Origin of the sequence: Pseudomonas sp. FSL W5-0203, assembly GCF_001896155.1 — a bacterium.
GTDB lineage: Bacteria > Pseudomonadota > Gammaproteobacteria > Pseudomonadales > Pseudomonadaceae > Aquipseudomonas > Aquipseudomonas paracarnis.
Genome location: NZ_MPOR01000027.1, coordinates 1 through 54,821, shown reverse-complemented (window position 1 = coordinate 54,821; position 54,821 = coordinate 1). Strand labels below are relative to the sequence as shown.

Annotated in this window: 58 protein-coding genes, 2 tRNA genes and 3 pseudogenes (1 of these 63 running past the window's edge); 24 read left to right on the top strand and 39 right to left on the bottom strand. The window is 58.7% G+C overall.

Annotation, left to right across the window (positions count from 1 at the left end; translation table 11 throughout):
* Positions 1-398, bottom strand: partial view of a fatty acid desaturase gene (locus tag BOP96_RS21165; protein WP_073453945.1) — the 5' end (the start) only. 673 nt of this gene lie to the left of the window's left edge; the window shows 398 of its 1,071 coding nt (coding positions 1-398); the start codon lies at positions 396-398; its stop codon lies beyond the left edge, outside the window.
* Between the two features lie 101 nt (positions 399-499).
* Between BOP96_RS21165 and BOP96_RS21160 the strand changes: the two genes are divergently transcribed.
* From BOP96_RS21160 to uraH, 3 genes are all read left to right on the top strand, one after another.
* Complete coding sequence (locus tag BOP96_RS21160; RefSeq protein WP_073453943.1) at positions 500-1,504, top strand: AraC family transcriptional regulator; 1,005 nt, start codon at positions 500-502, stop codon at positions 1,502-1,504.
* Positions 1,505-1,729: 225 nt separating this feature from the next.
* The gene (locus tag BOP96_RS21155; RefSeq protein ID WP_073453941.1) at positions 1,730-2,203 is read left to right on the top strand and encodes a GlcG/HbpS family heme-binding protein; all 474 of its coding nucleotides are present in this window, start codon (positions 1,730-1,732) and stop codon (positions 2,201-2,203) included.
* A 27-nt stretch (positions 2,204-2,230) separates the two neighbouring features.
* Complete coding sequence (gene uraH, locus BOP96_RS21150; protein ID WP_073453939.1) at positions 2,231-2,641, top strand: hydroxyisourate hydrolase; 411 nt, start codon at positions 2,231-2,233, stop codon at positions 2,639-2,641.
* On the opposite strand, the gene BOP96_RS21145 is transcribed toward uraH, so the two are convergent.
* A complete protein-coding gene (locus tag BOP96_RS21145) occupies positions 2,636-3,322 on the bottom strand; it encodes a Crp/Fnr family transcriptional regulator (RefSeq protein ID WP_073453937.1) in 687 nt (228 codons plus the stop codon). The two genes, uraH and BOP96_RS21145, sit on opposite strands and share 6 nt — an antisense overlap.
* 83 nt (positions 3,323-3,405) lie before the next feature.
* Between BOP96_RS21145 and BOP96_RS21140 the strand changes: the two genes are divergently transcribed.
* Entirely contained in the window at positions 3,406-3,930 is a 525-nt protein-coding gene (locus BOP96_RS21140) for an Mpo1 family 2-hydroxy fatty acid dioxygenase (RefSeq protein ID WP_060767862.1), read from the top strand.
* Positions 3,931-4,057: 127 nt separating this feature from the next.
* Here BOP96_RS21140 and BOP96_RS21135 read toward each other — a convergent pair whose 3' ends face one another.
* The 6 genes from BOP96_RS21135 to dibA form a co-directional block, all read right to left on the bottom strand.
* Positions 4,058-5,038, bottom strand: coding sequence for a sulfate/molybdate ABC transporter ATP-binding protein (locus BOP96_RS21135; protein ID WP_073453936.1), 981 nt, complete (start codon positions 5,036-5,038; stop codon positions 4,058-4,060).
* Positions 5,039-5,041: 3 nt separating this feature from the next.
* Positions 5,042-5,914, bottom strand: a complete 873-nt coding sequence (gene cysW, locus BOP96_RS21130) for a sulfate ABC transporter permease subunit CysW (protein ID WP_014716421.1) — start codon at positions 5,912-5,914, stop codon at positions 5,042-5,044.
* 13 nt (positions 5,915-5,927) lie between these two features.
* Positions 5,928-6,746 carry a sulfate ABC transporter permease subunit CysT gene (gene cysT / locus BOP96_RS21125; protein ID WP_003187564.1) on the bottom strand — a complete coding sequence of 273 codons (819 nt, stop codon included), beginning with the start codon at positions 6,744-6,746 and terminating at the stop codon, positions 5,928-5,930.
* Between the two features lie 199 nt (positions 6,747-6,945).
* Complete coding sequence (locus tag BOP96_RS21120; protein ID WP_014716420.1) at positions 6,946-7,956, bottom strand: sulfate ABC transporter substrate-binding protein; 1,011 nt, start codon at positions 7,954-7,956, stop codon at positions 6,946-6,948.
* 64 nt (positions 7,957-8,020) lie between these two features.
* Entirely contained in the window at positions 8,021-8,203 is a 183-nt protein-coding gene (gene oscA / locus BOP96_RS21115; protein WP_003170956.1) for a sulfur starvation response protein OscA, read from the bottom strand.
* Between the two features lie 296 nt (positions 8,204-8,499).
* Entirely contained in the window at positions 8,500-10,416 is a 1,917-nt protein-coding gene (gene dibA, locus BOP96_RS21110) for a phosphodiesterase DibA (protein ID WP_073453934.1), read from the bottom strand.
* A 166-nt stretch (positions 10,417-10,582) separates the two neighbouring features.
* Here dibA and desA point away from each other — a divergent pair, with 166 nt between their 5' ends.
* Positions 10,583-11,767 carry a delta-9 fatty acid desaturase DesA gene (desA, locus tag BOP96_RS21105; protein ID WP_003187559.1) on the top strand — a complete coding sequence of 395 codons (1,185 nt, stop codon included), beginning with the start codon at positions 10,583-10,585 and terminating at the stop codon, positions 11,765-11,767.
* 187 nt (positions 11,768-11,954) lie between these two features.
* Positions 11,955-12,956 (top strand): GGDEF domain-containing protein, encoded by a 1,002-nt coding sequence (locus tag BOP96_RS21100; RefSeq protein ID WP_032894198.1) that lies wholly within the window; start codon positions 11,955-11,957, stop codon positions 12,954-12,956.
* A 99-nt stretch (positions 12,957-13,055) separates the two neighbouring features.
* Here BOP96_RS21100 and BOP96_RS21095 read toward each other — a convergent pair whose 3' ends face one another.
* The 11 genes from BOP96_RS21095 to BOP96_RS21045 form a co-directional block, all read right to left on the bottom strand.
* A complete protein-coding gene (locus BOP96_RS21095; RefSeq protein ID WP_073453932.1) occupies positions 13,056-14,258 on the bottom strand; it encodes an HDOD domain-containing protein in 1,203 nt (400 codons plus the stop codon).
* 117 nt (positions 14,259-14,375) lie between these two features.
* The gene (gene gabT, locus BOP96_RS21090; protein ID WP_073453930.1) at positions 14,376-15,653 is read right to left on the bottom strand and encodes a 4-aminobutyrate--2-oxoglutarate transaminase; all 1,278 of its coding nucleotides are present in this window, start codon (positions 15,651-15,653) and stop codon (positions 14,376-14,378) included.
* Positions 15,654-15,830: 177 nt separating this feature from the next.
* The gene (gabD, locus tag BOP96_RS21085) at positions 15,831-17,273 is read right to left on the bottom strand and encodes an NADP-dependent succinate-semialdehyde dehydrogenase (RefSeq protein WP_003187552.1); all 1,443 of its coding nucleotides are present in this window, start codon (positions 17,271-17,273) and stop codon (positions 15,831-15,833) included.
* A 296-nt stretch (positions 17,274-17,569) separates the two neighbouring features.
* Entirely contained in the window at positions 17,570-17,884 is a 315-nt protein-coding gene (locus BOP96_RS21080; RefSeq protein WP_003187551.1) for a RebB family R body protein, read from the bottom strand.
* Between the two features lie 50 nt (positions 17,885-17,934).
* Entirely contained in the window at positions 17,935-18,249 is a 315-nt protein-coding gene (locus BOP96_RS21075; protein ID WP_003187550.1) for a RebB family R body protein, read from the bottom strand.
* A gap of 79 nt (positions 18,250-18,328) precedes the next feature.
* On the bottom strand, positions 18,329-18,640 hold the full coding sequence (locus BOP96_RS21070; RefSeq protein ID WP_073453928.1) for a hypothetical protein: 312 nt from the start codon (positions 18,638-18,640) through the stop codon (positions 18,329-18,331).
* Positions 18,641-18,680: 40 nt separating this feature from the next.
* Positions 18,681-19,307 carry a hypothetical protein gene (locus BOP96_RS21065; protein WP_014716414.1) on the bottom strand — a complete coding sequence of 209 codons (627 nt, stop codon included), beginning with the start codon at positions 19,305-19,307 and terminating at the stop codon, positions 18,681-18,683.
* A gap of 82 nt (positions 19,308-19,389) precedes the next feature.
* Positions 19,390-19,962, bottom strand: a complete 573-nt coding sequence (locus BOP96_RS21060) for a hypothetical protein (protein ID WP_019819925.1) — start codon at positions 19,960-19,962, stop codon at positions 19,390-19,392.
* Between the two features lie 18 nt (positions 19,963-19,980).
* Entirely contained in the window at positions 19,981-20,208 is a 228-nt protein-coding gene (locus tag BOP96_RS21055; RefSeq protein ID WP_003187543.1) for a RebB family R body protein, read from the bottom strand.
* A gap of 103 nt (positions 20,209-20,311) precedes the next feature.
* Positions 20,312-20,854, bottom strand: coding sequence for an RNA polymerase sigma factor (locus BOP96_RS21050; protein WP_175563004.1), 543 nt, complete (start codon positions 20,852-20,854; stop codon positions 20,312-20,314).
* Between the two features lie 87 nt (positions 20,855-20,941).
* On the bottom strand, positions 20,942-21,658 hold the full coding sequence (locus BOP96_RS21045) for a Crp/Fnr family transcriptional regulator (protein WP_014716411.1): 717 nt from the start codon (positions 21,656-21,658) through the stop codon (positions 20,942-20,944).
* Between the two features lie 201 nt (positions 21,659-21,859).
* Here BOP96_RS21045 and BOP96_RS21040 point away from each other — a divergent pair.
* The 6 genes from BOP96_RS21040 (at position 21,860) to BOP96_RS21015 (ending at position 26,170) form a co-directional block, all read left to right on the top strand.
* Positions 21,860-21,930, top strand: a tRNA-Arg gene (locus BOP96_RS21040).
* Between the two features lie 108 nt (positions 21,931-22,038).
* Entirely contained in the window at positions 22,039-23,859 is a 1,821-nt protein-coding gene (locus tag BOP96_RS21035) for a site-specific integrase (RefSeq protein WP_073453926.1), read from the top strand.
* Positions 23,860-23,934: 75 nt separating this feature from the next.
* Entirely contained in the window at positions 23,935-24,258 is a 324-nt protein-coding gene (locus tag BOP96_RS29785) for a hypothetical protein (RefSeq protein WP_138726237.1), read from the top strand.
* A gap of 93 nt (positions 24,259-24,351) precedes the next feature.
* Positions 24,352-25,080, top strand: coding sequence for a hypothetical protein (locus BOP96_RS21030; protein ID WP_073453924.1), 729 nt, complete (start codon positions 24,352-24,354; stop codon positions 25,078-25,080).
* Between the two features lie 171 nt (positions 25,081-25,251).
* Positions 25,252-25,875, top strand: coding sequence for a recombinase family protein (locus BOP96_RS21025; RefSeq protein ID WP_073453922.1), 624 nt, complete (start codon positions 25,252-25,254; stop codon positions 25,873-25,875).
* A gap of 136 nt (positions 25,876-26,011) precedes the next feature.
* Positions 26,012-26,170: a transposase gene (locus BOP96_RS21015; RefSeq protein WP_073453920.1), complete on the top strand. Its 159-nt coding sequence runs from the start codon at positions 26,012-26,014 to the stop codon at positions 26,168-26,170.
* Between the two features lie 26 nt (positions 26,171-26,196).
* Here BOP96_RS21015 and BOP96_RS21010 read toward each other — a convergent pair whose 3' ends face one another.
* From BOP96_RS21010 to tnpA, 4 genes are read right to left on the bottom strand one after another with little or no spacing between them, the layout of a single operon-like run.
* On the bottom strand, positions 26,197-26,775 hold the full coding sequence (locus BOP96_RS21010) for a plasmid pRiA4b ORF-3 family protein (RefSeq protein WP_073453918.1): 579 nt from the start codon (positions 26,773-26,775) through the stop codon (positions 26,197-26,199).
* Between the two features lie 3 nt (positions 26,776-26,778).
* A complete protein-coding gene (gene tnpC, locus BOP96_RS21005; RefSeq protein ID WP_073453916.1) occupies positions 26,779-28,284 on the bottom strand; it encodes an IS66 family transposase in 1,506 nt (501 codons plus the stop codon).
* A gap of 37 nt (positions 28,285-28,321) precedes the next feature.
* Complete coding sequence (tnpB, locus tag BOP96_RS21000) at positions 28,322-28,666, bottom strand: IS66 family insertion sequence element accessory protein TnpB (RefSeq protein ID WP_034138746.1); 345 nt, start codon at positions 28,664-28,666, stop codon at positions 28,322-28,324.
* Positions 28,663-29,040: an IS66-like element accessory protein TnpA gene (gene tnpA / locus BOP96_RS30945; RefSeq protein WP_158636783.1), complete on the bottom strand. Its 378-nt coding sequence runs from the start codon at positions 29,038-29,040 to the stop codon at positions 28,663-28,665. The genes tnpB (BOP96_RS21000) and tnpA overlap by 4 nt, the downstream gene beginning before the upstream one ends.
* Positions 29,041-29,304: 264 nt before the next feature.
* Between tnpA and tnpB (BOP96_RS30635) the strand changes: the two genes are divergently transcribed.
* Together tnpB (BOP96_RS30635) and tnpC (BOP96_RS20980) are read left to right on the top strand one after the other, a co-directional pair.
* The gene (tnpB, locus tag BOP96_RS30635) at positions 29,305-29,640 is read left to right on the top strand and encodes an IS66 family insertion sequence element accessory protein TnpB (RefSeq protein ID WP_009682493.1); all 336 of its coding nucleotides are present in this window, start codon (positions 29,305-29,307) and stop codon (positions 29,638-29,640) included.
* A gap of 61 nt (positions 29,641-29,701) precedes the next feature.
* Positions 29,702-31,251 (top strand): annotated as a pseudogene (gene tnpC / locus BOP96_RS20980) (IS66 family transposase).
* A 132-nt stretch (positions 31,252-31,383) separates the two neighbouring features.
* On the opposite strand, the pseudogene BOP96_RS30940 reads toward tnpC (BOP96_RS20980), so the two are convergent.
* From BOP96_RS30940 to BOP96_RS20970, 3 genes and pseudogenes are all read right to left on the bottom strand, one after another.
* Positions 31,384-31,824 (bottom strand): annotated as a pseudogene (locus tag BOP96_RS30940) (methyl-accepting chemotaxis protein); the annotation flags it as partial.
* A 102-nt stretch (positions 31,825-31,926) separates the two neighbouring features.
* Positions 31,927-32,703 (bottom strand): annotated as a pseudogene (locus BOP96_RS30935) (PAS domain-containing protein); the annotation flags it as partial.
* A gap of 152 nt (positions 32,704-32,855) precedes the next feature.
* Positions 32,856-34,925, bottom strand: a complete 2,070-nt coding sequence (locus BOP96_RS20970; protein WP_033690316.1) for a putative bifunctional diguanylate cyclase/phosphodiesterase — start codon at positions 34,923-34,925, stop codon at positions 32,856-32,858.
* 652 nt (positions 34,926-35,577) lie between these two features.
* On the opposite strand from BOP96_RS20970, the gene BOP96_RS20965 reads away from it, so the two are divergent.
* The 4 genes from BOP96_RS20965 to BOP96_RS20950 all read left to right on the top strand — a co-directional run bounded on the left by BOP96_RS20965 (position 35,578) and on the right by BOP96_RS20950 (position 38,892).
* Positions 35,578-36,012 carry a hypothetical protein gene (locus BOP96_RS20965; protein WP_073453912.1) on the top strand — a complete coding sequence of 145 codons (435 nt, stop codon included), beginning with the start codon at positions 35,578-35,580 and terminating at the stop codon, positions 36,010-36,012.
* Position 36,013: 1 nt separating this feature from the next.
* Positions 36,014-36,673, top strand: a complete 660-nt coding sequence (locus tag BOP96_RS20960; protein ID WP_073453910.1) for a helix-turn-helix domain-containing protein — start codon at positions 36,014-36,016, stop codon at positions 36,671-36,673.
* A gap of 118 nt (positions 36,674-36,791) precedes the next feature.
* Positions 36,792-37,745 carry a hypothetical protein gene (locus BOP96_RS20955; RefSeq protein ID WP_073453908.1) on the top strand — a complete coding sequence of 318 codons (954 nt, stop codon included), beginning with the start codon at positions 36,792-36,794 and terminating at the stop codon, positions 37,743-37,745.
* Positions 37,746-37,983: 238 nt separating this feature from the next.
* Positions 37,984-38,892 (top strand): DUF2971 domain-containing protein, encoded by a 909-nt coding sequence (locus BOP96_RS20950; protein ID WP_073453906.1) that lies wholly within the window; start codon positions 37,984-37,986, stop codon positions 38,890-38,892.
* Positions 38,893-39,196: 304 nt separating this feature from the next.
* On the opposite strand, the gene BOP96_RS20945 is transcribed toward BOP96_RS20950, so the two are convergent.
* Entirely contained in the window at positions 39,197-39,682 is a 486-nt protein-coding gene (locus BOP96_RS20945; protein WP_073453905.1) for a hypothetical protein, read from the bottom strand.
* Entirely contained in the window at positions 39,679-40,083 is a 405-nt protein-coding gene (locus BOP96_RS20940; protein WP_073453903.1) for a hypothetical protein, read from the bottom strand. Before BOP96_RS20940 ends, BOP96_RS20945 begins: the two co-directional genes overlap by 4 nt.
* Positions 40,084-40,289: 206 nt before the next feature.
* Between BOP96_RS20940 and BOP96_RS20935 the strand changes: the two genes are divergently transcribed.
* Both BOP96_RS20935 and BOP96_RS20930 read left to right on the top strand, forming a co-directional pair.
* Complete coding sequence (locus BOP96_RS20935; protein ID WP_073453901.1) at positions 40,290-40,523, top strand: helix-turn-helix domain-containing protein; 234 nt, start codon at positions 40,290-40,292, stop codon at positions 40,521-40,523.
* A gap of 157 nt (positions 40,524-40,680) precedes the next feature.
* Positions 40,681-40,757 (top strand) — tRNA-Arg (locus BOP96_RS20930).
* 194 nt (positions 40,758-40,951) lie between these two features.
* Here BOP96_RS20930 and BOP96_RS20925 read toward each other — a convergent pair.
* Complete coding sequence (locus BOP96_RS20925; protein ID WP_054920370.1) at positions 40,952-42,127, bottom strand: sensor histidine kinase; 1,176 nt, start codon at positions 42,125-42,127, stop codon at positions 40,952-40,954.
* 5 nt (positions 42,128-42,132) lie between these two features.
* Entirely contained in the window at positions 42,133-42,822 is a 690-nt protein-coding gene (locus tag BOP96_RS20920) for a response regulator (RefSeq protein WP_003187519.1), read from the bottom strand.
* Positions 42,823-43,040: 218 nt separating this feature from the next.
* Here BOP96_RS20920 and BOP96_RS20915 point away from each other — a divergent pair, with 218 nt between their 5' ends.
* Positions 43,041-43,853: a MipA/OmpV family protein gene (locus tag BOP96_RS20915; RefSeq protein ID WP_073453899.1), complete on the top strand. Its 813-nt coding sequence runs from the start codon at positions 43,041-43,043 to the stop codon at positions 43,851-43,853.
* Between the two features lie 113 nt (positions 43,854-43,966).
* Positions 43,967-45,187, top strand: coding sequence for an alginate lyase family protein (locus BOP96_RS20910; RefSeq protein WP_073453897.1), 1,221 nt, complete (start codon positions 43,967-43,969; stop codon positions 45,185-45,187).
* A 252-nt stretch (positions 45,188-45,439) separates the two neighbouring features.
* Here BOP96_RS20910 and BOP96_RS20905 read toward each other — a convergent pair whose 3' ends face one another.
* Positions 45,440-46,339 carry a LysR family transcriptional regulator gene (locus BOP96_RS20905; RefSeq protein ID WP_073453895.1) on the bottom strand — a complete coding sequence of 300 codons (900 nt, stop codon included), beginning with the start codon at positions 46,337-46,339 and terminating at the stop codon, positions 45,440-45,442.
* Positions 46,340-46,455: 116 nt separating this feature from the next.
* Here BOP96_RS20905 and BOP96_RS20900 point away from each other — a divergent pair, with 116 nt between their 5' ends.
* The gene (locus BOP96_RS20900) at positions 46,456-47,487 is read left to right on the top strand and encodes an SDR family oxidoreductase (RefSeq protein ID WP_073453893.1); all 1,032 of its coding nucleotides are present in this window, start codon (positions 46,456-46,458) and stop codon (positions 47,485-47,487) included.
* Positions 47,488-47,535: 48 nt separating this feature from the next.
* Here BOP96_RS20900 and BOP96_RS20895 read toward each other — a convergent pair whose 3' ends face one another.
* The 8 genes from BOP96_RS20895 to BOP96_RS20860 all read right to left on the bottom strand — a co-directional run bounded on the left by BOP96_RS20895 (position 47,536) and on the right by BOP96_RS20860 (position 54,070).
* On the bottom strand, positions 47,536-48,123 hold the full coding sequence (locus tag BOP96_RS20895) for a hypothetical protein (protein WP_073453891.1): 588 nt from the start codon (positions 48,121-48,123) through the stop codon (positions 47,536-47,538).
* Positions 48,120-48,692 carry an RNA polymerase sigma factor gene (locus BOP96_RS20890; protein WP_073453889.1) on the bottom strand — a complete coding sequence of 191 codons (573 nt, stop codon included), beginning with the start codon at positions 48,690-48,692 and terminating at the stop codon, positions 48,120-48,122. Before BOP96_RS20890 ends, BOP96_RS20895 begins: the two co-directional genes overlap by 4 nt.
* A gap of 148 nt (positions 48,693-48,840) precedes the next feature.
* On the bottom strand, positions 48,841-50,487 hold the full coding sequence (locus BOP96_RS20885; protein ID WP_073453887.1) for a vWA domain-containing protein: 1,647 nt from the start codon (positions 50,485-50,487) through the stop codon (positions 48,841-48,843).
* 201 nt (positions 50,488-50,688) lie between these two features.
* Positions 50,689-51,339, bottom strand: a complete 651-nt coding sequence (locus BOP96_RS20880) for a DUF799 domain-containing protein (protein WP_005783625.1) — start codon at positions 51,337-51,339, stop codon at positions 50,689-50,691.
* Positions 51,336-51,698 (bottom strand): DUF4810 domain-containing protein, encoded by a 363-nt coding sequence (locus BOP96_RS20875; RefSeq protein ID WP_005783622.1) that lies wholly within the window; start codon positions 51,696-51,698, stop codon positions 51,336-51,338. Before BOP96_RS20875 ends, BOP96_RS20880 begins: the two co-directional genes overlap by 4 nt.
* Before the next feature lie 29 nt (positions 51,699-51,727).
* Complete coding sequence (locus BOP96_RS20870; RefSeq protein ID WP_005783620.1) at positions 51,728-52,408, bottom strand: CsgG/HfaB family protein; 681 nt, start codon at positions 52,406-52,408, stop codon at positions 51,728-51,730.
* 503 nt (positions 52,409-52,911) lie between these two features.
* On the bottom strand, positions 52,912-53,604 hold the full coding sequence (locus BOP96_RS20865; RefSeq protein WP_073453885.1) for a hypothetical protein: 693 nt from the start codon (positions 53,602-53,604) through the stop codon (positions 52,912-52,914).
* A gap of 73 nt (positions 53,605-53,677) precedes the next feature.
* The gene (locus BOP96_RS20860; RefSeq protein WP_171905465.1) at positions 53,678-54,070 is read right to left on the bottom strand and encodes a DUF2846 domain-containing protein; all 393 of its coding nucleotides are present in this window, start codon (positions 54,068-54,070) and stop codon (positions 53,678-53,680) included.
* Between the two features lie 344 nt (positions 54,071-54,414).
* Here BOP96_RS20860 and BOP96_RS20855 point away from each other — a divergent pair, with 344 nt between their 5' ends.
* Positions 54,415-54,672 carry a hypothetical protein gene (locus BOP96_RS20855; protein ID WP_005783616.1) on the top strand — a complete coding sequence of 86 codons (258 nt, stop codon included), beginning with the start codon at positions 54,415-54,417 and terminating at the stop codon, positions 54,670-54,672.
* Positions 54,673-54,821 lie beyond the last annotated feature (149 nt).

Genomic DNA, 54,821 nt, shown 5'->3' with positions numbered 1-54,821 from the left:
TTGTGATGGTTGAGGTGCAGGTGCCGGCGTATCCATGGGTTGATGGTGCTTGGCCGCGCCAGCCATACCAGGCCCATCATCAGGTTGTGGGGCACGCGTTGCTTGCGAAAGTACATGCTGTGGATCAGGTCGTGTTCCAACTCATGAGTGAGCGAGGCGAAGAAAGCATTGAGCAGCAGACACACCCACCAGGCCATATGACCGCTGATATAGAGCGCTGCCGAGCCGAGCATGCCCAGCAGGGCAAAGGCCAGGATGCCCGCGCCCAGCGCGTCCTGATGCAACAACCAGGGGTGCCGCTGGCGCAAGCGCACGCCTTCGGCCATCACCACCTCGCGGATATGCGCCGAACGCTGTTGCGCGTTCAACGGCTGGGGGCTTGCAGAAGTACCGTCCATGCTTCCATTCTCTTGTGAAGTGATGCCTGAATCCTGCACCTAACCCTAGCGCAGGACGCTAGCCGCGCACGCCAATCTGTTGACCACAAGCGCCAATTGCCATGACCGAACCCACTTCCCTCGCCAGCTGGACCCGTGCCCTGCGCAAGCAGCTCGACGCCCTGGGCCTCGACAGCGCCGCGCTGTGCGCCGAAGCCGGGCTGGACCCGCAGCAGATGGACGACCCCAACGCCCGCTACCGGTTGTCGGCCACCACGCGCCTATGGACGCTGGCGGTACAGGCCAGTGGCGACCCGGCGATTGGGCTGCGGGTGTCGCGGTTTGTCAGCCCCACCACCTTTCATGCGCTGGGTTACGCATTGGTGGCCAGCGGCAGCTTGCGCGAGGTGTTCGAGCGCATCGTGCGCTATCACCAGGTGGTCAGTGATGCCCTGGACCTGGAGCTGAGCCGCCACGGCGACATCTACCGTTTTCGCCTGCTCCAACCTCCAGGCAGCCCCGCGCCCGCGCCGGAAGCGATTGATGCCTTTGCGGCGATCTACGTACGCACCTGTCGCAACCGCCTGGGTCGCGACTATGCGCCGTTGGCCGTTTACCTGCGGCGCCCGGAACCCGCCGACCCCGAGCCGTGGCACAGGGTATTTCGCGCGCCGGTATGGTTTGCCGCCGACGAAGACCGCCTGGAATTCGCCGCCAGCGATTTCGACAGCCATCTGGACGACGCCAACCCGGAGCTGGCCGAACACAACGAAACCGTGCTCAAGCGCACCCTCGCCCAACTGCAACCGTTGACCTGGGAACGCAAGGTGCGCGCCGCCATCGAGACGCAATTGCCAGACGGCGAGCCAAGCGCCGAACGTATTGCCCAAGCGCTGCACTTGAGCCTGCGCAGCTTGCAGCGGCATCTGGCCGATGAAGGCTGTCGATTCGACGCCTTGCTCAATGAGTGCCGGCAAAACCTGGCGTTATTACACCTGCGTGACCCGCAGTGCTCACTGGCCGAGATCAGCCATTTGCTGGGGTTTGCCGATACCAGCAGTTTCAATCGTGCGTTCAAGCGCTGGACGGGGATGACGCCGGGGCAGTTTCGCGAGGGGTTGCAGTAGTTGTACGGTGTTTGCTGTAAGGGCCTCATCGCAGGCAAGCCAGCTCCCACATGATGTGACCCATTCTCCTGTGGGAGCTGGCTTGTCGGGTCGCTGCATCGCTGCGATGAGGCCGGTACAACCACCACAAACTCCTGAGTTTGATTACAAACCTGTCATCCAATTGTGCGGCTTTTGTCCGCGTCCGCTGGTTACCGTGTTGGCCTGCTTTCTGGAGCCCTCACTATGTACCGCACTGCCTTGTTCCTGAGCCTCGCCGTGGCCACCGTCGCCCAGGCGGCACCACAATTACCACGCCATGCCGAGCTGGATCTGCACACCGCTCGCCAACTGGCCGACGCCAGCCTGGCCCACTGCACCGCGGCGCTGACCGTACTCGACCGCGGTGGCAACCTGTTGCTGGGCCTGCGCGCTGACGGTGTCGGCCCGCACAACAGCGTCGCCAGCCAACGCAAGGCGTACACGGCGCTGTCGACAAAAACCCCGACCCGGCTGTTTGCCGAACGGGCGCGTAATAACCCCGAGGCCGCCAACCTCAACAGCTTGCCCGAGCTGCTGTTGCTCGGCGGCGGCGTGCCGCTGTTTGCCGATGCCGAACTGGTCGGTGCGCTGGGCATCGCCGGTGCCGGTGGCGCCGCGCAGGATGAAGCCTGCGCCGTACAAGCCGCCGAGCAACTGGGCTTGAAAATCACCCCTTGATTCCACTTCCCTCAAAAGGACTTCGCGATGAAAACGTTGAGCATGACCCTTGCCGCACTGACCTTGAGTGGCCTGTGCAACCTGGCCCTGGCCGACGGCAACCCCCTGAGCGTGCACGTACTCAACCTGGAAAACGGCCTGCCAAGCGCCGGTGTCAACGTGACCCTGGAACAGCACGTGGGCGATAAATGGCAGTCGCTGTCTGAAGGTGTGACCAACCAGCAAGGCCGCATCGCCGAGCTGTTCCCGGCCAACCGCAGCATGCAGCCGGGCGAGTACCGCGTGGTGTTCAAGACCGGCGATTACTACAAGAAGGCGAACCGCGAGACGTTCTTCCCCGAGGTGCCGGTGATTTTCCAGGTCAAGCAGGCCGACCAGCACTACCACATCCCGCTGCTGCTCAGCCCTTACGGCTTCTCCACCTATCGCGGTTCATAGGCCCGCGGCCAGCCGCAGCCCATTGAGGTCGCGTATCTCGATGGCGCCGTAACTCAAGCCGATAATGCCCTGTTGCTCCAGCGCCTTGAGCAGACTGTTGATGGTCTGGCGCGACAGGCCCAGCATCGCCGCCAGATCCTCCTGGGGCAGTTGCAGCACGCGGCGCGCCTGCTCAACTTCGCCATAGCCTTGGGCGATCATCAGCAGCCGATGGGCCAGGCGCTTTGAAGCGGGCATCAGGCTCATCTGTTCGATATTGATCAACGACAGCCGCAGTTTATGGCTCATCAACAGTGCCATCTCCCGCCAGAACAGCGGATGCTGTTCGAGAATGCCGAGCATCGCCGCCTGCGGCACCTGCAGCAGTCTGCAAGCACCCGTGGCCAAGGCATCGTGGGTGCGCGGCAGGTTGTCGAACAGGCAGATCTCGCCGAACCAGTAGGGCGTTTCCACCAGGCTCAACACCGCTTCCTTGCCTTGGGCACTGACCGCACTGATGCGCACCGTGCCTTCCAGCACCGCATACACGCCGCACGGCGGGTCACCGCGCTTGAACAGGTACTGCCCCGTCGCCAGCACACGCAACCGCGCCGCCCCCAGCAGGCTACGCTGCAAGTCAGGCGGCAAATGGCTGAACCAATGACCGCGAGCCAATTGCGCGTGCCATGTCCCTGTGTCCATGCGAACTCCGAAGATTGTCGCCCAATTGACAGTTAGGCACCGACTGACAGGGCATGATCAAACATCCTACAGGAGGAACAACAATGAAAAGCCTCGTCGACCACCTCAGTCAATACGCCGCATACCACCGCGACCCACGCAACATCGCCAGCCACTTCATCGGTATTCCGTTGATTGTGGTGGCGGTGGCCGTGCTGTTGTCGCGCCCCGAATGGTCGATGGGCGGGCTGTGGCTATCACCTGCGGTACTGCTGGCGTTGTTTTCGGCGTGGTTTTATCTGCGCCTAGAACTGGCCTTGGGCGTGTTGATGACGGTGCTGATGGGCTTGTCGGTGTGGGCCGGGCATGTGCTGGCGGCGCAAAGCACGGCGGTGTGGCTGAGCAGCGGCGTGGGGATGTTTGTGGTGGGCTGGGTGATTCAGTTCGTCGGGCATTACTACGAAGGCAGGAAGCCTGCGTTTGTGGATGATGTGTCGGGGCTGATCGTAGGGCCGTTGTTTGTGGTGGCGGAGTTGGCGTTTTTGCTGGGGTTGCGGCAGGACCTCAAGCGCCAGATTGAAGAGCGCTCTGGGCCGGTGGGAGTACGCGGGAAAAACGCCACGGTCTAACAAGTACTGAACATCCAATGTGGGAGCCGGGCTTGCCCGCGATGGCGGTGGATCAGTTGGCATAACTGTCGACTGACACACCGCCATCGCGGGCAAGCCCGGCTCCCACAAGGGTTTTGCAGTGTTATTAGGCTTTTTGCCAGACCTTGGGTTTGAAGAACAGGGTCTCGCCCCGCGCCAACCCGGTGAGGCTGTCATGGTCTTTCACCACTTCGGCCTCGATCAACTCGCTTTGGCCTTCGACCTTCAAGGTCACGCGAGTAGTCGCGCCCAACGGCCGAATATCCCGCACTTGCGCCGCATGGTGATCTTCCAGTTCATGGCGTGACAACGACACTTCGTGGGGACGGAACAGCAGGTGCTTGTCTTCGCCCAAATGCAGGCGGTTGGAGTCCCCCAGGAAGTGATAGACAAAGTCGCTGGCCGGGTTTTCGTAGACGTCGCCCGGTGAACCGATCTGCTCGATCGCGCCCTTGTTCATCACCACGATACGGTCGGCGACTTCCATGGCCTCTTCCTGGTCGTGGGTCACGAAGACCGAGGTCAGGTTGATGTCCTCGTGCAGGCGCGCCAGCCAGCGGCGCAGTTCTTTACGCACCTTGGCATCAAGGGCGCCGAACGGCTCGTCGAGCAGCAGAACCTTGGGCTCCACCGCCAAGGCGCGGGCCAGGGCGATACGCTGGCGCTGGCCACCGGAAAGTTGTTCCGGGTAGCGGTCGGACAACCAATCGAGCTGCACCATGTTCAGCAGCTCGTGAACCTTGCTCGCGATCTGGCTTTCGGTGGGGCGTTGGTTTTTCGGCTTCATGCGCAGGCCGAAAGCGACGTTGTCGAACACGGTCATGTGGCGGAACAGCGCGTAGTGCTGGAACACAAAGCCCACGTTGCGATCACGCACATCGTGGCCGGAGACGTCTTCACCATGGAACACGATGCTGCCGGCGTCCGGGGTTTCCAGGCCGGCGATGATGCGCAGCAACGTGGTCTTGCCGCAGCCGGACGGGCCCAGCAACGCCACCAGCTCGCCACTCTGGATATCCAGGTTGATGCTGTCCAGGGCCTTGAAGGCGTTGAAGTTCTTGCTGACATTACGGACTTCGATCGACATGACTTATTCCTCACCCGCGCTGTTGCGCAGGCGGTTGATTCGGTTCTCGCTCCACTGCTTGAGCAGCAGGATGAAGAGCGCCAGGATCAGCAACAGGCTGGCCACCGCAAACGCGGCAACGTGGTTGTATTCGTTGTAGAGAATCTCGACATGCAGCGGCAGCGTGTTGGTGACGCCGCGAATGTGGCCGGACACCACCGACACCGCGCCGAACTCACCCATGGCCCGCGCCGTACACAGCACCACGCCGTAGATCAGGCCCCACTTGATGTTCGGCACGGTGACATGCCAGAACATCTGCCAGCCATTGGCGCCCAGCAGGCGCGCGGCTTCTTCTTCCTGGGTGCCCTGCTCCTGCATCAGCGGGATCAACTCACGGGCCACGAACGGCACGGTGACGAAGATGGTCGCCAGCACGATGCCCGGCAGGGCGAACACGATCTGGATGTCATGCTCTTGCAGCCACGGCCCGAAGAAGCCCTGGGCGCCGAACATCAACACGTACACCAGGCCGGCGATCACCGGCGAGACCGAGAACGGCAGGTCGATCAGCGTGACCAGGATGCTCTTGCCACGGAACGAGTACTTGCTCACGCACCAGGCGGCGCTGACGCCGAACACCAGGTTGAGCGGCACCGAAATCAGCACGGCGATCACCGTGAGTTTCAACGCCGACAGCGCGTCTGGCTCAAGGATTGCCGTGAAGAACGTGCCGAGGCCGTTCTTCAAGCCCTGGGACACCACCACCAGCAATGGCAGCAGCAGAAACAGGACGAATACCAGCCAGCCAAGGCCGATCAGGATACGTCGCGAGGTCGCACTGCCACGCCGAGCGGCGTTGGCCGAGGACGCGGCGGAAATAGACGATTGGGACATGTTCCGCGCCTCCTTATGGACGTTCGATGCGCCGCTGCAACAGGTTGATCAGCAGCAGCAAGACAAAGGACACCACCAGCATCAGCACACCAATGGAGGTGGCGCCGCGGTAGTCGTATTGGTCGAGCTTGACCATGATCAGCAATGGCAGGATTTCGGTTTTCATCGGCATGTTGCCAGCGATGAAGATCACCGACCCGTACTCACCCACGCCTCGGGCAAACGCCAGGGCGAAGCCGGTCAGCCAGGCGGGCAACAATGCCGGCACGAGGATGTAGCGGAACACCTGCAACGGCTTGGCGCCGAGGCAGGCGGCGGCCTCTTCGATTTCCCGGGGGATGTCGGCCAGTACCGGCTGCACCGTGCGCACCACGAAGGGCAACGTGACGAAGGTCAGCGCCAGGGTGATACCCAGGGGGGTGTAGGCGATCTTGAAACCCAGGTCGGCGGCAAACTGGCCGACCAGGCCGTTGGGCGCGTACAGCGCCGTCAGCGCGATACCGGCGACGGCGGTGGGCAGGGCGAACGGCAGGTCGATCATCGCGTCGATGACCTTGCGCCCGGGGAAGGTGTAGCGCACCAGCACCCAGGCCAACAAAGTGCCAATCACACCGTTGATGAGTGCGGCGTACAGCGCGGTACTGAAGCTCAGCTTCAAGGCCGCCAGCACGCGAGGCGCGGAGATGATGTTCCAGAACTGATCCCAGGTGAGTTGAGCGGCGTGTACAAACATCGCCGCCAGGGGGATGAGTACGATCAGGCTGAGGTACACCACGGTGTAGCCCAGCGTCAGCCCGAAGCCGGGTATGACGGGGGAGATACGACGCGACATAAGAGTCCTTGGTTAAAGGGTAGAAACCACTGTAGGAGCGTGCGTTCTGTGGCAGCTGGCTTTTCTGTGGGAGCCGGGCTTGCCCGCGATGCAGGCACCTCGGTGTATCAGCCACACCATGGTGATGCTATCGCAGGCAAGCCAGCTCCCACACCAGCCCAGTCCCTACAGAAAGTCAGGCCCCTACAGGTACTTTGGCTTATTGCGCCGTGTAGATCTGGTCGAACACGCCACCGTCATTGAAGAATTTCGGTTGGGCAGTTTTCCAGCCGCCGAAGTCTTTGTCGATAGTCACCAGGTCCAGTTTCGGGAACTGCTGGGCGTATTTGGCGGCGACTTTTTCATCCCGTGGACGGTAGAAGTTCTTCGCCGCAATCTCCTGGCCCGCCGGGCTGTACAGGTGGTTGAGGTACGCGGTGGCGATCTCGGTGTTGCCCTTTTTCTCGGCGTTCTTGTCCACAACGGCCACAGGCGGTTCCGCCAGGATCGACAGGGAAGGCACGACGATGTCGAACTTGTCGGCGCCGCCGTCTTCCTTCAAGGCCAGGAACGCCTCGTTTTCCCACGCCAGCAGCACGTCACCCTGGCCGTTGTTGACGAAGGTAATGGTAGAACCGCGCGCGCCGGTGTCCAGTATCGGCACGTGCTTGAACAGCTCTTTGACGTATTCCTGGGCCTTGGCTTCGCTGCCGCCGGCCTTGAGGCCGTAGGCCCAGGCGGCGAGGAAGTTCCAGCGTGCACCGCCGGAGGTTTTCGGGTTGGGCGTGATCACCGACACGTCTTTCTTGATCAGGTCGCCCCAGTCCTTGATGCCTTTGGGGTTGCCCTTGCGCACCAGGAACACGATGGTGGAGGTGTATGGGGTGCTGGCGTCCGGCAGGCGGGTCTGCCAGTTCTCCGGCAGGGTCTTGCCCAGCTTGGCGACTTCATCAATGTCACCGGCCAGGGCCAGGGTCACTACGTCGGCGCGCAGGCCGTCAATCACTGCGCGTGCTTGCTTGCCCGAGCCACCGTGGGACTGCTGGATCTTGACGTTGTCGCCGGGGTGGGACTGTTTCCAGAAGCTGGTGAACTCAGCGTTGTAATCCTGGTACAGCTCACGGGTGGGGTCGTACGAGACGTTGAGCAACTCGTAGTCCTTGGCAACGGCGGAACCGGCAAACACGGCACTGGCCAATGCGGCCAAGGCATAACGGCGAATCGACGACATAGAAGCTCCTGAAATTCTTGAGTGTTGGCTTTTCTTGTAATTGCGGGTCTATCGCCGTTCTTGCTCAGCTCGGTTTGTTACCGGGGTTCTGCAGACGGAATTTTTCCTTGCGTTCGATCTGTACCACTTGGGCGTTGTGTACGGTGATTTCCACCGCGCCAAACCGCAGGTCGCGCAGGGCGCTCTGGATTTCACGCAAAATGGCTGCTTCGTCCTGGCCGTCAACGCTACGTAGAGATGCGCTCATGGTCTCGCTCCTGAAAATGAGTAGTGCCTGGCAGTGGCGGCACTGCTTGCGGCGTGAGGGCGATAGTAGATAAGCGCGGATATTCTTAAAAATACTATTTAAGAATGTTTATATAACCAGAAAGAATTTTCTGATAGGGCATGGGGTTGCAAGGGTTTCCACAGAAAAAACGCTCATGCACAGTCGCCGCAGAACCCTGTGGGAGCTGGCTTGCCTGCGAAAGCGGTGGTGCAGTAACACATGCAGCGACTGACACACCGCCTTCGCGGGCAAGCCCGGCTCCCACATTGACCGCGTCAGTCCTGGCGGATCAGAGGTGCTCGGGTCCAGTCGATTTCATCAGCCGGCATCGGCCGTCCAAACCAGTACCCCTGGCCCATGTCGCATTCCTGATCCAGTAGGAACCGCGCCTGTTCCACCTGCTCAATTCCTTCGGCGTGCACCTGCATGCCCATGCTTTTGGCCAGGGCGATCACCACGCGCACAATCGCCGCGTCGTCTTCGTCCCACGGCAAGCCCGCCACAAAGCCCTGGTCGATCTTGAGCTTCTGCACCGGCAGACGCTTGAGGCGCAGCAACGAGGAATAGCCGGTGCCAAAGTCGTCGACCGCCAGGCGCAGGCCCAGTTCGCGCAGGCGGTGCAGTTGCTCCAACGCGACTTCCGGGTCGTCCATCACGGCGCTCTCGGTGACTTCCAGCTCCAGGAAGGCCGGGTCCAGCCCAGTGGTGTGCAGCACTTGGGCCACTTGCTCATACAGCTCGCGCCGGGCAAACAGGCGGCTGGAGACATTGATTGCGATAAAGCTCAGCGGCGCGCCGTCGGCCAGCCATTGGCACATCTGGCGGCAGGCCTGGTCCATCACCCACGCATCGATGTCGGCAATCAACCCGGTGCGCTCGGCGATGGGGATGAACTCGCCCGGCGGTACCAGGCCGCGTTCCGGGTGCTGCCAGCGCACCAGTGCTTCAACGCCGACCAAACGGCTGTCGTGCAGGTCGTGCACCGGCTGGTAATACACGCGCAGCTCATGTTGGTCGAGGGCGCGACGCAGCTCGCCGGCGATTTCTACCCGGTGTTGGGCGTGGGCGGTCAGCTCTTCGGTATACAACGCGTAGCCTTCGCGCCCAGCACTCTTGGCCTTGAACAACGCGGAATCGGCGTTGCGCAGCAATTGCTCGGCGCTCAGGGAGTCACTGGGGAACAGGCTGATACCGATACTGGCGCTGATAAACAGCTGGTTGCCGTCAAAAATGAACGGATCCTTCATGGCGTTGAGCATGCGCTGCGCCAAGGCCGCCGCTTGCACCACCTGCGGGCAGCTTTCGGCCAGCACGGCAAACTCGTCGCCCCCCAGGCGCGCCAGGGTAACCCCCGGCCCAAACAGGCCGCTGAGGCGTTCGGCCACCAACTTGAGCAATTGATCGCCAACGTTATGGCCCAGGCTGTCGTTGATGATCTTGAAGTGGTCCAGGTCCATCAACAGCAGGGCGCAGCCACGTTTATGCACCTGCGCGGAGGCCAGGGCCTGCTCGGCGCGATCGGTGAACAGCAGGCGATTGGGCAGGTCGGTGAGCGGGTCATGGTGTGCCAGGTGCGCCAATTCGTGCTCGGAGTTCTTCATGGCGCTGATGTCCGAAAACACCGCCACGTAGTGGCTGACCTGGCCCTGGTCATCGTGAATCACGCGGATGGTTTGCCACTGGGGGTACACCTCGCCGCTTTTACGTCGATTCCAGATTTCGCCGCTCCACTCGCCGGTGCTTTGCAGGGCATGGAACATTTGCTGGTAGAAATGCGCCGAGTGGCGCCCGGACTTGAACAGGCTTGGCCGTTGGCCCATCACGTCGTCGCGCTGGTAGCCGGTGATCTCCATAAACGCGCGGTTGACGTGCACGATCAGCCCCTGGGTATCGGTGACCAGCACCCCTTCGCGGGTGCAATCGAACACCGCAGCGGCCTGACGCAGGCGCTCGCGGTTCTCTTTCAGGGGTTGTTGCAACGCATGGGCACGGGCAAAACGCCAGCCAATCCAGTAAATGAGCAAGGCGCTGAGGCTGACCCACACATAACCGCGCGCTTGCAGCCAGCGTCCCTGCTCCAAGGGTTCATCGATAAAGTTGATTAATAGGTAATGGCTGAGCTGGAGCCAAAGGATGGAAACCAGCAGGTACACCAACCCCGCACGTAGGGCACCTCGGTATGAAAACAGCATATGCTTAGTAATCCTTACTAAATAACCAGAATCGCCCTACAAAGGATCAGGATTATAGAGGAGGAAACACTTTGTAAGTCTTATCTGAAACGGTGACTGGTTTTATCTGCAAAGGAAGTGATAATGCGGGTGCTGTTTTTTTCTTTATCTGAGGGCCATACAGCCTATGTGGTACAACGGTTTTCTTGATCTGTCCGCCTGGCAACTGGTGGCAGTCACGCTGTTGATGACCCACGTGACCATTATTGGGGTCACTGTCTATCTGCACCGTTATTCGGCCCATCGCTCGCTCGAGCTCAATGCCGGCCTTAAACACTTCTTCCGCTTCTGGCTGTGGCTGACCACGGCGCAGAACACTCGCGAGTGGACCGCCATCCACCGCAAGCACCACGCCAAATGCGAAACCGTCGATGACCCGCACAGCCCGGTGATCAAGGGCTTGTCCACCGTGCTGCGCAAAGGTGCCGAGCTGTACCGCGCCGAGGCGGAAAACCCCGAGACCCTGCGTATCTACGGCAAAAACTGCCCGGACGACTGGATCGAACGCAATCTCTACACGCGCTACCCGCTGTTGGGCGTGGCGCTCATGGGCGTGATCGACCTGCTGCTGTTCGGCACCATCGGTATCACTATCTGGGCGATCCAGATGATGTGGATCCCGTTCTGGGCCGCCGGCGTGATCAACGGCCTGGGGCATGCCGTGGGCTATCGCAACTTCGAATGCCGTGACGCCGCCACCAACCTGGTGCCGTGGGGCATCATCGTCGGCGGCGAAGAGCTGCACAACAACCACCACACCTACCCTAACTCGGCCAAGCTGTCGGTGAAGAAGTGGGAGTTCGACCTGGGCTGGGCCTGGATCAAGGTGTTCAGCTTCCTGCGCCTGGCCAAGGTGCAGCGTGTAGCGCCCATCGCCCACCGCGTCGAAGGCAAGGGCAGCCTGGACATGGACACCGCCATGGCGATCCTCAACAACCGCTTCCAGATCATGGCCCAATACCGCAAGTTGGTGATTGGCCCGCTGGTCAAGCAGGAGCTGGAGAAGGTCGATCATTCGGTACGCCACCAGTTCCACCGCGCCAAGCGCCTGCTGTCGCGGGAAACCAGCTTGCTGGAAGACCGCCATCACCTGCGCATCCAGAGCATGCTGGAACACAGCCATGCCCTGACCGTGATCTACGAAAAGCGCCTGGCGCTGCAGCAGATCTGGCTCAAGACCAGTTCCAACGGCCACGACATGCTGGCGGCGATCAAGGAATGGGTGCATGAAGCCGAGGCCAGTGGCATCCAATCCCTGCGCGATTTTGCCCACCAGTTGAAGACTTACTCGTTGCGTCCTACAGCAGCGTGAGGGCGCCGTGGGAGGGTTCGCCCTCCCACGCACTGGCTTTTTGGCGTCATTTTCCGGGCACCGTCAATCCACGCCGTTCACGGAACTTCACCGCAATTCCCCTCTCTCAAAGAACACTTCGCCATCATGGTGACCCCTTGTAGTGACCGCTTTTGCACCTGCGGCGCGCCCAGAGAGAGTTGTACCGATGGTTCACGAAAAGCCCAGCCTGCCCGATGTGCCCACCGCAGAGCCGCCGCGCCCGGCCGCGGCGGCGACCCTGTTGGCGCTCATGCATGCTCAAGGTGAAGTCGAGCGGCTGAGTGAGCGTGAGCAACTGCTCAGTTCCCTGCTGGTCAGCGTGAACGCCGTGCTCTGGGCCATCGACTGGGAAACACGCCGCGTGCTGTATGTGAGCCCGGCGTACGAGCGCCTGTTTGGCCGCTCTGCCGGCCTGCTGCTGGCCGACCACCGCGAATGGCGCAACAGCGTTCACCCCGAAGACCTCGACTACGCCGAACACAGCCTGGCCCGTGTGCTGGAACAGGGCGCCGTGGAGGACCGCGAGTACCGCATCATCACCGCTGACGGGCAGATCCGCTGGTTGAGCGACAAGTGCTACATCAACCAGCAGGTGGTGCCCGGTGAAGCGCTGATCGTGGTGGGCATCGCCGAAGACATCACCGAAAAGAAGCAACTTGAGCTGGAACTGCATCGCCTCGCCACCACCGACGTACTGACCCAAAGCAGCAACCGGCGACACTTCTTCGAACTCGCCAACCAGGCGTTCGACAATGCCTGCGCGCAGGGCACGCCGCTGGCGTTCCTGTTGCTGGACATCGATGATTTCAAAGACATCAACGACACCTATGGCCACCTGGAGGGCGACCAGGTGCTGCGGCGCATCGCCGAGAGCGGTCGCGGGGTATTGCGCCGTGGCGACCTGTTCGGACGCGTTGGCGGCGAAGAATTTGCTGCTGTGCTGCCGGGTTGCCCACCGGAGATGGCCCTGCAGGTTGCCGAGCGGTTGGGCAAGGAAATCCAGGCATTGGTGTTCAGCTACGAAGGGCATGAATTCAATGTGACCGTCAGCCAAGGCCTGGCCGGCCTGCGCGAAGATGACTCCACCCTCGACAGCCTGTTTGCGCGAGCGGATGCGGCGATGTACGAGGCCAAGCGCCAGGGCAAGAACCGCGTTATCGCCGGTTAACACCGACCCACTGTGGGAGCTGGCTTGCCTGCGATGGCGTCTTGACTGACCCACCGCTATCGCAGGCAAGCCAGCTCCCACAGTGGGTCGGTGTGTGTTTCAGGTTTTGCGCACTCGGGTCAGTTCCGACAAGCCTACCTTGAGCAGCCGCGCGGTCTTGCTGCCTGCCAGTTCTTCGAGCCCTTCGTGCTCGGTCAGCCGCGCCATTTGCACCGCCAGGTTCACCACCAGGGCTTCGCGCGAATACACCCCGCCTTCAAGTGAATAGATCCCCGCGATCAACTGCCGCAACTCCAGCGGCAAGCGCCAACGTGTGCGCAATGCCGAACCGTAGGCGGCGCCAAAGGCCTCAAGGGATTCGCCGATGGTTTGGTCATCCAGGGCGCCACCGCCCTGGCGCCAGTCTTCCAGGCAGCGCAACAAAGCCAAGTCGCCCAAGCGATGCAGGATGCAGGCGCTGTAGCAACGCTCGTGATCGAGCTCTAGCATGCGCGCCAGGCGCCGGGCGTAGTCGGCGCTGTCCTGGGACAGTTGCCAGTGCCGCTCGGCGTAGGCCACCAGCCCGGGGTCACCCAACACCACGTTGTGCTTGAGCGCCAGGCCCAGGATGAGATTCATGCTCTGGCCGGGCACCAACTTATGCAGGGCCTCTGACAGGGTCTGCACCGGCGTGCCGTGGTAGCCGGCGCTGTTGGCGGCGGCGATGAGTACGGCGGTGATTTGCGGGTCGCTGTGCACCTGGCCTTCCAACTGCTTGAGGTCCAGGCCTTCGGGGCCGAGGCTGCGTTGCACGGCAGCTTTCACATCCACGCGCAGCGGCGCGCCATCGCAGACCTCGCGGCGCCGCTCAAGGAAGGCGGGCAAGGTCATGCCCGGCGCCAGCGGTGGGATTTCGCAGTACACGCTTTCGCCTTCGTTGAGCAGCAGGTCTTGCAGGCGCTGGGTCAGGCTTTCCATGTTCAGCGGGCGGGTGAGGTAGGCGGTGGGCGCCAGGGGCAAGGCTTCGCGCACGCTGGCACTGTCGTTGCGACTGCTCAGCAAGATAAACGGCAGCGAACGGCGTTTCTGGCGCACGCTGCGCAGCAGGCTCAGGCCATCCACGCCCGGCAGCTCCCAATCGGCCAAGATCAGGTCATAGGTTTTTTCGCCCAACAGCGTGGCGGCGTGTTGCCCATCGGCGCACACATCCAGCCGTGCGTCACAGCGCACATTCAACAGCACTTGCTTGAGCAGGTCCCGCGACCAAGGGTCTGCTTCGGCGATTAACACTCGGGGTACAGCGGGTAAATCAACAGCAGTCATCCAGCACGCTCCATCGGCAATGCTTGCACCTTAGACAATGCAGGCGCGTGCGTACAATGAAGCAGGCACAAAAAAACCGCCGAAGCGGTTTTTTTGTTTTTCGTAGGAACGGGCGTGTCAGAGTTCGGAGAAGCACTCTTCGATGATCGCCAAGCCCTTGTCCAACTGCTCGTCCGGCGAGGTCAGGGGCACCAGTACGCGCAATACGTTGCCGTAGGTACCGCAGGACAGCAGGATCAGGCCCTTGTCACGTGCCTTGGCCACCACGGAGGCAACGGCGGCAGCGTTTGGCTTGTGGGTGTCGCCGTCTTCGAACAGCTCGACCGCGATCATCGCGCCCAAGGCACGCACTTCGCCGATCACCGGGTACTTGGCCTGAATGGCCTTGAGGCCAGTCACCAGGCGCTCGCCCACGGCCTTGCAGCGGTCCAGCAGGTGCTCTTCTTCGAACACTTCCATCACGGCCAGGGCCGCGGCGCAGGCAATCGGGCTACCGGCATAGGTGCCGCCCAGGCCGCCTGGAGCGATGGCGTCCATGTACTCGGCCTTGCCGCACACACCGGCCAGCGGGAAGCCGCCCGCGATGGATTTGGCGAAGGTGGTCAGGTCGGCGGCAACGCCCATCTGTTCCATGGCGAAGAAGGTACCGGTACGCCCGGCACCGGTTTGCACTTCGTCGGCGATCAGCAGGATGCCGTGCTTGTCGCACAGTTCGCGCAGGCGCTTCATGAAGGCTTTTGGCGCGACGTAGAAACCGCCTTCGCCCTGTACCGGCTCGATGATGATTGCAGCGATATCACGCGGCTCGGCATCGTTTTTGAAGATACGCTCGATGCTGGCGATGGAGTCGTCGATGCTCACACCGTGCAGTTCGTTGGGGTACAGCGCACGGAACACGCCGCCCGGCATCAGGCCCATGCCGGCCGAGTAAGGCACCACCTTACCGGTGAGGCCCAGGGTCATCATAGTGCGGCCGTGGTAAGCACCGGTGAAGGCGATCACGCCGGCACGGCCCGTGGCGGCGCGGGCGATTTTCACGGCGTTTTCTACCGCTTCGGAACCAGTGGTAACCAGCAGGGTTTTCTTGGCGAAATCACCTGGCACCTTGGCGGCGACTTTTTCGCACACTTCTACGTAGGGCTCGTAGGCCAATACCTGGAAGCAGGTGTGGGTCAGCTTGTTGAGCTGCTCGGTCACGGCCGCGATGATTTTCGGGTGCACGTGGCCGGTGTTCAGCACGGCGATACCGCCGGCGAAGTCGATGAACTCGCGACCTTCAACGTCGGTCACGGTGGCGTTCTTCGCGGAGTCAGCGAAGATCGGGTGAATCTGGCCAACACCGCGCGGTACAGCGGCTTCGCGGCGTTTCATCAGGGAAGCGTTGGTCTTGCTCATAAAGTCCTCATTCGCCGCTCATCGGGCGGCGTGGCTCAAGGATAGGTGGCGGGGAGGCAACTACGGCAGCATGCGATGATCGACTGCCACAGCTTTCCCGGCCACTGCGAATAACCATGTGAAACACGCAAAGGGGCAGCGCTCTCGTGCCCTCTGCGTTTGCTGCAATCCCGTGCCTTAGATGCCCAGGCAGAGGTATTTGATTTCCAGGTAGTCCTCGATCCCGTACTTGGAGCCTTCACGGCCCAGGCCCGAAGCCTTGATGCCGCCGAACGGCGCCACTTCGTTGGAGATCAACCCGGTGTTGACGCCGACCATACCGTATTCCAGGGCCTCGGCCACACGGAACACCCGGCCCAGGTCGCGGGCGTAGAAGTAGGAGGCCAGGCCGAACTCGGTGTCGTTGGACATGGCGATCACTTCGGCTTCGTCTTTGAAGCGGAACAGTGGCGCCAGCGGGCCGAAGGTTTCTTCCTTGGCCACGGCGGCGTTTTTCGGCACGTCGACCAGGATGGTCGGTTCGAAGAAGTTGCCTTCCATCACCTTGCCACCGGCCAACAGCTTGGCGCCTTTGCTCAGGGCATCAGCGATATGTTCCTGCACCTTGGCCACGGCTTTTTCGTCGATCAGCGGGCCGGTGGTGGTGCCGTCTTCCAGGCCGTTACCGATCTTCAGTTTGGTCACCGCCACCTTGAGCTTCTCAGCGAAGGCGTCGTACACCGAATCCTGGATGTACAGGCGGTTGGCGCAGACGCAGGTCTGGCCGTTGTTGCGGTACTTGGAGATGATCGCGCCTTCGACGGCCTTATCCAGGTCGGCGTCGTCGAACACGATGAACGGTGCGTTACCGCCCAGCTCCAGGGAGACTTTCTTGATGTCCTTGGCGCATTCGGCCATCAGCTGGCGACCGATTTCGGTCGAGCCGGTGAAGGACAATTTACGCACGATCGGGTTGCTGGTCAGCTCGCCGCCGATGTCGCCAGCACTGCCGGTGACCACACTGAGCACGCCTTTGGGGATACCGGCGCGGTGCGCCAGCTCAACCAGGGCCAGGGCCGAAAACGGGGTTTGCGAGGCTGGCTTGATCACCATGGTGCAACCGGCGGCCAGGGCCGGGCCGGCTTTGCGGGTGATCATCGCCGCAGGGAAGTTCCACGGGGTGATGGCTGCGGTCACGCCGATGGGCTGCTTGATCACGATCAGGCGCTTGTCGGGCTGGTGGCCGGGGATCACGTCGCCATAGATGCGCTTGGCTTCTTCAGCGAACCACTCGATAAACGAGGCGGCGTAGACGATTTCGCCCTTGGCTTCGGCCAGCGGCTTGCCTTGTTCGAGAGTCATCAGGCGGCCGAGGTCGTCCTGGTTTTCGATCAGCAGTTCGAACCAGCGGCGCAGCTTGTTGGCGCGCTCCTTGGCGGTGAGTGCACGCCAGGCTGGAAGGGCCTTGTCGGCGGCTTCGATGGCGCGGCGGGTTTCCGCGGCGCCCATCTTCGGCACGGTGCCGAGAATCTCGCCCGTGGCCGGGTTGTTGACCTTGATGGTTTGACCATTGTCCGCATCGACCCAAGCGCCATCGATAAAGGCTTGCTGGCGGAACAACTGGGTGTCTTTAAGCTGCATGTCGGCTTTCCTTAACAGCACCGCGCGCACGCGGAGCGAATTAGAGTTGTTGAAAGGCGCCTTGTGGGCTGCCGTCAGGGAAATCAGCCCCAGCGCGCAGAAAAAATGAAAGAGCGCACGGGAGACAGAGCGTTTGAAATCTCAAACGAATCCTAGGATCAATGGGGGTACAGGGCAATAGGATGTTCGAAAAAAAGAACGAATATGGCGCATCCGATTCATCTTTCGGATCAAACGCACACACGACAACAGCCCCGGAGCCTTGTGGGCGCCGGGGCTGTTGGGGGCCTTGCAGCTTAAGGTTGGAACGACTTGAGCACGGCCAGCAGGCTGGTCAAGTTGTCGGCCACGCCGCCCTGGGCGACTTTCTCGGTGGCGGCGGCGCCAGCGGTGGTGTCGACGCTGTAGATCTGCATCACGCCCTGGTTGGTGGCCGCCTGAGCCAGGGTGTTTTGTTGCTGTTGGGCCGAGACCGAGTTCTGGAACAGGATTGCCGTGGCCTGGCCCATGGATTGGTAAATGGTGCTCATGGCCATCGCGGGTGATTCGGCAACCACCTTGACGTTGGTCTGAGTGACGGCATCGGTGATTTGCGGGCTGACTGTACTCATGGTTGAAACTCCTGGGTTGAGAAAGAACAACATCCGTTATTGCTCAGTGCTTACGGCTGGAACGACTTGAGCACGGTCAACAGGCTGGTGAGGTTATCCGACACGCCACCCTGGGCGACTTTCTCGGTGGCCGCCGCACCTGCGGTGGTATCGACGCTGTAGATCTGCATCACGCCCTGGTTGGTGGCCGCCTGGGCCAGGGTGTTTTGCTGCTGCTGGGCCGACACCGCGTTCTGGAACAGAATCGCCGTGGCCTGCGCCATGGATTGATAAATAGTGCTCATCGCCATCGCTGGCGATTCGGCCACCACTTTGACGTTGGTCTGGGTGACCGCGTCGGTAATTTGCTCGTTGACTAATGGCATGATCAATTTCCTTATTTAGTACACGGTGCATTCCGTGTTCATCAATGAACGTTGCGAAACAGGCGCTGTGAAACCTGGTTTAGGGTTTCGCTGCGGGGCCCAGCGCCGCTTCAATCTGGGCGATCAATCCTTGGATCAGTGCCTGCACTTCCTTGCGTTGCGCGTCCTGGTCCGAGGCCGCGCCGTTCAGCATTTGGCGTAGCGCCGCTTCACGCTGCTGGGCAGCCGTCTTGAGCGCTTGTTCGTTGGCCTTCGATTGCTCAAGCACCTGGGTGGCGCGCTTGAGGGTTTCGTCGACGATGGCCTGGGGCGTTCCGGCGAAAATCTGCGGGTTGCGCAGCATCGCTTCAAGCCGTTGGCGGTCGTCGGTGGACAGGACCGAGGGTTGCATAGCGACCTCCTTAGGGGCTGCCTTGGTGGCGACACGCCCGCTAAAGCCGCACCTCAACGTTGTCCTGCCAGAAACCGGCAAAGTAAAAGTGCGGCGACGAATCACAGAAGGTCGCCAACTCCGCAGGCGTGATGGCGCTGGGCTGGTTGGGGAAAATGGCAGGCGGAGGCGGTAGCAGGTTGGCCTCATTGTAGAGGTTGCCGACCTCATAGCAGTTGGCCGCGAATTGCGAACAAAAGGACCCGCTGCCGATGTCGATGGACTCGTTGATCCGTGTCACCAGGCTGGTATCGGAAGTCCAGCGCCGAAAGGCTGAGATCATCGCGTTCCACACGCTGTAACGGCCCCGGATATCACCACCGATCTTGTCGAAATAGAACTGCTTGGCAGCCACCGTCGCCGCCTCGCCCAGCTCGGTATCCACGCAGGAAAACACCATCGCCGAGCGTGGCGGTTTTTCCAGGCTCAGGTCGGTCAGGGCTAGGCCACTGCCGACACTTTCGATCACCAGGGTGTCGCTCACCGCAATCGCCGGGTGAACCACATTCAGGTAGGTCGTGTCCTGCGAGAACACCTTGGCCTTGACCAATTGACCGGCTTTGATAAACGCCCGCGTTGCGCTGTCGTCATCTTGTTTGACAGAAAAAATAATATCTCCAGGCTGCATGATGTCGCTCCTCACTCAAGAAAAGTTGCTTTCAAGTTGCTGTTGCACCGCTCCAGCAGAACGCCGAAGCGCTGTGCTCGGTTCAGGCCGCTGGCGCGGCCCGGTTGGCCAGGGTGTCGGCGTACTTGGCGATGCTCTGGTCGATCTTGTCGATGGCCACGCTGGCGGCTTCGGCTTCCATCGCACCGGCAGCAGCAGCCACGGCGGCAGCGGCGCCCACCAGCAGGTCGGTGGCCAGGGCGCCCAAGGCGTCTTCGGCAGCGGCCGGCAAGTTGTCCTTGACGATGTTCTCGGTCATTTGCTGGAGCAGCACGGCTTGGGCCGCCAACGCGATCTTGCTGACCCCATCGAAGTACCCCGCCGCCGCTTGCGCCACCAACCCGGCCGCCTGGCTGATCATCATGTCGGCCGGCACCGCGATCTGCGCCGGCGCATAGGCAAAGTTCTGCGAATTGGTGAACTGCACCGCCTGCACAATCTGGCTATTGAGCGCCGCCGTGCTGTCGGATGACGGCGCGCTCACCTGATTGAGCAAATGCTCGTTCATGCGCGCCATGATCGAGCGCGAGGCCGGTGCGGCGGGCGCCGTCGCAGGTGAATCGGCGGCGGGCGTTGCTGGAGAGGCGGCGGGTTTCTTTCTGCTGAACCACGACATAATCGATCTCCCGAGGCCTCAGCCCTTCTCGCCAATCTGCATGATCAGCGCCACGGCCTTGGAGATCACCGCGTTGGAAATCTGATTCATCGCCTGCTGGCTGTTGACCGCGTTCTGCAACGACAGGCCCGCCGCGCTGCTGGCCACCTGGTACAGCGACGCGATGGCCTGGGCCGGCGCCTCGGCCACCACCTTGACGTTGGTTTGAGTGACCGCGTCGGTGATCTGGCTGTTGACCTCTGTCATACATCTCTCCTTGATGGCATTCACCCAGGTTTGGGTGTGGATAGCGGCGGCGTGCTGCGCTCATACCACTAGAACGCCCCACGCCAACGTCTGTGAATCGCCTTCAGCGCAAGGCACTGCGCAGCAGTTGCACGCGCTTGCGCACCAGCGGCAGCTTCACGTGCAGCTCGGCGGCAATTTGCGGGTAAGGCAGGTCATCGACAAAACGCATCTCGAACAAGCGCTGCTGCAACAGCGGTAACCGTGCGACGTGCGCCTCGATCTGCTCCAGGCGCTCATAACATTCCACCCGCTCCAGCACCGAGGCGCAGGGCGCGGCGAGCGCGGCCAGGTGATCGTGTTCAAGGTCCACCGAATCATCGAACAGCCGCCCCTCGCGCTTGCTGCGCCGCACGCTGTCAAGAAACACATGATCGAGCACCAGAAACAGAAACCCCTCAGGGTCGCGAATGCGCTCGGGCGAGCGCCGAAAGAACAACAGGGCCTTGATCGCCGTCGCCGCCAACCACTCCTGGCCCTGATCCAGATTGCCCTTGGCCCGCCGCAACGCCCGGCGCCTGAGCTCGCCGTGCACAGCGCGCCAACTCGCTTCGAACAAACGGTCATCGGCGGCCCATTGATCCTTGAACTGAACAGTCATCCCCATCGCCAGCACTCCTGTGCATCCTTGATGAAGGGCCAGTCTGCGAGGGCTCGACGGAGGTACGCTGTTACCTGGGGAACACCACCACAACTAATTCAGCGCAAAAGCCTTGCGCCGCAACTGCTCGACATCGTTGATCACCATGCGCTCCAGATCGCCGCTGATCACCCCACTGCGCCGCCACACTTGCAGCTGCACATTCAGCTTGGGCCGGCTGGTGTTCAGCATCGACGCCAACACCCCCTGGCTTGCGGGCAACGACACACTGGGCAAAGCCAACGCCAGGTCGATCTCACCCAGGTTCGCCAACAAAAACCGCGCCAACCGCGACTCCAACCGATGCAGGCACACCAACTCCAACAACTCGATGGCGTGCAGCAACCGCAGCATCATCAGCATCAACAGGCGCCGCAGAAACACCGGCTCCTCAAACAACACAGCAAAATGCCGGCTACCCAACTGCAACAACCGCGTGGGCCCGCTGGCAAAGGTAGAAGACTCGCGCCCATGATCCTTGATCAACGCCGTCTCCCCCACCACCTGCCCGACCCCGGTACTGCCGATAATCTGCTCGCGCCCATCCGGCCCATGCACCACCGAATAAATCCGACCCTCCACCACCAACGCAATGAATTCGAGGGTGTCGTCCTTGAAATACAACAGCTCACGATCATCCAGCGTGCGCTCCACCATATGGGTGGCGACGTAGCGCAAGAGATGCTCCGGCATACCTCGAAACAAATCGGAGCGAGCCAGCAGGGTTTGTCTGAGCGGGAGATCGAGCATCACGGTTCCTTTGGAATGCATGCGTTCACCTGAGGAATTGCGGCGTGGAAGCGGTTTAAAGCCACAAGAGCAAAGCAAACAAAGGGACGTGCGGCGCGGGGAGTTGTGAATGAGGGTGGCGATTAGCCATTTTTTGTCGGAAATGGACGACAGGGGGCGGGGAAAACGCTGGAATGGACGCATCAGGTCGACATGGGTATGATGTCGCCCGCACAAGCATCCGTAGCTCAGCTGGATAGAGTACTGCCCTCCGAAGGCAGGGGTCGTGGGTTCGAATCCCGCCATCAAATCCAGTTTCGCTAAACGCTTGTCGGAGTTCGTTTTTTCGATCAGTGAAGGGTCTTTTAGGTTAGTGGGGCACTGAGTAGTGCCACCAGGTGGGGCATCGCAAAGGTGCAGCCATGCCAGCCCGACCCGCATTCCTAACTCAGAATCGCCATGGAACCTACTATTTCCGAATAGTAATTCCAAAACCTCTGCGCTCAGCATTTGGCCTACAGCGAGAAATTCGACGAACGCTAAAAACAGACAGTGCCAAGCTGGCGCTTCGACGTGCCCGGCAATACGCTGCACGCTTCGAAGCCGCTTTTGACAAGGTGCTAGCTATGGCCGAAAACGACGAATACATGCCTACAGACGAAGATTACGAAATCTATCTAAGCGAAATGGCGAAAGCTGAGGCCCCAGGAACATGGGCTTCTCACTCGACACGCGATCAAGAGAAGCCAGGCTTCCAGTCGCTTCTCTCCGACGACGAGTGGTGTGGAATCGAAGAGGAACAGCGACGACAAATAATTGCCAGAGCGCTGACTGGCCATGGCACAAGGACCATCCCTACAAGAATGGAGAAGCTCGCTGAGCAGCTTTACGCTCGGGGGCGTAGTTTGCCATTACCTCAGTTTAAAAAACTTCTCCCCACGCTTATTGAGCGGCTAGCGCTGCAACCCTTCGAAAGCAATGAAGCATCGACAGCAACAAACGTGATCGTTCCGCCTAACGGGCCGAATTTATACGAGCTGTGGCAGCAACACTGGGAAACGCTCGCGAAACTGTCGAGAGGCCAACAGAAAAGCGCACGGACAAAAGAAGATGAGCAAGGTCACGCTTGTCGTTTGAATATCTTGAGCGCCAGCAAACCGATCAATCAGTTCACAGTTGAAGACTTTGAGCGCATCTACTCTGACGTTTTTGACATACGACCGAGCCGAGGCAGCAAGCTACCGCCCCCGGACTCATCAATAGAGACGATCCTGGCGAAAGACGGGGAGCGACGCATCGAAGCAGCCACGATTGAAAAGCTCATCGTTCGCCTCGGCGTACTCCATGAATTTGCCTTTAAGAAAGGGCTGACAAAGATCTCACCGGATGCCCCAGACCGACCGACTCCAGATCGCAATCCAGCTGGAAAAAAACCAGTGGAAAAAGCGTTCACAAAAGCTGACCTACAAGCCATTTATTCCGGCTATTTGTACACAGGCACAGAACTCGTCAAGAGCAGCGCTGTGTTCCCATACCAATTCTGGCTTCCAATCTTGGGACTTCTCACCGGCGGACGCCTCAACGAGCTCTGTCAGCTTGATACCGAGGACGTTAGCAAAAACGAGCGTGAAGGTATCTGGACCATCAGCTTGATGGACGACGAGCGGGACCGCCCATTGCCGAAGTCACTGAAGAACCAGTCCAGCCGGAGGATACTGCCGATACACAGCGAGCTGATTCGTATGGGCTTTTTGGAATTTGTAGAGCAAGCAGCCAAAGAAGGGCGGGATAAATTGTTCTCAGATGGTTTGACCTACAACCCCAAAAAGGGATGGGGGAGCAATGCCACCCATTTCTTCTGTCGCTTCCCAAGCAAGAGTACACCGGCATCAGGGTATTTCTTTAAGTGCGGCATTCGTGAAAGAGACGCGGCGGGCAAAACTGATAGGAAGAATTTCCATAGCTTCCGCCACACATTCACGGACCTTGCCCGTGAGGCCGGAGGAGAGGCATATCTTGTGCTGCCGGACCTGACAGGACACTCAAGAGGCCGGGAGGGTCAAGTCGCCATGTACGGCAATGGATTCAGCCAATCGAGGAAACAGGCAGTTCTGGAGAGCTTGACCATCCCTGTTGATCTTTCGAAGCTCACATACTCGGAATTTGAGTCCCGGCTTGGAAGCAAGCTTAAAAGCTGTGTTGAACGGCATCGAGACTCTTATGGCCTCAACCAAAGCGAGTAGGCTGATCATTTAGCGATAGGAAAAATGGTAAGGCTATAATCGCATTTTGAAAAAAAACGACATGGAGTGCAGGAAATGAAAAATGTTTATATGGCAGCCACATTCATGCTTTTTATTGGCGTGATGAATACTGCAAATGCAGGTTGTGTGGGCCCTACTGTCATGGGCAATTGCGCATCTGGGACAGAAATTAAAGGCTATGGTTCGAGCAATGACTCCTATCAAGGATCATCAGGCCAAAGCTATAGCTATGATTTAAGTAATCCGGCCGATAGTAATCGATACAGTATTGATATTGACGCTCAAAAACGGGATCAACAAAACTCTAATAGTATCAATACCTATTATGACCAATCGAATGGTCAATATGGGGGCGGCTATGAAGATGATGATAATTAATTAGATTGTTTAACGTGAGTAGACGGCCCGGATTTGGGTTTATTCCCCCCAAGGACGGCAGTATCGTCAACATGTTTGAAAAGGTGTCAGTGCATGGGTTCAGGTCAGTTCGGCTGGGATGATGACGATGATGGCATGCCCGATGCGGCCTTCACCGAGGACGAGCTGGATGCAGGCGTGCAGCACATCATGCGCACGGGCAATCCCAACGCGACCTCCTCAGGCCGTAGCAAGTCTTTGTCCTGGACGGCCGACGAAAGGGGCGGCGAGAGCACTCAACAATCTGGCAATAGGTTGTCTTCATCCAGCGGAGCTTCCCTGCGTTTCGAGACCTTTGCTCAGGCTCGGGCTTGGGCCCAGGCCAACCCTGGCGGGGCGTTTAAGCGCGCAACTGATGGCCGAGGCTTTGAAATAAAACCCACGCCGCATAGCAGAAGCGTCAATCTCAAGCAGCCCGAAGTCGGCTCGAACTGGGATCGGTCGACTGAGATCAAGAGCATGGCGCCGCACTTGCACGACGTCCTGGCTAATTCTGCCGGCAGTTACCGCAGCATCTCTATGCGGCCCTTCTACCGCAGCACTTGGGAGGCTGAGCTGGGTCGATTGAGTACAGCCAAACTCAGGCGCTTGCGGCTGCTAGTTTCCGTTCATCTTGAAGAAAGCCGTATGTATTTGCGCGATATTTATGACCAAACTCGGCGCTCTCACCGCATGAAAGCCGGCCACTACGGTGAGGAACTTCACGAGCGGACAAACGAGATCATGGAAGGAGCACTTGAGGACATTGACAAGTGCCTTGTCGCAAACCGTTCCGGAGACTAGGCGCGAGATCTGATTTGGGCCGGTAAATAGTCCTCAGACCACTATCAAAACAGTAGACAGGTTTGATAGTCAGCCGACCATTTGTCGCCATCTATCAAATAACTCTCGTGAATAGCTATATGATCAGATTATCATAGACCTATCTAATCTTAGTCTAACGGATAAACGCTAATGCTCGCCCATCTCTACCTCCGCGCATCGACCAAAGATCAAGACGCCAACAGAGCGAAAGCTGCACTCGAAGCCTTTGCCACAGAGAAAGGGCTCACCATCGCGGGCATCTACGCGGAGAACATCAGCGGGACTAAGCTTGATCGCCCTCAGTTGCTCGCCATGCTCGAAGCAGCAGCACCCGGTGACATCTGTCTCTGTGAATCCGTAGACAGGCTTACTCGCCTCTCTCAGTCTGATTGGAGATCGCTGAAAGCTACGATTGAAGCTAAGGGCTTGCGACTGGTCATCGCTGACCTACCAACCAGCCACTTACTTGTACAGGACAGCGGTATCACCGGCCAGATCATGGAAGTGGTCAACGGCATGCTGATCGACCTAATGGCAACCATGGCTCGTCTCGATCAAGAAAAACGCGTGGAGCGTATCCGCCAAGGTATCCAGAACAAGCAAGCCGCTAACCCTGACTGGAAGCCCACCGGCAAGAGCAAGGACGCGGCCAAGTGGAAGAAGGTTGAAAGCATCCTTGCAAAACATCCGCAGGCGTCTGCTGAAGAGGTCGCCAAGATGGCCGAGTGCGGCGTTGCGACTGTGTACCGCATCAAGCGGGCACTGACCGCCTGAGCTAGCTGTAAGGTCCCCTAGCCCGCCTCGTCCGTATGCGTACGGCCAAGTCATCTACCCAGCCCTGCAAAGCCAAGACATGGTGTGCACTTACATTTAAGTGGGCACCAGTTCTAGCCTTTTAAGCGGGTATTTCATGCAGCCAACACGCCGTTCCTATTCCAAATCCTTCAAAGCTCAGGTCATTCAAGAGTGTGCCCAGCCCGGTGCTTCGATTGCCAGCATCGCACTCAGCCATAACCTCAACGCAAACCTCGTCCACAAATGGATTCGCCTGCAAGCGCAGAAAAGGTAAGCGTCCGAGCTACACCGCCTTGCAACTCAAACCTTAATCCGTTTAAACCACTGGTTCACGCGCTCGCACTCAAATGTCACCGGATCAAAAACATCGCCATGCCATTCAACCATGGCGTCATGCTCTGGATGATCGGGGTTGCCCATCGCCTCCAGAAACTCCTCGTAACCAGGCCCGCCACCCACGTTTTCCGGTGGGCAAGCATTGGCGCCGTCGATGCAATACGGCACCTGAGGACAGGCAACAGCGGGTAGCGTTTTTTCGACCTTGATACTGTGATGCCAGCTGTCACCAAAGTCGTAGAGATAATTGAATGTCCGCTTTCCGTTCAGCGCCTCGATCAGCGTTTTACGGGCTTCCGGGTTCACCGTCGGCCCCCAACCATCAGGGTCGGGCATGCCGTAATTCTCACCAGCAATTTCAAACTCATGCAGATGGCTATCACTCCAGCCCATCACGACCTGGATGACATGGTGCAGCTTGCCCAAGGTGATGTTTTCAGGCACCGCGAACCGACGCCAAATCTTCGGAGTGATCCACTTCAGCTCGATGTGCAGCAGTAACAGGTCGGGGGCGGGTTTGGGTAAACGGACAGTTTTAACCATGGATCAGGCGGCCTCGCAGTGTTCAGTGTGATTCAAAGAAATGTTCCAAGGCAGCAACTCGCTCACCCGATTGATCGGGTGTTCGGCAATGTGCTCAAGTACGTAGGCCAGATAGGCCTGTGGGTTTAACCCGTTTAGCTTGGCAGTACCCACCAGGCTGTAAATCGCAGCGGCTCGTTCTCCGCCGGCATCGGAACCGGCAAACAGGTAGTTTTTGCGGCCCAGCGCGACGGCGCGTAGCGCCCGTTCGGCGGCGTTGTTGTCGATTTCGATTCGGCCGTCATTGCAGTAGCGCGTTAGGGCCTGCCACCGGTTGAGGGCATAGAGGATTGCACCGCCCAATGCCGACTTTTTCGACAGTTGAGTCAGCGTCTGATTAAGCCATGCGTGCAGGTGTTCCAGCAGCGGACTGGCCCGACTTTGCCGAACCGTTTTTCGCAGGTTGGGCGGCTGCCCTCGGATCTCGCTTTCGATGGCATACAGGGCCGCAATCCGTTGCAGCGCCTCGGCGGCAAGGGGTGAAGCCAAGTCTTTGTAGACATCGTAAAACTTGCGCCGGGCGTGAGCCCAGCATGCAGCTTCCTCAATAGTGCCCGTCGCATACAGCTGAGCAAAACCGGCGTAGCCGTCAGCCTGCAAGATCCCGCTAAAGCCCTTGAGATGAGCGCGCGGATGTTGCCCCTTGCGATCCGACGAGTAGGCAAACCAGACCGCCGCCGGTGTCGAGTCACCCGCAGGTCGGTCGTCCCGCACGTATGTCCACAGGCGAGCCGTTTTGGTCTTGCCGTTGCCCGGCGCGAGCACGCCAATCGGCGTGTCGTCTGCATGGACTTTGTGACCGCTCATGACGTGGTGCTCAAGGGCGTTGATCAGCGGCCTGAGCAACTGACTGCTCTGGCCCACCCAGTCGGCCAGGGTTGAGCGCTCCAGCTCCACGCCCTCACGGGCGTAGATCTCGGACTGCCGATACAACGGCAAATGATCAACAAACTTGGAGACCAGCACATGGGCCAACAACCCCGGGCCTGCAAGGCCTCGGGCTATCGGACGACTCGGCGCCGGCACCTGGGCGATGTGCTCGCAGCAGCGGCAGACCCACTTGGGGCGAACATGGCGGATCACTTTGAAACGTGCCGGAACGTACTCCAGCACTTCGGACACATCCTCACCCAAATAGCGAAGCTCCCCACCGCAGCCCGTGCATTGCGACTCGGGCTGATGCACGTGAGTTTCGCGAGGCAGGTGTTCGGGCAATGGTTTGCGGCGCGAAACTGCGCGAGGTGCCGGTTCGACTGGCGTTGTCATTTCGGCTTGGCTGACTTGCAGCTCTTCGAGGCTCAACTGGAGTTGATCGATCATCGCGTCCAGTTGCTCGGAGCTGCGACCGAACTGCGTACGACGCAGCTTGGCGATCATCATTTTCAAGCGCTCAATCTCTGCCCGCTGGGCAGAGACCAGAGTCTTCAAGGCTTGAAGATCGTTCGGCAGGGAGTCGGTCACGAGAGTCATGACCGCATGTTACTGGGGATTTTTTCAGCGCGGCAAGTCAGACTGCGAGGACAGGCGCTGTACGAATTGGCCTGCGCCAATCAATGCCTTCCAACAGCATCGATAACTGCGCAGGCGTCAGCGACACGCTGCCGCTGGTTGCTTGCGGCCAGACGAAGCGCCCTTGTTCCAACCGTTTGCAAAACAGACACAAGCCGTCGCCATCCCACCACAACAGCTTGATCCGGTCACCGCGCCGTCCGCGAAAGGCAAATATCTGACCGGAAAACGGGTCGGCTTCCAACTGTGTCTGCACCAGTGCCGCTAAACCATCGAAGCCACGGCGCATATCCGTGACGCCGGCGGCGATCCAGATACGGGTTCCAGCGGGCGGGGCAATCATCGCAGCAACTGCTGCAAGACGAATTGCAGCGTCTGCGGATCGGGTGCGCCCATGATACGCAACTTGGCTTTTCCGACCTCAACTGCGATCTCGGAATGACACTCCGCCTGTGGCTGGACGACGTGCGGCAGATCGATTGGCGCCTCCATCACCTGGACGGGCAAAAGCGTTGCGCTCTGGCTGACGGCGCCGAATACCCCTTCCTGATATTGATGCCGCCAGCGAAACACTAGGTTGGCATTGACGTCATGCTCACGAGCGATCAACGACACGGAGGCGCCAGGCTGGAGGGTCGCCTCGACGACTTGGCGTTTGAACGCCAGCGGGAAGTTGGGGCGGCGGCCGGTTCGACGGGCTAGGGCAACGGTATCCAAGATAGTGTCCACTAAAAAATGGTGTCCACTATCTTGGCTAATTTGGAGGGCTGTCAGGAGAGGGTGCTGGCCGGACGGTTACCAGAAAAGCACAGCGCTGCAACCTGCATTTATTCCGTTACCCGTGCCGCTGGCAGGGGCGAAATCCCACACATCATCATCGAATATTTGCGTTGAAATACAGCACCCGCGTGGCACCGTCACAGTGAACTGGCCCACTGAAAATGCTGCTGCCTGCGCGACCTTTCTTCGAGACCTTCTGCGATGATTCGCATCGACTCCATCTGGCTCGCCACCGAGCCGATGGACATGCGCGCTGGTACCGAAACGGCATTAGCCAAGGTGATTGCGGTGTTCGGTGCGGCGCAGCCGCACTGTGCTTATCTTTTCGCCAACCGCCGCGCCAATCGCATGAAAGTGCTGGTGCATGACGGCTTCGGCATATGGCTGGCGGCGCGCCGGTTGAGCCAGGGCAAGTTCCACTGGCCAAGCATTCGTCATGGCTCTGAAATGCAGTTGGACACCGAGCAACTCCAAGCCTTGGTATTGGGCCTGCCATGGCAACGAGCAGGTTCCGGCGGCTCGATCACACTGCTTTAACGGCTGCCATTAGCCTATCGGTCTATCGCCGCGAAGCGCCTGCTCTGGCAAAATTCGGCGCATGACTTCTTCTCCCAATCTCGACCAAATGACTCCCGACCAACTGCGTGCCTTAGCTGCGCAATTGCTCTCGCAAGTCGAAACAATGGGTAAGACGGTCGAAACCATGGGCAAGAAGATCAACCGCGATCAGACGGTGATCGAGAAGCTGACCTTCGAAATTGCGCAGCTCAAGCGCTTGAAAAATTTGCCAAGCGCAGCGAGCAGATGAATCCTGAGCAGGCCAGTTTGCTCGATGACCTGATCGATACAGATATCGCAGCGATTGAAGCAGAGCTTCAGGCCTTGCAAACAGTGCCAGCGGCGACCGAGAAAAAGCAGAAGCCCAAGCGCACTGCATTGCCGGCTGAGTTTCCACGCACACTGATCCATCACGAACCTGACAACACTCACTGCCCATGCGGCTGCGCGCTGAAACGCATCGGTGAAGATGTCAGTGAGAAGTTGGATTACACACCGGGCGTGTTCACCGTCGAGCGTCATGTACGTGGCAAATGGGTCTGCGATGACTGCGAAACGCTTATCCAGGCACCGGTTCCGGCTCAGATCATCGACAAGGGCATCCCAACCGCTGGGCTGCTGGCCCACGTCATGATTGCCAAGTTTGCTGACCATTTACCGCTTTACCGTCAGGAATCGATCTTCGGTCGAGCGGGCCTGGCGATTCCACGCTCAACCTTGGCCGAATGGGTTGGCGTGACTGGGGTTCAGTTGCAGCCGCTGGTCGATGCGCTGCGCGAAGTGGTACTCGGGCAGCAGATTATTCATGCCGATGAAACACCCGTGCAAATGCTCATGCCGGGAACAAAGAAAACCCACCGTTCCTATGTTTGGGCCTACGCCACCAGCCAGTTCTCGGATGTGGCAGCGGTGGTTTATGACTTCAGCCCCAGCCGTGCCGGAGAGCATGCTCGCAACTTCCTGCAAGGCTGGAGGGGCAAGCTGGTCTGTGACGATTTTGGCGGTTACAAAGCCAGCTTCGAACTCGGCGTGACCGAAATCGGCTGCATGGCCCATGCACGGCGCAAATTCTTCGAGCTGCACGCTACGAATAAAAGCACGCTTGCTGAGCAAGCCCTGCGCTATATCCAGTTGTTGTACGAAATCGAGAGCGAAGTCCGCGATCTGGAGCCGGATTTACGGCGGCGAATACGGAAAGAAAAAGCCGTCCCGGTAATGGACATGCTACATGTCTGGATGAGCGCCCAGCGCGACTTTGTGCCCGAAGGCTCAGCCATCAGCAAAGCACTCGATTACAGCCTGAAACGCTGGGCAGCGCTGTCGCGCTACCTCGATGACGGGGCTGTACCCATAGACAACAATTGGGCAGAGAACCAGATCCGACCATGGGCTCTTGGACGCAAGAACTGGCTCTTCGCAGGGTCGCTACGCAGCGGAAAACGGGCGGCGGCGATCATGAGTTTGATCCAGTCTGCGCGGCTCAACGGTCATGATCCGTATGCCTATTTGAAGGACGTGCTCACACGCCTGCCGACGCAGCGGGCGAGTGAAATCGATCATTTGCTGCCGCATATTTGGCAACCGGTCTAATTGCGTAAGACGTGATGCTCGGATGCAAACGTTCAGTTGCGCCCAGTAAGCAGCGATGATGTCATATTGGACAAGCACGCTTATCGTGAGAAATTGGAACAGCCTTACGAGGTTGTGCCCGATACAGTTACATCAGAGCTCTTCCTTTGCCTCGGCGAACTGGCGCACGGCGTCGACTACTTGCCGTGCTCCGCTCTGAATTTCCTCTATCACAAAGCCGGCTTGGCTGACCAAATCGACGCCTTGATCGACCTTTTGGCGACTAGCCTGCATGCTCTCCACAGCATCCTGCGCTAGTTCATGGTTGCGCTTCACAACATCGACGATTTCCACGGTGGCCTGCGCCGTGCGGGCTGCAAGGTTTCGTACTTCATCGGCGACCACCGCAAAACCTCGGCCTTGTTCACCCGCCCTTGCAGCTTCGATAGCAGCATTTAGAGCAAGTAGGTTGGTCTGCTCGGCGATACCTCGGATGGTCTGCACGATGCTGCGGATCATCTCTGACTGCTGATTGACTGCAGTGATGCCTTCAGCCGCTCGTGAGAGCTCGGCTGCTATGCCTTGTACCACCTCGACCGTTTCACTAATGACCTTGGCACCATGGCGAGCGCTTCTGTCCGTCTGCTGGGATATATTGTAGGCGAGCGTGGCTGCATCGGATTCTGCCTGCTGCTGGCGCACTTGGGACGTAATATCACGGGCAAACTTAACTACTTTGTAAAGCCGGCCACTGGCATCGAATACCGGGTTGTAGGTTGCGCTCAGCCAGACGGTATCGCCATGCCGGTTGAGTCGCTGGAAGCGTCCAGAGAAGAACTCACCACGGTTCAGTCGCTCCCAGAAATCGCGGTATTCAGGAGAGTCCGCTTCACCTCGTGTGCAGAACATGCGGTGGTGCTTTCCCCGAATCTCATCCAGGCGATAGCCCATGGCCTGCTCGAAGTTTTCGTTGGCGTCGAGAACCTCACCTTTCAAGTTAAAGGAAATCGCAGCCATCGAGCGACTGATGGCCTGAACCATGCTGCTCTGCTCCTGCTCACGGATCACCTGAGTAGTAATGTCGGTGGCCAGCTTCAGCACGCCTTCGACGCGACCATCGGCGCCTCGGATAGGGTTGTAGCTGGCTTCGAGCCAGACCTCCAGGCCTTGCTTATTACGCCTCAGGAAACGTTCACGTATGTACTCGCCACCAGCCAGGCGCTGCCAGAACTTACGATAGTCGGCACTCGCCTGGTAATCAGGAAAACAGAAAATACGATGGTGCTGTCCGACGATCTCCTCCAGTCGGTAGCCCATGGTGGTAAGAAGGTTCTCATTGGCACCTATGATGGTGCCATCGGGTTTAAATTCAATTGTTGCCGTCGAACGGTCAACGGCCACGGCCCTTGCTTCTGCGGCCTGAAGCTTTTGCAGAGCCTCAGCCAAGGTCTGCTTGATTGCCTTGTTGAACATTGATTAGCCTTAGAGTGAATTTTACTATCGGACGAATGAGGAGAAGCCGTAAATCCCAATTCGAATGTTTAACTGATGCTTAAATCAGGTGATGTAGCGGGTCTGCAAATTGCACCAGCAAGCACCAACTTGAATCTATGGCTTGTGCAGTATCACGCTAGAGTCTTGGTCGCGCTTAAGCTTTCCAGCATCCTCTCTGCGCTCATCGGCTTGCCCAGCAGGTAACCTTGCAAAATGTCGCAACCCAACTCGGTAAGCATCTGTTGTTGTTCAGCGGTTTCCACACCCTCTGCAACGATCCTCAGCCCCAGCGTTTTACCGAGCGCTACTATGGCCGAAACGATAGCCGCGTCATCGTTACACTTAGCCAGCTCGGTGATAAAACCTCGGTCGATCTTCAGTTCGTTGGCTGGTAGGCGCTTAAGATAAAGCAGGCTGGAATAACCGGTACCAAAGTCGTCGATGGAGATATTCACGCCCAATGCTGCCAATTGATCAAGAGCAATCAAAGCAGCTTCAGCGTCCCGCATCGCCGTAGATTCGGTAACTTCCAGTGTCAGGAAACGGGGGGGCAGGCCACTGCTTTGCAGGGCATTGCGCACGACATCAACGAGCTTTGCATGGGCCAGTTGTACCGTCGAAATGTTGACCGCAATACTCCATTCGTCTTTACCTTCGCCTAACGCTTGCCATTCGGCCATCTGCCGGCACGCCTCATGGATTACCCAGCTACCGATTGGCACGATCAATCCAGTACGCTCTGCCAAGGGCAGGAAACGGACGGGCGGCACCAAGCCAAAACCTGGCTTGTTCCAACGCAGTAAAGCTTCAACGCCGATCATAGGGCCATTTGGGGCGAGCATCTTCGGCTGGAAGTGCAGGATAAATTCATTCCGATCCAGTGCGCACCGCAGATCCTGTTGCATTTCCAACTGCAGGTGAGCGTTAACGTTCATAGCTTTTTCAAAGAAGCAGTAGCCATCGCGGCCCTGCTCCTTGGCGTGGTACATAGCCGCATCGGCATTGACCATCAGCTCATGCTCGGTTAGGCCATTTTCTGGGAATATAGCGATACCGATGCTAGCGGACACATGCACTGTCTGCCGCCCAAGTACGTAAGGTAATCGAATATTTTCCACCAAGCGTTGCGCCAACATCGCAGCGTCTTCAGGTTCGCCGGGATCGATAAGCAGAACGAACTCGTCGCCTCCGAGGCGAGCCACCGTATCTTCGCCGCGTTTGGCGTCGTTGATTCGCTTTGCTACTTGCAGAAGCAACTGGTCGCCAGTGTGATGACCGTAAGTATCGTTAACAGCTTTGAAACCATCCAGATCCATGAAGAGTACGGCAAAGTGGCTCTTCTGCCTGATGGCTTTATGAATCGCTTGCTGAAGACGGTCGTTTAGGAGGATACGGTTAGGGAGGCGAGTAAGATTGTCGTGAAGAGCTAGCTGCACCAGTTCACTGTTTGCGAGGTCAAGGGAGCTGGCAAGTATGCTGGTGCGGACGTCAAGCATTGATACGATCAAGGCAATAGCGCAGACAGCCAGCGTGATCAGAATCACCAAAACCATTAGCCAGTTGCTATCAATGCCTGCATTGACCGCTCCGCACACGCTCCCGATAGGAAATTGGGCAGCCGCCATTCCGGTATAGTGCATTCCAACAATGGCACACCCCATAATTAACGAGGCGCCGATGCGTGTACGATTGATGTACTGACCTTCGCCACGCAGGCGGAAAGCGATCCACAAAGCCACGCCCGAAGCAAGGATAGCAATCAGCACCGATAGCGCGAACAAAGACGGAACGTATTCCACTACAGGATTCATCAGCAGCGCCGCCATTCCAACGTAGTGCATGGATGCAATTCCGATACCCATGAGCACCGCACCAAGCAGCAAACGCGGCAGTGGCATTTCCGTCTGGCATGCTAGCCACAAAGCAAAGGCGGAGGAGGCGATGGCGATCAACAACGATAAGCCAGTCAGCGTCGGGTCGTAACCCAGCTCGATGGGCAGTTGGAAGGCCAACATGCCAATAAAATGCATCGACCAGAGGCCCGTGCCCATGGCGGAAGATCCACCGGCAAGCCAAAGTGCCGATGCTTTGCCTTCGGTACGGGTGACTCGACCAGTCATGTCCAGCGCGGTATAAGACGCCAGGATCGCTACGGCGAAGGAAAACAGCACATACACGCTGTTATAGCTGCTTACTAGCATTGAAACCCCGAAGGTTGAATTTGGCTCCTCTGGGCCATCGGCGGCACGAGCAGTTTCTGAAGAGTACGCTTCATCCTATCGTCAAAAATTTTACAAAAAAAAGCGTCATGCCAGCCTTGCGACTTCCACGGGCACGCTTACGGCTGAATGCGATGCTGGCAATTGTAGTGCCGTGCTGGGCACCCATATTGAATGACCTGGGCTTTGAAGGCCTTGGAATAGGAACCGAGTGTTGGCTGCATGAAATACCCGTTTAAAAGGCTAGATCTGGTGCTCACTTAAATTTGAGTGCACACGATGTCTTGGCTTTGCGGGGCTGGGTAGATGACATGGCCGGACGGTTACCCTCGTCCGGGCTTTTTGCTTCTTGGCAATGTGTCAGCGCCCACGGACGAATTTTGCGCGGAGTCGGCAGTGTGAATTTCAGGCGCATGGATCAAGAAACCACGACTTCTAGCCAGCCCAATCTTCCAGTGATAAATGTCGAAAAAACGCTTGCAAATCAACATTCTATCTGGATTCAAACGCTAGACGCTAATCACTCAAAGCCTTATTATCAACCCACTGCTCAATAGAAGCAGATTAACCATTAAACAGACGAGAGACTCACTCATGAACCGCTACCAATCCCCTGAACGAAGGATACGCCCCGATGAGTACCGTAGAAGAAAACGCTCGTGATTTCCTCAGCAACTCACTCAGCTCATACCGCCGACTAGCGCAACATCTGAACAACAGCAATCCCAGAACCGACGGGGTTCGCTGGACGAAAGATTCCGCCTACCATCTCTGCCGTAAGAACGGCATCCGTTCGCCTAGACCATGCAGGAATCAACCGGCCGCAAGCATCACGCAGCGCAACCACATACGCCAAGCCATCGCTGAGGCTCTTACAGAAGCACTCAGAGCGTCCGGCACCCCGCTCGCCTCGCTAGCTCCCTTTCAGAGAAAAGATATCGCCCGCTTGTCCGGCTTTCCGCTTGCCACAGTTACAGGCAACTGGGGCAGACTTGAATGCGAGCTGCTAGCCCTCGCAAAGCTGCCCCCCAAGCCGACTGTCATCCCCGTTCTTGAAGACGAGGTGTGAGATGCCTGGCAAAAAAACCACACCAGATCAAAGCACTCAGGTCGTCATTCTCCGGGAAGCCGGATACACACTGCCGGTGATTGCGGATCGCCTGGACTTAAGCATTAGCACTGTGCAACGCATCATCAAAACAACTAAAGCTGTCGCTGGCGCTGGAACACAGGCTCTCATCGACAAAGCGAGGGAGGAGCTGCTCAGCTCTGCTTTTTCACTCGACGCTGTACAACAGACAGTAGCAACACTGGTAGCTGAGGAGCTGGCACTGAGTCATCTGATCAGGACCAAGATCGCTAACGCCTTGGAGGCGCTTGACCCGACGGACCCGGTTGCGTTCAGGGGGCTCGCAGCCGCATCGACGGCGCTCAAGCTAACCCAAGATGTGACCCGACGTTCCCTGCCTATCGATAAGCTCAATCAGGCGCAGGACATTGAGGAGCTGCCCACACTACAGATTCACATCCTGACAGAAAACGATGTAGCTGAGATGCGCGCAAAACAGCGCCTTGAGGAAGCGGAGATGAATGGAGACGCTCAAGGAATCGAGGATGAAATCGCGAACCTTGAATGGATGGAGCGTCGTAGGCTCGCGCAGTCAGATCAAACGGATGAAGAAGATGATGTGGTATGTGAAGGCTTTGACCTACACATGACCGGGACGTGAACAGGCCAAGTGTCAAAGGCTTAGAAATAGGTGTAAGGACTGAACACCCTCGCGATTCTGCCGGGGTGGCGATTTTGAAAATCTGCTCGCGCTTCTGCGTGGGCCTCAGAGCTCTCATATGACAATCAGCCAACGCAGAACGCCCGCTTCATCAGACGCCCTTGAATCGCTTGCAGAGCAGCTCAGCAGCATGCTTTGCGAACCTTCCTTAGAACTGGCTCTGGCCACTCAACGCCTACACCTTGATACCTGTGCATCAGATGATAAAGAGAAAAAAGCCGTAAATTTCCGCCTCTCGAAAAAGACCCAGAACCTAGTATCCATGGTTTACGCGAAGCAATTCGCGATCTCGATGAGGAGTATATTGTCGGGATCAATCTACAGACCAAAGACTCTCCTTGATCAGCCTATACAGAATGAGATGGAGCTCAAGGCTTGGAAGCATACCGATGAGTTCACGAAGCTAGCCGTTGCCTCTGCACCACTCTATGAGATGGCAAAGGCCAGATCATGGGAGCTGAAGACCTTCACTTTGATACTCAACAAAAATCTGAGTGCCCGGCTCGACAATAGTGACAGCACCGCGCTCGAATACATTCGCGACCAGATGACCCGGCTGATTCGTAGAACAGTTGATCCGCAAGCTGAGTTTTTGTACGGCATCGAAAAGGCACCGAAAGCGCTGGCGGAGAACTCCAGTCGGAGACGTTGGCACCTGCATGGCTTGATGATTGGTCCGGTAGGCTTCTCTAAGCCGGGAAAAACGGAACTTCGAATGAAACTTCGCGCAATCAAAGGAGAGGCGGACTCAGACCTGATGTTCAAAACACCGGGCGAAAAAATAGGAGCAGACCCTCAGTCGTCGGCGAGGCAGTGGTGCGTGTATGCGGTAAAAAATGGGCTTACTGTGGAGCTCAATCCTCTGCTCGCTGCTGAATACGAACTACCCGAGGGAAAGCCGACGTTCATATCGTCCGCGTTGAGACGAGAAGCGAAAAGGTGGCATGCAGGCAAGCTCGATGGCTTAACGGTCCCTGAGCTCAGGGCAGGCGCTCCAAGCAGCATCTACTAGCATGACCCAGGACCGCACTCTCTTGAACAACAATGACGGCGAGCACTTCTTGCGTGAGATCGATCAACGGACCAGGGATATCTATGAACGGGTTCAGGTTAGGCTCCGGATTTGCTCATTAAATCGCTGCTCCTTCATTTGGGCTATTCCAGTAAGCAAAAAACGGCGAAACGTGGAGCGGAACCACCGCATCTCAGGTAAATTGTGGTAACCGAACGTTTTCATGGAAGATATAGGTATGAACATTCAGCAATACAGCGATCAAGTCAAAGGCTTGCTTGATCAGCTTCGTGTGACAGATACAGACGGAAAGTTTGCTGCTCACTATACATCTGCGCAGACCCCGAAATTTCTTTTAGCCTGTGCTTCCGATAACAAAATGCGTCAGTTCGACGGGGACTACATGAATGACCCGGAGGAGGGCCGTTATCTCGTTGATGTGATGATCGCCGCTGCGCAAGGGTGCAACCATCAGCATAAGGCTGATTTCGTTGAGCGTCTAACCAAGCTGCGTGAATCTAGGTTGCTCTATTCTGCCTACCGTAAAGCGACGTTTCTCTCGTGCTGGACAATTACTCACATAAAGGCCGGTGCCGAGGACTCAAGTGACTCGCTCAATCATTGGCGATTCTACGGCGAGAATGGCACTGGCGCATGTATCGTCGTGCCACTTAATAACCTCATTGAAATCTTCCCTCAGCAACTTTTTCAAGTCGTTTACGGAACAGAATCGAGAGGAGGCGGTACGGTCTCAGCAGAGCGCCCCATACGCAAGCTTCGGGAAGCGCTGATAAAACGTCTCAATTCACTACGAGCGACGTTTAAACTCGCGATGGAAGACTTAGAAGAGGTAATCCAGGCTACTCACCCGCTTCTGTTCCTGTTCAAATCGTCAGAGTACGCCTCCGAGAAGGAGGTTCGCTCGATCGTCCATGCAGCGAGCTACTCAACCGCAGAGGGAGTTATATTTGACGAACGGGATCCGCGACGGGCGTTCGTTGAGGGCAATCCCGGATTGATTTGTAATGGTTCTATTTTGTACTACGGGCCTAAAGCAGACCCGAAGCATGCAATTGAGGTAATGGGGCTAGCCGCTAACCTAGGGGTGGCAGTGGACGTATACGTGAGCTCGATGCCATATCGTTAGAACCCAACGGTACTGCTAAAGGCCAAGCAACCCATACCTTCCTCTCTCGGCAATATCCGTAACGAACCATCAGGGGGAAGTGACGGATGCCGTGGAGGCAGTGGTGACAAGTCTGGAGCTAAGGATTCTTTACCTCCGACGTCTCGAAACGCTCGATGGGATTTTTAGCACATGACCATCAGCGTGTGCAGGATAGTGAAGATACCGCCAGCACGTCCGAAGGTCGCAGCCCTATTGCGAGAGGCGTGTCGAGCGCTGGCGCTGGCATACTTAGACTTAGGTAAGCGCCTACAAGACCGAAAGGCTATTGGCACGATCCGGTTTTCAAGAAAAGAGCGATCTCGTTTATAAAGTCAGTCTGGGGCGTGTAGCTCTGATCCCGTATTGTCACCTTGACTGTATCACCATCCTGCTTTCCGTAAGCGCCGTCCCAAATGTAGCTGTGCCCAATGAAGTTCTCGCCAAAATAAACGACGAAACCGTCTCCATTGCCGTAAAGCTTACTTGAATGAATCGGAGGGCAACCTGGTCCCTGCATCTCCTGAGCGAGCGACTGGTAAACCTGACGGACTGAGCCCTTCACTGTGACCGTGCTTCTTTCGGACGAGTTGTCGATGCCCTTCTGAGTGAGGCCGTAGCTGCATCCAGTGACCATAGCGGCAGTAGTGATCAGCAACGCAATACATCTCAGAGATGCGTCAAATGAGAATCCTCTTGCTCTGCATGGGCCCATCGAGCCACGCACTTCGCAACCGTCAGGTGTTTTATGCCCATTTGAATCAGCAATCATGCGGCGGCCCCTTTACCTAAACCCCTAGCTACCCAAGCGATGCACCATCCAAAGAGATAGAGCAGTCCACATAAAACGATCCAAGCTCCAGCGAGCTGAGCGACAGTAACCGGACGCTGCTTGCTCACCTTCGCCATGAACTCAGCATGTTGAGCATTGCTCTCATCAATTTTGGCTAGGCGTTCAGAAACCGGGGTCTGCATCAAAGCATCACGAACCAGGCGGTTCGAAACCTGCACGGGTTCCTCAATGATCCTGATATCAGCTAGCTGCGCCTCAACACGCTCCTGATGATCTCGATTCAGCTTTTCATCACTTGGTATGTAGGTGCGATACACATACACCGGAGCAAGGACTAGCGCGATGCAACCTACGACCCAAAGCCTTCGCCAGCCGTTCATACCTGAGCGCCTCGCGCTCTTTCGGTTGATTCCCGTGACGGATCAGGTGCGGGGATAAACCGGACCAATAGTGACTGAACGGTTAGCACATGCAGCTCCTTGCATTTCGATGATTGGAATTCTGCGAGCAGCATTGGATACTGCGCACACGGAAATGCTAATCATAGTATGTCGAATCATGGTATGCAAAAAGCGAAATTTGGTGAATGCCGATATCACCAAATCAATGCGCACTCGTTGCAATCTTCGCCGCAAATGTCCGGCTCCGACGACTTGAGCTTGGCCTCTCTCAGGAGGCTCTTGCTGAACGTGCCGGAGTCCATAGAACCTACGTGGGAATGCTGGAAAGGAGCGAAAAAAATTGCACGATCTACAACATCGAACGGATAGCCCAAGCGCTTAACGTCGACCCCGAACTACTTTTGAAAAAGTCGTCCTAGCCTCTTTGCCCCGCGTGGCTTGCACCGTCTCACTCGCCTGAGTAATGTGGTGAGACATTCACTAACCCCACCAAGGTGTGACACTGCCCCGAATCAGCCCCCTGCGATCCTGCAACTGGACGCATCCGACCCAGATGGGTATTATGGCGCCCGCGTTGCACCTGTAGCTCAGCTGGATAGAGTACTGCCCTCCGAAGGCAGGGGTCGTGGGTTCGAATCCCGCCGGGTGCACCAGATATGAAATGAAAAAGCCTCAGGTCGGGAGATCTGGGGCTTTTTTGTGCGTTTGGTGGGTGGTGAGAGAGTGTTGAGTCGCGTCGGGATAGGAGAGGTGAAAATAAATCCCCTTTTTCCCAAGCAGTTTTCCAGCTCTACGATCATTACGATTTCACCGCCTTGAGCGCCGGTCTCAAGCAAAGAAGAAACGCCTACACAGGAACCTCCGCCCTGATCAGCGTACCGCCTTCGACCAGATTGCGGGCAGTAATGGTACCGCCATGGGCCTGGCAGATCGCACGGGCGATGGACAAGCCTAGCCCGCTCCCCCCCGAGTAACGTGCCCTGGAGCGCTCTGCACGCCAGAAGCGGTCGAACACGCTGTCCAGATGCTGGGCTTCGATACCTGGCCCTCGGTCACCGACTTCAATCACCACCGAACCGTGAACCCGGCGCGCCGTTACATTCAACTCGCCTCCCCCGGCCGCATAACGCAGCAAGTTATCGACCAGAATGTTGATCACCTGGCCCAGGCGATCACGATCGGCATGCATACGAAGCCCATCAGCAATACTGACCTGCGTCAGCACGCAAGCCTCATCCAACTGCGGCTGGAACCACGCCAACCGCTCCGCCACCAGAGCTACCAGAGAAAACTCGCTGCGCTCCAGCACCAGCCGGCCAGCACGAGCCATCGACAACAGGTGCAAATCATCCACCAGCTTTCTGAGTTGATCGAGCTGACGCTTGACCATGCCCAACTGCATGGCATCGCTGGGGAATACCTCATCGAGCATACCCTGCACGCGCCCCATGGCGGCGTTCAAGGGTGTGCGCAGTTCGTGGGCAATGACCGCGCTGGATTCACGCACATCGCGCTCATAGCGCTCCAGTTGCGTGGTCATGCTGTTGAAGTCGCTGACCAGCCGTTGCAGCTCGTCGGGCGCGTCGCGGTGCACCGGCAGGCGCGTCAGGAAATCACCGCCGGCGACTCGCCGGGCGCCCTGGGCAATTGCCGAGAACTGGCTGGACAAGGGCCGCGAAAACCACAGGCCGAAGCCAATGATGATAGGGATCGCGGCCAGCACCAGGCCGATCAGTATCAGCCAGTCGCGATTGGCGATAGCCGGCTGGAAATAGTCCAGCGGATAGTACTGGGCAACCACTTGACGCAAGCGTGCCTCATTGAGCTCTGGCTCGGCGCGCAACGCCAGCAGCTCCTCACGCGGCCCAGGCGGCAGATGCTGCACAAAATACCAGTCCGACAGTGTGACGTTGATCCACATGCACACCGAGATCACCACCACCGCGCCGATCGCCAGCAGGCTCATGCGCAGGCCGATCCAGCGCCACATGGGTTTGTCGTTGACCCGCGGTTGCTCAAGCATGTGCGTTACCTGAATCTATAGCCAATGGAGCGCACCGTGACCAGAACGCCGGTGATGCCGTGGTTTTCCAGCTTGCGGCGCAGGTTGTGCACGTGGGTGTCGACGACGCGGGCCAGGGCTTCGCTTTCCGGCAGGCAGATTTCCAGCAACTCATCACGAGTGAAGGCCTTGGACGGCGTCTTGAGCAACGTCACCAGCAGCTTAAATTCCGTTGGGGTCAGGTCCAGCCATTGCGGTGGTGCTTCGCCCTGCTCAATGGCCGCGGTAAACGCAACAAGATCCACCCGCAGGTTTTCATGGCGCAGCAGGTGTTCGACCGGTTGGTTGCCGGTGGTGCGCCGCAACACCGCGTGCACCCGCGCCACCACTTCGCGCGGGCTGTAAGGCTTGACCACATAGTCGTCCGCGCCATAACGCAAGGCACCGAGCTTTTCCGGTTCGTCGCCCATGGCCGTGACCATGATGACCGGCGTGTCACTGCTACGGCGCACGGCGGATAACACCTCGGTGCCGCTCAAGCGCGGAAGCATCACGTCGAGCAGGATCAGGTCGGGCTGCCAGCTTTTGTACAGGTCCAGACCGCGCTGGCCGTCTTCGGCCAGGGCCACCTCATAGCCATCCCGGAGCAAGTAGGCTTCGAGAATGTTGGCGCTGTCGGCGTCGTCTTCGACGATGAGGATACGTTTTCCTGACACAAAGAAGCCTCTTGATGAAACCTTGATAATTTACGAACGGTTTATTGAAAGTGCGCTGCCAGTATTGCCCTACGCCCGCTTTCGCGAGCCGATCCTATGCCGACCACTGCATCGCTGTCCAAGCCTATCAACGGGCCTGAACAGCTCGATCAGAGGGAGGCGTTGTGTCGCGCGTCGGCGGGCGCACTGCTGTCTTCTTTTGCACATAGGGCTTGACCATGAACTTCACCACCTCCCCTACCCACAACGTTCTGTTGGGCGCCGTCACGCTGCTGTGCTGCGCGCTCGCGCCCCAGGCTCAGGCGACCGACGCCAGCCCGACAGCCGAAGAAACCACCGTTACCCTGGGCCTTGGCATGGGTGTCACGCCTCGCTACATGGGTACTGACCGCTACCGTCCGCTCGTACTGCCGATGCTCAGCATCCAGCACGGAGCGTTGTTCGCCGACACCACTCGCGGCGTGGGCCTGCAATTTCAATCCGACAGTGGTTTTAGCGCCAGCGCAGCGATCAATTACGACCTGGGCCGCAAAGAGAAGGACAGCATCACCAGCCCGGGCGGCGACGAGCTCAGAGGTATGGGCGATATCAACGGCGCAACCGTCGCCGACTTTACCCTCAGCCAACAACTGCTTGACTGGCTGTCGGTCAACGGCGAAGCCGAACTGCGCATGGCCGGCGAGCACCGAGGCAACCGTTACCGCTTTGGCCTGGAAGGCATCTTGTTGCACACAGACCGCGACACCCTGAGCCTGGCCATCGACGCCCATGCCGGCGATAGCCGCTACAACCAGACGTTCTTCGGCGTCACCCAGGCTCAGAGCCAACGCTCGATCTACAGCAAGTACACCGCCGACGCCGGGATCTATGCCTACTCCGCTGCCTTGAACTGGCAGCACACCTTCGACGCGCACTGGTCAACGCTGGCCAGCCTGACGCTGACTCAATACGCTGACCAGGCCAGCGACAGCCCGCTGGTAAGGCGCGAAACCGCAGGCTTGGGCCTGTTTGCAATCAACTACACGTTCTGACAACAAGCCCCGGGTATGCAGGCTTCATCTGAACTATCCCTGGGGCAGATTCCAGTCCTGTGCGAATGGCTTTTCAGACCGCGCAAGGTTCTCCCCATCAGGGCGTACACACGATGATCCGTTTGAAGTACCTGTCCAAAAGAGCCGTGCTGCTCTATGCGCTATTGATGAGTATCGGCAGTCAAGCCTCCCCCACCCTGCATACCGAAGCGTTCGTGCATCCTGGCCTGCTCCAGACCCGGGAGGACTTCACGCGGATACGCGAGAAGCTGGCCAACTATAACCAGCCGTGGCTGGCAGGCTGGCAGAAGCTGATCGCCAACCCCCATGCCTCATTAGACTGGCAGCCCAACCCGGTGCCGGTGGTGTACCGCACTTCAGGCGGCCCGAATAACGACAGTGTTCTGTTCAACGACGCAGCCGCCGCGTATGCACTGGCCCTGCGCTGGCAGATCTCCAACAACCCGGCGTATGCCGACAAGGCCGTGAGTATTTTGAACCAGTGGGCCTTGACCCTCACCGCGATCAAAGACAAGCCCGGCAGAGCTTTGGTGGCAGGCTTGTACGGCTACCAACTGGCCAACGCGGCCGAACTGCTGCGCAGCTACCCAAAGTGGCGGGCGGAAGATTTCCAGCGTTTTCAAGGCATGATGCTCACTGTGTTCTACCCCATCAACCATGACTTCCTGGTGAGCCACGACGGCGCCCGGCCTGATCATCATGGGGCTAGCTGGGACCTAGCCAACATGAACTCGATGCTGGCCATCGGCGTACTGACCGACCGCCGCGATCTCTACAACGAGGCCGTCGACTATTTCAAGCACGGCACCGGTAACGGCGCCATCGCACACGCGGTGTGGAAGCTCTACGGCGATGGCCTTGGCCAAGTCCAGGAAAGCGGACGTGATCAGTCACACGCCATGCTCGACATAGCCCTGCTCGGCAGTTTCTGCCAAATGGCCTGGAGCCAGGGCAACGACCTGTTCGGCTACCAGAACAACCGCGTGCTGCAGGGCGCCGAGTATGTGGCCAAGTACAACCTTGGCCAGGAGGTGCCGTTTACCCCCATCCCCAACAGCAGCTTCAAACAGACCGTCATCTCGGCCGATCATCGCGGCGAACCCCGTCCGATATGGGAACTGCTCTACAACCACTACGCCGTGCGAAAGGGCCTCAGCGCACCGAATGTGCAGGCCATGGCAAATAACGGCCAAGTGGAAGGTGGTGGCGGGGATTACGGTGCTGACAGGGCTGGCTACGTCCAGCTGGGGTATGGGACGTTGCTGTATTCGTTGGGGGAATACGGTTTGTCGCAGATGCAGCTGATGCCGTAGAGGTATATCACCGAAGCTGCGCTGCGCATTACAAATGCGTCTTTTCTACCTATCAAATTCGGGGAATGGCAAGAACGCATTGGTGTGTTGGAAATGTCAAAGGACGCCAGCACCATCGCCGCAGAAGTATGGAGCCAGATATGAATGAAACACCCGGGGTCTTAAGACCCGGGGCTTTTTTGTGAGCCACTTGCACACGCAACTCGATGTTGCTACGAGTGGCTGAGCGCCTACATCCCGATGGGTTGAGCCTTACGCAGGACTCGATGAATTCCTGAAATGCTGCTTATCCAGGCTAAAGATTTCGTCCCGCAACACCCCCTCCAACACCCCAAAAAACCCCTGAATATGCCCCTGCTTCAACGCCTGCGGCCGCGTAGCCAAATAAACCTCCATCGCCGGCAGTTCTATCTCCTGAAAAACCTCACTCAACCCCGTCGCCAAAATACGCGGCAACACCGCCACCCCCATCCCGCGCCTCACCGATTCAAGCTGCACCGCAAACGAACTCACCCTGATCGGCGCATGGTCCAGTCCGGCAGCTTTCGCCGCACGCATTTGCGGGAGCAGGTCCAGCGGTGGCAGCAAGGCAATACTGGCGGCAGTGGCTGGGGTTAGCGCAGGGAATCGTTGCAGATATTCGGCGGTGGCGAATACCCCGTAGTCCAGTTTGCCGAGCCCTCGGTAGATCAGGGAGGGCTCACCCAGGTGTGCGGTGCGTATGGCGATGTCGGCCACGCCTCGTACGATTTTGTGGAAGTCGGTGGTGACCTGGAGTTCTACGGAGCAGCCTGGGTGCTGCGCTGTGAAGCGGCTGGCGGCTTCGAGCACGCTGGCAGAAAAGCCTTCGCCGGCGCTGACCAGTACGGTGCCGCTGAGAATTGCTGGCGCGCCGTCGACGGGGGCCTGGCGTCGCAGGCCGGATTCGGCTGCCAGGGCGACGTCTACCAGGGCTTGGCCTCGGGAGGTGAGCCGGCAGCCTTCCACGCCGCGTTCTACCAGTGGTTCGCCCAGGGCGGTTTCCAGTTGGGTGAGGCGGCGGGAGACGGTAGAGGCCGCGATACCCAGTAATTGGCCTGCCTGTAAAAAGCTGCCGCGCCGTGAGACTGCCAGCAGCAGTCGAAGATCGTCCCAATTTGCCTGCAATGCCATATCTCCGCGCTTCCCTGGTGTGCAGATGTGCAAAGCCATTATGCCGTAGGCGCTGTTTTTACGGCGCGGGCTCGCGGGTATATCTACTGGCCTTCTCAACAAATGGAATGGCCTGTATGAACACGAACCCCAATTGCTTGCGCAGCACCTTTGTGACCGGTGCCACCGGCTTGCTGGGCAATAACCTGGTACGGGAGCTGGTCGCACGGGGTTATGCGGTGAAGGCGCTGGTGCGCTCGGCGGTCAAGGGTGCGCAGCAGTTCGGCGATGTGCCGGGCGTGGAGCAGGTGGTGGGAGACATGGCAGATGTGGATGCCTTCGCGGCGGCGTTGCAAGGCTGCGATACGGTGTTTCACTGCGCGGCGTTTTTTCGCGATAACTACAAGGGCGGCAGCCATTGGGAGGAACTGGATAAGATCAATGTCGTCGGTACGCGAGCGCTGCTGCAACAGGCGTATGACGCCGGTGTGCGACGGTTTGTGCACACCTCGTCGATTGCCGTGCTCGACGGTGCCCCCGGTACGCCGATCGACGAGACGTGCCTGCGGGCCGAAGCCGATGCGGACGACTACTACCGCAGCAAGATCCTGGCTGAGCGGGAGGTGTTGAGGTTTCTTGAAAGCCACCCGCAGATGCACGCCTGCATGGTCTTGCCCGGTTGGATGTGGGGGCCGGGTGACCGTGGGCCGACGTCTTCGGGGCAGTTGGTGAGGGACGTTATCAACGGCAAGTTGCCGGGGCTGATTCCGGGCACCTTTTCGCTGGTCGATGCCCGCGATGTGGCCTGGGCGCACATTGCTGCCGCCCAGAGCGGGCGTCGGGGCGAGCGTTATCTCGCGGCCGGTCGCAACTTGACCATGCGCCAGCTGATGCCTGTGCTGGGGCGTATTGCCGAGGTCAAGGTGCCCTCCCGCCAGCTGCCGCTGCCCGCGCTGTACCTGTTGGCAGCGGTGCAAGAGGCCTACGCGTACCTGACCGGCAAGCCTATCTTGCTGAGCATGGCAACGTTACGGCTGTTGATACGCGAGGAGCACCGTACCCGCTTTGACCACCGTAAAAGTGAAGAGGAACTGGGGCTGAGTTTTCGTGTGCTGGAGCAGACCCTCACGGACACGGTGGCGTGGTACCGAGCCTACGGCGGGTTGTAATAAAAAGCCCCAGGTTGACGGACCTGGGGCTTTTTTGTGGCGGAAGGTTTAACGCGTTTGCAGTGCTTCTAAGCGTGCCGGCAAGTCCTCCTGGGGGAAGCGTTGGTACAGCGCCAGCAGTTTCTCGTCCGCCGCCTTGGTTTCCCCCGCTCGACGCAGGTTCACAATTTCCTGCAGGCCTTCTTCCAACGTAGGCAGCGCCCGTTTGCTGAGTTTTGCCGTTGGCTGATCTGCCACTGCGCTTTCGGCTTGAACCGGCGCGCTTTCAACCCTGGGCGCTACGGCCATGCGGGCCATTGGCGCGGGTGCGGAAAACGCTTGCGGCGCCGGGTGAGCAGCTTCTTCGTGGTGCAGCGCGGAGAATGTCGCGGTGGAGATTTCAGGTTGCGGCACGGGGGAGCGCATGACCACGCCGATCATCAGTGCCAACCCGGCGACGGTGGCGAATGCCATTTGCCAGCGCGGGCGTTGGCAGGCTTGCATCCAGCGTTGCCACAGGCTGGGTTGCGGCTGCGGGGCTTCGCGGCGGGCGGCGTTGAGGATGAAGGCGTCGAGGGACGCGGGCGGCTCGCCCGTGTTGTGTTGACGATAGTGCTGGAGCAGCGCGTCGTCTGGGGTGTGTCGGGAGTCAGTCATACGGATACCTCCTCGGCCAGCAGGCGCCGCAATTTTTGCAGGGCGTAGCGCAGGCGGCTTTTTACGGTTTCCAGCGGGGCGCCGGTGAGGGTAGCGATTTGCGGTACTTCGAGGTCGCCGTGCAGGCGCAGCAGAAACACTTCGCGCTGGTCTTCGGGCAACGCTTGCAGGGCCGCGTCGAGGCGCGCCTGGTCGCGGCTGAGGGTCAGTTGCTGCTCGGGGCCGTCGCTGTCGTCGGCCTGGGCGTGCAGCTGTTCATCGTAGCTGTCATGCAGGGGGTTGTGGATGCCGTGCTTGCGCCAGTGGTCGATCAGGCGGTTGCGGGCGATCTGGAACAACCAGGTGCGAAAACTCGCCCGGCCTTGTGGCTGGGTGGTGCTGCGGATGAGGCTGAGCCAGGTGTCCTGGTAGATTTCTTCGGCCAGTTCGGCTTTGTTGCACAGGGACACGAGGAAGCGGTACAGGCGGTGGCGGTGGCGGCTGTACAAAGCTTCGAAGGCGACAGCGTCACCGGTTCGGTAGCGGGCCAGCAGCGATTCGTCGCTGGGTGAGTCGTCTGGAACGGCCATGGGGTGGGCGAACTCCTTTTGGTCAGCCGAAGCAGGATTAGTGTGGGAGCTGGCTTGTCGAATCGTCGCAACGCTGCGATGGCATCCACTCGGTGTGCCTGGTGAACCGAGTTGTCTGCATCGCAGGCAAGCCAGCTCCCACATTGGTTCATTGTTGTGTTCGGGATTCTGGTTTGAGGCTTTGGGCCAGCTCCACCAGTTGCACGAATTCGTTGCGCAGACCGAACGGGTCATCGCCGCGGGCCGAGCGCGCCAGTTTGGCGGTGTCTTGCAAGCTCATGGTGCCAGTGTAGCGGCCATCGCCCTTGAGCTGTTGGGCGAAGGCAGCCACGGCAGACGCGAAGCGCAGGTCGTCGCTGGCCGGGGCAGCCTGGTTGGCGATGGGGCGTTCGATCAACTGGCTGCTACCGCCCGCAGCGGGCTTGTAGCGCACCCGCAGCATCGCCAGCTCATCGGATTGGCCTTCGGTCGCAGGTGCGGCGGCGTAACGCAGAGGCTCCAACCAGCCCTTCTCGCCCTTGGGCACGATTTCATACAGCGCGGTCACCGTGTGCCCTGCGCCAATCTCGCCGGCATCGACCTTGTCGTTGTTGAAATCCTCACGTTTCAGGGCGCGGTTTTCATAACCCAGCAGGCGGTATTCGCTGACCTGGGCCGGGTTGAATTCCACCTGCAGTTTCACATCCCGCGCCACCACGGCCAGGGTAGAACTGAGTTGCTCCACCAGCACTTTGCGCGCTTCGCGCAGGTTGTCGATGTAGGCGTAGTTGCCGTCGCCCGCGTCGGCCAGTTGTTCCATCAGGTGTTCGTTGTAGTTATCCACACCAAAGCCGAGGGTGGTCAGGGATACGCCGCTTTTACGCTGAGCCACGGCCATTTGCTTGAGGCTGTCGAAATCGCTGATGCCCACATTGAAGTCGCCGTCGGTAGCCAGCAGGATGCGGTTGATGCCGTTGGCAATAAAGCCTTCGCGGGCCATCTGGTAGGCCAGTTCGATGCCGGACGCGCCCGCCGTGGAACCGCCGGCGGTGAGTTGGTCGATGGCGTTGCGGATCTTGGCTTTTTCACTGCCCGAGGTGGGCTTGAGCACCACGCGGGATTCACCGGCGTAGACCACCAGTGACACGCGGTCCTGATCACGCAGTTGATCCACCAGTAATTTCAGCGTGCTTTTGACCAGCGGCAAGCCTTCGCGACGGTCCATGGAGCCGGACACATCCACCAGGAACACGAGGTTGGCGGGCGCCAGTTCGGCCACGGTTTTATCGGAGGCCTTGATGCCAATGCGCAGCAGTTTTGTGCTCGGGTTCCACGGCGTGGTGGCGACTTCGGTGGTGACGCCAAAGGGTGAGCCGTCGGTGGGCAGGGCGTAATTGTAGGGAAAGTAGTTGACCAATTCCTCCAATCGCACCGCGCCTTCGGGGGGCAGGCGGCCTTGGTTGAGGAAGCGCCGTACGTTGGCGTAGCTGCCCGTGTCGACATCCACGCTGAAGGTGGAGACCGGGGTTTCGGCGACGCTATGCACCGGGTTATCCGGCAGGTTGGCGTATTGCTCGCGGGGTTCGCTGCGGTAGTCCATCGTCGCCATTTCCCGCACCCTCATTGGTGCCGGCATGGCCATCCGCTTGACCACTGCATTCTGGATCGGCGCGCTGTGCAGCTCGGCGAGAGGCGCCGGTTCAACCGGTTTGGAGACTTCGGGGGACGATGACAGCCCACACCCAGCCAGCGCCACCAGCAGGGTAACGGTGAAGCCTTGGGCAGCGGGACGCAGGTAAAGCAGAGGGCGGGACATGGGGCTGAACCTCGTGAATGAATGAGCCGTTCACAAGGTCAGACGCGACATAGGTTGGGTTCGGGTTAAACCCATGAAATTCACCCCGATCAATGTGGGAGCTGGCTTGCCTGCGATAGCGGTGTGTCAGGCAGCCTTTCCAGCACTGGCCCACCGCTATCGCAGGCAAGCCAGCTCCCACAGTTGAATGGCGGTGTTCTCTTAGTCCGTGCCGTACTTGGGGTTACGCGGGCCGTACAAGATGCCGGTGCGTTGCCCTGCCGACAGCAACCGCGCACTGGTGATACCGGCAATCGGGTGCGCCGCATCAGTAGAGCTGTTGATCACCTGCTTGACCGCCGCCGTGATCAGCATGCCCACCAGGCCGCCGCCGTTGTTGTTGCCCTCCTCGCTCGACGCCCGCGCCGAACCGGTCCACAGGGTGGTGCCGGTGCGCAGGTCCACCAGTTTGGCCGAGGCCGTCACCGAGGTGTCGCTGGAGATCAGCATGTACTGAGTGCCGTACTCGCTGATGGTGATGTACAGCGCCGCGTCCGCACCAAAGATGTCATGCAGCTTGGCCGGTTGTACGGCCTGGATATCGTTGGCGGTGGTGAGGCCGTTCTGGCGGAAGGTTTCGTCCACCAGGGCAATCGGCAACACGTAGTAGCCAGCTTCGGCCAGCGGGTAGGTGACTTGCGACACCAGGCTGTAGGACGCCTGCACTTCCGGCGATTCATTGATCGGCGGCAGTACCAGGATCGACTTGGGCCGCGCCTGTTTGTACGCCGAATAATCAACCGTCTTGGGTGCGGCGCAACCGCCGAGCAACGCCAGGGCCAGCAAGGCGCCGGTGAGTTTTAACAGGCTCATTTGGTGGCGACTCCGGCTTTGGCGTTTTTCAACAGAAAGTCCATGTACGCAGCAGACTCGGGGAACAGCGCCTTCTCGGTGCGAAACTCCTGCACCATCTGGTCATCCTTGCCCATGTTCATGTACAGCATGCCCAGGTGCGCGTGGTAACCCGGCGGCGCCTTGCGGCCACTGGCGTTGATCTTCTGCAGATCGCGCTCCAGTGCTTCCACCTGTGCTTCCTTGGGCTCGCCTTTGAAGTACTCGTAAACCTGCGGCTGGTAGCTCTCCCATTGATACAGGGGCTGGGGCGCTGTTTGGCACCCGGCTACCGTCGCGATTGCTGCCAGCGTCAGCGCTAACTTCACTGCCTTGCTCATCCGTGTACTGCTCCTTGTGGTGTGGCTGATCAGTTACGCGGGTTCCAGGCGCCGGCGTTGATGCCGTCGACCAAACGGTTGATCGCTTCGCGCATGGCCAGGTCCAGCACCTTGCCATTGAGGGTGGAGTCATAGCTGGCGGTGCCGCCGAAGCCGATCACTTCACGGTTGGACAGCGCGTACTCACCGGCGCCCTGGGTGGAATACACCACCTCGGAGGTGTTGATGTTGACGATATTCAACGCGACTTTGGCGTAGGCCACTTGGGTCTTGCCACGGCCGAGAATGCCGAACAGCTGGCGGTCGCCGGTTTCTTTGCGGCCGAACTCGGTCACATCGCCAGTCACCACATAGTCAGCGCCCTTGAGCTTCTGCACGGTGCCTTTGATTTTGGCTTCCTGGGAGATTTCACCCATGTTGTCGCGGTCCAGCACGCTGAAGCGGTTGGTCTGCTGCAAGTGGGTGATGAGGATGGTCTTGGCCTGGCCGCCGAGACGGTCAACGCCATCGGAGAAGATGCCGCGCATGTAGCTGGAGCGGTTATCGAACTTGCCCACGGCAATCGGCACACGCACGCCGGAATAGGCCACGTGGGCGCTGGCGACTTGCTCCACCGGCATCGCGCGGTTGCTCTCGGTGGCACAACCGGCCACGGTCAACAGCGCCGCGGCGGTAAGGCCCGACAGCAGGATTTTGGACAGTGTCTTCACAGGGTGCTCCTTGGGTGAGGAAATCAGCGTTGCTGGGTTTTCCAAGGAGAAAGGCAGCCTGAAAACGCACTGGCCTGAATTCTTCCCTGAAAGACGGTGATGCAACGGCTGCGGCATTTTACGGGGTTGAGAGCGGTTCTCAAGTTGTTTCGGCCATAGGTGGGTGGCTTACCCTACTGCCGACCGCAATACTCAAAGCAACAACGATCAAATGTGGGAGCTGGCTTGCCTGCGAAAGCGATAGTGCAGCAACAGATGCAGCGACTGACACACCGCCTTCGCGGGCAAGCCCAATGCCGATCAATTAAACGAACGCAATGCCCAAAGCAACGAAGATCCAATGTGGGAGCTGGCTTGCCTGCGAAAGCGGTAGTGCAGCAACAGATGCAGCGACTGACACACCGCCTTCGCGGGCAAGCCCGCTCCCACAGGGGAACTGCGCTTAACCCTGACTGGCATTAGCCCAAGCCCGCACACCAACAGCCGCCAGCCTTCGCACAGCCCTACTTGAGCTCCTTCACCAGGTACTGCGCAGAAATCTGCGTAATCCCGGTCAACGCCCGGCGCAAGGCTTCAGGGTCCGTGCGGTAGGTTAACGGCGTATAGCCATAAACGTTCTGACCATTAAACGGCGTGACCGCTTCAAAGGTGCGCCAGATCATCTCATCGCCCCGATCCATCTGCGCTAACACGTTAAGGGTCGGATAAATCACACTGCTGAAACCCTGGGTCAGGCGAAAGCCCCACTCGGACACGGTAAGCTGAATCTGCGCATCAGCCGGCTCATCGTCGCCGACCACCTTGAGCGTCGAAGTCTTACCCAACTCATCGACAAAGCCCTGCTTGAGCAACACGCCAACATCGAGTTTTTCCGCCTCCATCACCGTCAGAATAGCCACCGGCGTCGGCATCTCGGCCAACTGCCCAAGCTTCATGCCGCCGGCAAACCCGGCACCACTCAACGCCGCAGTACCCACCTTGGACGCCCCGCTGGCCATGCCAACACCCGCGCCAACCCCGGCACCCAGGGCCGCGCCCCAGGCCTGTTCGCGGCCGAAGTACACCATGTTCTTTTCCCACTTCACGGGCAGGACTTTGACGGTCTTGATCTGCGCGCGGTTTTCGGAGGTGAGGGGGTGGCTGACGCAGCCGCCGAGGATGAGGGTGGTGAGGAGAATGAGGAGGAGGTTTTTCACATCAATCCTTTAATGCTTGCAGTGAATACGAGAAGTCGGCAAGGCCTGGACCCTGCCGACACACTGGCTCAACTCATTTGCTTTCTTTGGCAATGGTGCCCAAGGACGCATCCTTGACCAGATAACGGCCTTCAACTTCGCTCAGCGCTTTGAGGCTGTTACGCGCCACGGCGAAGCCCATTTCGACTTCCTGCTTGAGGTAAACCACCTCACCCGCTTTGACATCAATCGGCATGTCCGCCCAGTTTTCAGCCTTGGAGCTGATCACGTGTTTGCCCGGCGTCACGAAAAAATAGATGTACTGGTTACCACGGTTGTAACCCATCTCCGAGTCGGCTTCCTTGTCATCCAGGAACACATTGAACCGCACCATCATCCCGACATTGCTAGGGCGCACGACGTACACCAAACCTTTATCGGCCACGGCAGCCTTGGGCAGCGAATAGTTCGCCACGTCAGCCTGCATCTTCTCCACCGACGGCGTCGAGGAACAGCCAAACAGCGTGGCAAGGGACAGAACGACAGCGGCTTTGCAGAACAACTTGATCATGTATTTCTTCCTTGTGGGTAACGGTGGAGCGGTTTTGAGAGTGCCGATGATGGCGGGATCTCATTTTTTTGATGCGTTGGTCATCGCCGTTGTGTCGGCAATGGATGGCGTGACATGAGCAATGTGTGCCATCAGTGTGACGCCTTGCGCGATTTTAGCTGAGGCGCTTATAGTCCAGCCGTCACTCAAAAGGAGACCGGGTTTGGCGACCCGAAGAACGAGCCCTCAATAATCCAGAGAGCTTAATGATGAATCGATACATGCCCCTAACCGGCCACGACTGCACCGTCCCAGCCCTGATCATCGACACCCAGGCACCTCTCGACGTCCTTCACGACGCCGCCGTGCACCGCATTCGGGCCGTCACCCAACTGCTGGAAAACCTGGCCTTTCGCGAACAACTCAGCAGCGATGCCGTAGTACTTTCAGACTTCGCCCACTTGCTGGCCATTCCGCTGCGCGACGGGTGTGATTTGCTGGATGTCATCAGTCGCAGGCTTAATGCCGATCCGTCCTGAGTTAAAATCGGGCGGCCTTCGTGTCGCCCGCTTTATGCGTGAGCAATTCAACTGGCGGTTGCAGGAGCTGAGTGCAACACGGTTATTGAATTGAAGCCGGAGCATCATGCCGCATTGCCATGGAATTTTGCATGACCTCTCCCATCACC

What these genes read in the sequence shown, in the direction of transcription:
- BOP96_RS21160 (WP_073453943.1), top strand. Translation starts at nt 500, where the DNA reads ATGACCGAACCCACTTCCCTCGCCAGCTGGACCCGTGCCCTGCGCAAG.
- BOP96_RS21155 (WP_073453941.1), top strand. Translation starts at nt 1,730, where the DNA reads ATGTACCGCACTGCCTTGTTCCTGAGCCTCGCCGTGGCCACCGTCGCC.
- uraH (WP_073453939.1), top strand. Translation starts at nt 2,231, where the DNA reads ATGAAAACGTTGAGCATGACCCTTGCCGCACTGACCTTGAGTGGCCTG.
- BOP96_RS21145 (WP_073453937.1), bottom strand. Translation starts at nt 3,322, where the DNA reads ATGGACACAGGGACATGGCACGCGCAATTGGCTCGCGGTCATTGGTTC.
- BOP96_RS21140 (WP_060767862.1), top strand. Translation starts at nt 3,406, where the DNA reads ATGAAAAGCCTCGTCGACCACCTCAGTCAATACGCCGCATACCACCGC.
- BOP96_RS21135 (WP_073453936.1), bottom strand. Translation starts at nt 5,038, where the DNA reads ATGTCGATCGAAGTCCGTAATGTCAGCAAGAACTTCAACGCCTTCAAG.
- cysW (WP_014716421.1), bottom strand. Translation starts at nt 5,914, where the DNA reads ATGTCCCAATCGTCTATTTCCGCCGCGTCCTCGGCCAACGCCGCTCGG.
- cysT (WP_003187564.1), bottom strand. Translation starts at nt 6,746, where the DNA reads ATGTCGCGTCGTATCTCCCCCGTCATACCCGGCTTCGGGCTGACGCTG.
- BOP96_RS21120 (WP_014716420.1), bottom strand. Translation starts at nt 7,956, where the DNA reads ATGTCGTCGATTCGCCGTTATGCCTTGGCCGCATTGGCCAGTGCCGTG.
- oscA (WP_003170956.1), bottom strand. Translation starts at nt 8,203, where the DNA reads ATGAGCGCATCTCTACGTAGCGTTGACGGCCAGGACGAAGCAGCCATT.
- dibA (WP_073453934.1), bottom strand. Translation starts at nt 10,416, where the DNA reads ATGCTGTTTTCATACCGAGGTGCCCTACGTGCGGGGTTGGTGTACCTG.
- desA (WP_003187559.1), top strand. Translation starts at nt 10,583, where the DNA reads ATGTGGTACAACGGTTTTCTTGATCTGTCCGCCTGGCAACTGGTGGCA.
- BOP96_RS21100 (WP_032894198.1), top strand. Translation starts at nt 11,955, where the DNA reads ATGGTTCACGAAAAGCCCAGCCTGCCCGATGTGCCCACCGCAGAGCCG.
- BOP96_RS21095 (WP_073453932.1), bottom strand. Translation starts at nt 14,258, where the DNA reads ATGACTGCTGTTGATTTACCCGCTGTACCCCGAGTGTTAATCGCCGAA.
- gabT (WP_073453930.1), bottom strand. Translation starts at nt 15,653, where the DNA reads ATGAGCAAGACCAACGCTTCCCTGATGAAACGCCGCGAAGCCGCTGTA.
- gabD (WP_003187552.1), bottom strand. Translation starts at nt 17,273, where the DNA reads ATGCAGCTTAAAGACACCCAGTTGTTCCGCCAGCAAGCCTTTATCGAT.
- BOP96_RS21080 (WP_003187551.1), bottom strand. Translation starts at nt 17,884, where the DNA reads ATGAGTACAGTCAGCCCGCAAATCACCGATGCCGTCACTCAGACCAAC.
- BOP96_RS21075 (WP_003187550.1), bottom strand. Translation starts at nt 18,249, where the DNA reads ATGCCATTAGTCAACGAGCAAATTACCGACGCGGTCACCCAGACCAAC.
- BOP96_RS21070 (WP_073453928.1), bottom strand. Translation starts at nt 18,640, where the DNA reads ATGCAACCCTCGGTCCTGTCCACCGACGACCGCCAACGGCTTGAAGCG.
- BOP96_RS21065 (WP_014716414.1), bottom strand. Translation starts at nt 19,307, where the DNA reads ATGCAGCCTGGAGATATTATTTTTTCTGTCAAACAAGATGACGACAGC.
- BOP96_RS21060 (WP_019819925.1), bottom strand. Translation starts at nt 19,962, where the DNA reads ATGTCGTGGTTCAGCAGAAAGAAACCCGCCGCCTCTCCAGCAACGCCC.
- BOP96_RS21055 (WP_003187543.1), bottom strand. Translation starts at nt 20,208, where the DNA reads ATGACAGAGGTCAACAGCCAGATCACCGACGCGGTCACTCAAACCAAC.
- BOP96_RS21050 (WP_175563004.1), bottom strand. Translation starts at nt 20,854, where the DNA reads ATGGGGATGACTGTTCAGTTCAAGGATCAATGGGCCGCCGATGACCGT.
- BOP96_RS21045 (WP_014716411.1), bottom strand. Translation starts at nt 21,658, where the DNA reads ATGCATTCCAAAGGAACCGTGATGCTCGATCTCCCGCTCAGACAAACC.
- BOP96_RS21035 (WP_073453926.1), top strand. Translation starts at nt 22,039, where the DNA reads ATGCCAGCCCGACCCGCATTCCTAACTCAGAATCGCCATGGAACCTAC.
- BOP96_RS29785 (WP_138726237.1), top strand. Translation starts at nt 23,935, where the DNA reads ATGAAAAATGTTTATATGGCAGCCACATTCATGCTTTTTATTGGCGTG.
- BOP96_RS21030 (WP_073453924.1), top strand. Translation starts at nt 24,352, where the DNA reads ATGGGTTCAGGTCAGTTCGGCTGGGATGATGACGATGATGGCATGCCC.
- BOP96_RS21025 (WP_073453922.1), top strand. Translation starts at nt 25,252, where the DNA reads ATGCTCGCCCATCTCTACCTCCGCGCATCGACCAAAGATCAAGACGCC.
- BOP96_RS21015 (WP_073453920.1), top strand. Translation starts at nt 26,012, where the DNA reads ATGCAGCCAACACGCCGTTCCTATTCCAAATCCTTCAAAGCTCAGGTC.
- BOP96_RS21010 (WP_073453918.1), bottom strand. Translation starts at nt 26,775, where the DNA reads ATGGTTAAAACTGTCCGTTTACCCAAACCCGCCCCCGACCTGTTACTG.
- tnpC (WP_073453916.1), bottom strand. Translation starts at nt 28,284, where the DNA reads ATGACTCTCGTGACCGACTCCCTGCCGAACGATCTTCAAGCCTTGAAG.
- tnpB (WP_034138746.1), bottom strand. Translation starts at nt 28,666, where the DNA reads ATGATTGCCCCGCCCGCTGGAACCCGTATCTGGATCGCCGCCGGCGTC.
- tnpB (WP_009682493.1), top strand. Translation starts at nt 29,305, where the DNA reads ATGATTCGCATCGACTCCATCTGGCTCGCCACCGAGCCGATGGACATG.
- BOP96_RS20970 (WP_033690316.1), bottom strand. Translation starts at nt 34,925, where the DNA reads ATGCTAGTAAGCAGCTATAACAGCGTGTATGTGCTGTTTTCCTTCGCC.
- BOP96_RS20965 (WP_073453912.1), top strand. Translation starts at nt 35,578, where the DNA reads ATGAGTACCGTAGAAGAAAACGCTCGTGATTTCCTCAGCAACTCACTC.
- BOP96_RS20960 (WP_073453910.1), top strand. Translation starts at nt 36,014, where the DNA reads ATGCCTGGCAAAAAAACCACACCAGATCAAAGCACTCAGGTCGTCATT.
- BOP96_RS20955 (WP_073453908.1), top strand. Translation starts at nt 36,792, where the DNA reads ATGACAATCAGCCAACGCAGAACGCCCGCTTCATCAGACGCCCTTGAA.
- BOP96_RS20950 (WP_073453906.1), top strand. Translation starts at nt 37,984, where the DNA reads ATGAACATTCAGCAATACAGCGATCAAGTCAAAGGCTTGCTTGATCAG.
- BOP96_RS20945 (WP_073453905.1), bottom strand. Translation starts at nt 39,682, where the DNA reads ATGATTGCTGATTCAAATGGGCATAAAACACCTGACGGTTGCGAAGTG.
- BOP96_RS20940 (WP_073453903.1), bottom strand. Translation starts at nt 40,083, where the DNA reads ATGAACGGCTGGCGAAGGCTTTGGGTCGTAGGTTGCATCGCGCTAGTC.
- BOP96_RS20935 (WP_073453901.1), top strand. Translation starts at nt 40,290, where the DNA reads ATGCCGATATCACCAAATCAATGCGCACTCGTTGCAATCTTCGCCGCA.
- BOP96_RS20925 (WP_054920370.1), bottom strand. Translation starts at nt 42,127, where the DNA reads ATGCTTGAGCAACCGCGGGTCAACGACAAACCCATGTGGCGCTGGATC.
- BOP96_RS20915 (WP_073453899.1), top strand. Translation starts at nt 43,041, where the DNA reads ATGAACTTCACCACCTCCCCTACCCACAACGTTCTGTTGGGCGCCGTC.
- BOP96_RS20910 (WP_073453897.1), top strand. Translation starts at nt 43,967, where the DNA reads ATGATCCGTTTGAAGTACCTGTCCAAAAGAGCCGTGCTGCTCTATGCG.
- BOP96_RS20905 (WP_073453895.1), bottom strand. Translation starts at nt 46,339, where the DNA reads ATGGCATTGCAGGCAAATTGGGACGATCTTCGACTGCTGCTGGCAGTC.
- BOP96_RS20900 (WP_073453893.1), top strand. Translation starts at nt 46,456, where the DNA reads ATGAACACGAACCCCAATTGCTTGCGCAGCACCTTTGTGACCGGTGCC.
- BOP96_RS20895 (WP_073453891.1), bottom strand. Translation starts at nt 48,123, where the DNA reads ATGACTGACTCCCGACACACCCCAGACGACGCGCTGCTCCAGCACTAT.
- BOP96_RS20890 (WP_073453889.1), bottom strand. Translation starts at nt 48,692, where the DNA reads ATGGCCGTTCCAGACGACTCACCCAGCGACGAATCGCTGCTGGCCCGC.
- BOP96_RS20885 (WP_073453887.1), bottom strand. Translation starts at nt 50,487, where the DNA reads ATGTCCCGCCCTCTGCTTTACCTGCGTCCCGCTGCCCAAGGCTTCACC.
- BOP96_RS20880 (WP_005783625.1), bottom strand. Translation starts at nt 51,339, where the DNA reads ATGAGCCTGTTAAAACTCACCGGCGCCTTGCTGGCCCTGGCGTTGCTC.
- BOP96_RS20875 (WP_005783622.1), bottom strand. Translation starts at nt 51,698, where the DNA reads ATGAGCAAGGCAGTGAAGTTAGCGCTGACGCTGGCAGCAATCGCGACG.
- BOP96_RS20860 (WP_171905465.1), bottom strand. Translation starts at nt 54,070, where the DNA reads ATGCAGGCTGACGTGGCGAACTATTCGCTGCCCAAGGCTGCCGTGGCC.
- BOP96_RS20855 (WP_005783616.1), top strand. Translation starts at nt 54,415, where the DNA reads ATGCCCCTAACCGGCCACGACTGCACCGTCCCAGCCCTGATCATCGAC.